Source organism: Psychrobacillus sp. NPDC093200, from assembly GCF_050280345.1.
In the GTDB taxonomy this organism is placed as follows: domain Bacteria; phylum Bacillota; class Bacilli; order Bacillales_A; family Planococcaceae; genus Psychrobacillus; species Psychrobacillus faecigallinarum.
In genome coordinates this window covers 1-57,671 of record NZ_JBNNVC010000003.1, presented here as the reverse complement: position 1 = coordinate 57,671, position 57,671 = coordinate 1, and the positions used below count along the sequence as shown (strand labels likewise).

Here is a 57,671-nt window from a genome sequence, read left to right as displayed (position 1 = left end):
ATGATTCGTTTCACCCGTTTTTATTTTCGTCTATAATTCGCTTTTTAAAATGCACAAAATATTCTAGAGTGTTTCAGGTTAAATGGTATTCGCCCTCATGTGCATGAGGTTAGGATTTGAAGTGGCAGACAAGTCAATAAATAACAGGGTTACGTAAACCAATAGGAAGAAATATATATATGTGACATATGTAGCAATTCCTTTTTTATCGTAGACAATTATCAGAATAAAAAGGATGTTTGAACTTAACATGAGGTGGTATGTAGTGTAGTATAGAAACCATAAAAATTGAAAGGAATGATTTATTATCAGTTCGGAAGAGTTGCCGTATACAGAACAAATGGACCACGCGTTTAGAGGAGTACATGGTTTCGGCTACGATGAATTACGAAATAGTCAAAGATTGAGAGCGAAAGTTGAAAAACGTCGTCAAGCCGATCACGAAAAAAGTATGCAGCTTGCTGCTAAGCTCGATGCTCGTGCTTTCCGAGGTTAATTTAAATATAAGACAAAAATCCATGCAGATTAATCTGTGTGGATTTTTTATTTCTAGGATAAAAGAGTGAAGGAAACGGTATTTATTTTCTGCCTTTTTGAGTTAACACTATGCTGGTAGTGATATGCATTCTCAATTAGATACTTCTTATTGAAAATGATAGCATCATAAAGTACCATAAATATCAACCTATTTCTTCTATTAAAAATGTTATATATTATCAATGAGAAAGTGTTTCAAAAGATTTGCAAGGGACTTCAGTTTGGGTTAAGATTAGAATGATAATAAATTAGAATGGTTACACATTCATAGTTACTTAATGGAGGTTATTAAATGTCGACTTTAGTTATTAAGGATTTACACGTTGCTATCGACGGTAAAGAGATTTTAAAAGGTGTTAATTTGTCTCTTAACACAAATGAAATTCACGCTATCATGGGTCCAAACGGTACTGGTAAGTCTACTTTGGCTTCAGCTATCATGGGTCATCCTAAATATGAAGTTACTTCTGGTTCTGTAGAACTAGATGGTGAAGATGTATTGGAAATGGAAGTGGATGAGCGCGCACAAGCTGGTTTGTTCCTTGCAATGCAATATCCAAGTGAGATCACTGGAGTAACTAACGCAGACTTCTTACGTTCGGCAATCAACTCTCGCCGTGAAGAAGGGGATGAAATTTCACTTATGAAATTCATCCGCGAATTAGACAGCAAAATGGAATTCTTAGAAATGGACGTTGACATGGCGCAACGCTATTTAAATGAAGGATTCTCAGGTGGAGAGAAAAAACGTAACGAAATTCTTCAGTTAATGATGCTTAAACCTAAATTTGCTATTTTAGATGAAATTGACTCAGGTTTAGATATCGATGCACTTAAAGTTGTATCTAAAGGTATCAATGAAATGCGTGGAGAAGGGTTTGGTAGCTTAATCATCACTCACTACCAACGTTTACTTAACTACATCACTCCAGACCATGTACATGTTATGATGCAAGGTCGCGTTGTTAAATCTGGTGGCCCTGAGCTAGCTCAAAAATTAGAAGCTCAAGGTTATGACTGGATTAAAGAAGAATTAGGAATCGAAGACGAGACAGTTGGACAAGAAGCATAAGAAAGGGGACGCATGACATGACGGTTGAAACGAAATTGGCATTAACCGAACAGGATATTCGCTCCTTTTCAGAAGGTCACCAAGAACCAGGCTGGATGACGGAACTTCGTCTTTCTGCTTTAGGTCAAGTGGAAACACTTCCAATGCCAACACCAGATAAAACAAAAATTACAAATTGGAATTTCACTGAATTTCCTGCTCATACTGTAGAAAGCACTACATTTTCTTCATTGGATGAACTTCCTGAAGAGGTGCAAGCACTTGTTCATGCAGACGAGCAAAAAAATATATATATTCAACATAACAACACACCAGCTTACTTATCAGTTACGGATAATTTAAAAGCTCAAGGTGTTATCATTACAGATATTTATACTGCATCGCGTGAACATAGCGAGCTAGTACAAAAATATTTCATGACTGATGGAGTCAAAGTTAATGAACACAAATTAACTGCCCTTCATGCTGCATTATTAAACGGTGGGGTATTTGTATACGTACCGAAAAATGTAGTAATTGAAGAACCTGTTCAAGTAATTTACTTACATGATAACGAAACTGCTTCTTTATTCAATCACACATTGCTTGTGGCGGATGAAAACAGTTCAGTAACCTATGTGGAGAATTATTTGTCTACAGTTGAAAAAACGAACGGTCTAGCAAACATTATTTCAGAAGTAATTGTGAAGGATAATGCTAAAGTTACTTTTGGAACAGTGGACGTTCTTGCAGAAGGATTTACTACTTATGTTAACCGTCGTGGTGTAACTAGTCGTGATGCTGTAATCGAATGGGCACTTGGAATGATGAATGACAGTGATACTATTTCTGAAAATGTCACTCACTTAGTTGGGGATAACTCAGAAGGTCATGTGAAAATGGTTGTTGTAGGTCGCGGAAATCAAAAACAAAACTTTACAACAAAAGTTATTCACTGGGGGAAACATACAGAAGGACAAATTCTTAAGCATGGTGTTATGAAAGATGCTGCTTCTTCTATTTTCAACGGTATCGGTAAAATCGAATTCGGTGCTACAAAAGCAAACGCTGAACAAGAATCTCGTGTTCTGATGTTAAGTGAAAAAGCTCGCGGAGATGCTAACCCGATTTTATTAATCGACGAGGACGATGTAACAGCAGGTCATGCAGCATCTGTTGGACGCGTTGATCCACTTCAGCTGTACTACTTGATGAGTCGTGGTATTTCTAAACAAAATGCAGAGCGTCTTGTAATTCATGGATTCCTTGCACCAGTAGTAAATGAACTACCAATCGAAGGCGTGAAGAAACAGCTGACGGAGGTAATTGAAAGGAAAGTTCGCTAATGCTCAATACAAAAGAGATTCGAAGCTATTTTCCAATTCTTAACCAAGAAGTTAATGGTCATCCACTTGTATATTTAGATAGCGGCGCTACTTCTCAGAAGCCAATTCAAGTAATTGAAGCTATTAAAAAGTACTACGAATTTGATAATTCAAACGTTCACCGTGGTGTTCATACACTTGGTAACCGTGCAACGGAAAGTTATGAAGGTGCACGCGAAAGGGTTCGTGAGTTTATCAATGCGAAATCTACTAAGGAAGTAATTTTCACTCGTGGAACAACAACTGGTATTAATACCGTTGCAAAAAGCTATGGCCTTGCAAACGTAAAAGAAGGCGATGAAATTGTAATCACGTATATGGAGCATCATTCCAATATTATTCCTTGGCAGCAATTAGCGAAGGAAACTGGAGCTACGCTTAAATATATTGACTTAGAAGAAGATGGTACACTATCTTTGGAAAAAGTCCGTGAAACAATTACAGAGAAAACTAAAATAGTATCTGTCGTGTACGTATCAAATGTATTAGGCACGATGAATCCTATTAAAGAAATTACAAAAATTGCACATGAACATGGAGCTGTTATGGTAGTGGATGGAGCACAGGCTGCTCCTCACTTAAAGCTCGATGTGCAAGATTTAGATTGTGATTTCCTAGCATTCTCTGGACACAAAATGTGTGGTCCAACCGGTATCGGGGTTCTTTACGGAAAAGAGGCACTACTTGATGCAATGGAGCCGATTGAGTTCGGTGGAGAAATGATCGATTTTGTTGGCTTGCAAGAATCAACATGGAAGGAGCTACCTTGGAAGTTTGAAGGTGGAACTCCAATCATTGCTGGAGCAATCGGTTTAGCTGCTGCAATTGATTTCCTAGAAGAAATCGGTTTATCAGAGATTGAAAAACATGAGCATGAGCTTGCGGCTTATGCCATGGACAAAATGTCAACAATTGAAGGCTTAACTATTTACGGACCACAAGATCCGTCGAAACGAGCTGGAATTGTAACATTTAATTTAGATGAAGTACATCCTCACGATGTCGCAACAGTCCTAGATATGAATGGTATTGCTATTCGTGCAGGACATCACTGTGCGCAGCCACTCATGAAGTGGTTAAAAGCTACTGCAACTGCTAGAGCAAGCTTCTACGTTTATAACTCTGAAGAAGATGTAGATCTTCTCGTTGCCGGCCTACGCACTGCTAAGGAGTATTTTGGAGATGTCTTCTAATTTAGACCAATTATATCGCCAGGTCATTATGGACCATTACAAAAATCCTCGCAATAAAGGTAGTATTGAGGATGGCGCGTTGACAATAGATATGAATAACCCGACCTGCGGAGATCGCATTCACTTGACTATTCAAGTGGAAGGCGGCGTTGTACAAGATGCAAAATTTGATGGAGAAGGATGTTCCATCTCTATGTCTTCTGCATCGATGATGACGCAAGCGATCAAAGGAAGAAATATAGATGAGGCGCTACAGCTTTCCCATATCTTTTCGGATATGATGCTTGGAAAAGAATATGACGACTCTATTGACCTTGGAGATATCGAGGCATTAAATGGCGTATCCAAATTCCCAGCACGTATCAAATGTGCAACTCTTGCATGGAAAGCAATGGAAAAAGGCGTTTCAGAGGAAAAAAAATAATAATAGAACGGAGGAAATACGATGGCAAAAAAAATGCCTGAAATTGGTGATTACAAATATGGCTTCCACGATAAAGACGTATCCATTTTCCGTTCAAAACGTGGTTTAACGAAAGAAATCGTTGAAGAAATTTCCCGTATGAAAAATGAACCACAATGGATGTTAGACTATCGCTTAAAAGCATTAGAAATTTTCTACTCTAAACCAATGCCACAATGGGGTGGAGATCTAGGTTCATTAAATTTCGATGAAATCACTTATTATGTAAAACCATCAGAACAAACGGAAAAATCATGGGATGAAGTACCTGAAGAAATTAAAGCTACTTTTGATAAATTAGGTATTCCTGAAGCAGAACAAAAATACCTTGCAGGTGTTTCTGCACAGTATGAATCTGAGGTTGTTTACCACAACATGAAGCAAGAACTTGAAGATATGGGAATTGTATTTAAAGATACAGACTCTGCACTTCGTGAAAATGAAGACATCTTCAAAAAACACTGGGGTACAGTAATCCCTTCTTCTGACAACAAATTTTCTGCTCTTAACTCAGCAGTTTGGTCAGGCGGATCATTTATCTATGTACCACCAGGCGTAAAAGTGGATACTCCACTTCAAGCATACTTCCGTATTAACTCAGAAAACATGGGTCAATTCGAACGTACGCTTATCATTGTAGATGAAGGCGCTTCTGTACATTATGTTGAAGGATGTACGGCTCCTGTTTACACAACTAATTCACTTCACAGTGCGGTAGTTGAAATCATCATCAAAAAAGACGCTTATTGCCGTTACACAACAATCCAAAACTGGGCAAACAACGTGTATAACTTAGTTACAAAACGTGCTGTTTGTGATGCTAACGCAACGATGGAATGGATTGATGGTAACATCGGTTCTAAGCTTACTATGAAATATCCAGCTGTTATCCTTAAAGGTGAAGGTGCACGTGGTATGACTCTTTCTATCGCTATCGCTGGTAAAGGTCAACACCAAGATGCTGGTGCTAAAATGATGCATTTAGCTCCAAATACTTCTTCTACGATTGTTTCGAAATCTATTTCTAAACAAGGTGGTAAAGTAACATACCGTGGTATCGTTCATTTTGGACGTAAAGCTACTGGAGCTCGTGCTAATATCGAATGTGATACATTAATCATGGATAATCAGTCTACTTCTGATACAATCCCATACAACGAAATCTTGAACGATAACATTTCTCTAGAGCATGAAGCGAAAGTTTCTAAAGTATCAGAGGAACAGTTATTCTACTTGATGAGTCGTGGACTAAGCGAAGAAGAAGCAACTGAAATGATCGTAATGGGCTTCATCGAGCCATTCACAAAAGAACTTCCAATGGAATATGCGGTAGAAATGAACCGTCTCATCAAGTTCGAGATGGAAGGATCTATCGGTTAATATTTTATTAACTTTGATTTAATAATAAATGTATAATGAAAATCAATCGAACCGATATTGGGACGATGTGAATTTTCCTAAAGTGTAGGAGGCGAACTTTTAAGTTCGTCTTCTTTTTTTTATTTAAAATGGGGAAATATTATAGCTACCTTAAAGAGGTTAATTATATTTCATTAAATTGTATAATTATGGAATTAAATATATAATATATTTAGGCAAGTTAAATCTTTGTTGATTGGAACAACAGTTGGCGACTCGTACTCGTAAAAGTTGAATATAAAAGTGAGAAACAAATTGACGTTATTACAAAGAGAGAATAAGAAATTAATAAAACGCAGATTAAAAAAGATGAGGTGAAAAAAATCATTAAGCCAACTAAATTTAATGAAGAAACTTGTTTAGCACTTGCGATAAAACTTCTGATAAAAATAGGTGAGCTGAAAATGTATGAAGTTATAATTCAAAGGTTTATCAGTGAAGGAAATTATGAAAATTTGTATAAGTTGCTATTAAGATGTCAGCATAAAGAACGTTATAAAAAACTATTAGAAAATCCGTATTGGAGTATGCCAAAAAACTTTGATGCCAAAAAATGTTTGGCACAGACATTATCATATTTACTTGGAGTAGGGGAATTGGAGCACAATGAGACGGTAAATATTATTACAAATGAAAGTTATCCAGGTGTATATAAACTTTTAAACAGACAAATTCAAAGACTCATTTAGACATTTTCTAAGGTAGTTATTAATAGGAGGAAGAATAAAAGGTGGAGAACTACAGTAAAATTCTCGAAGAAATAGCTCAATCGTCTATCAATCATGGGTTTAGGAAGTTATCAAAATCTAAAGTAGACGAGAATTTAATATATGGTGATATACCGCAGGATTATAGAGATTTTTTAATGGAAGTAGGGTTTGGATCTGTAGCTGATGGATATTTTATGTTCTATGGTGGATTAATTGAAGCAGAAGAAATATATGATGTAGCCAATAATCCTGAAATAAAAAAGGTTTTATTATTCGGAGACAACTTTTCAGGTGATGCGATTGGATTTTTGCCTACGGAGAATTGGTCATTTGTTGAAATTTGGCACGAGGACTTAACAATTTTCCCAAGAGAAGAAAAGAACTTTTTAGAATTTGCAAGAAAGGTTTTCGCAAAGGAAATTTAAATTTTAGGAACAACCACTAAAAAAATATTTTGTCTATATAAAAGCTCCAGCAATGGCATGTAAATTACAACATCCGAGTAAGTGTCAAGAAATAGGTAACAGGGTAAAGATATTTAGCAACAGGAGGGGACTCAGGCGGTGAGAAGTAAGATTCTCGCAACACTTTGGGTCTTTTCCGCAACACTTTGGCCTGTTCCTGCAACACTTGGGCGTTGTCTTGCAACAGTTGTCTCGCTCTGTGCAACACTTCCCCTGATATGCGCAACACTTTGGCCGGTTCCTGCAACACTTGGGGTCTGTCACGCAACAGTTGTCTCGCTCTGTGCAACACTTCCCCTGATATACGCAACACTTTGTTTTCTCGCAATGCTTTGGCCTGTTACTGCAACAATTTTTTCAAAACACTTCACCTGCTGCCCACAAAACTTATTTAATAATTGTTAGAAAAGTGGATATTTGGTCTATTTTTTTGTCTGATTGGTTAGGGAAATGATATGATACTAAGTATTAATAAAGAGGTGGTTTGATGATTAAGATTGGTTTAACTGGTTGGGGGGATCACCCAGATTTATACGTTTCGTCGCCTAAGGAGAAGCTGCAAGATTATAGTGCACATTTTCCAATTGTAGAGCTGGATGCGTCCTTTTATGCGATTCAACCACAACGGAATATAGAAAAATGGATTCGAGAGACTCCTGATAATTTTCAATTTATTGTAAAGGCCTATCAAGGAATAACGGGTCATCTCAGAGGAGAAAACCCTTTTAAAACGTCAGAGGAAATGTTTGAGAGCTACCGACAGATGCTTCGTCCTCTGAAGGAGGCGGGGAAGCTGGCGATGGTGCTTGTTCAATTTCCGCCTTGGTTTCAGTGTGAGAAGGACAATGTTCAATATATGAGGAGAATAAGGGAAGAACTAAAGGATTTTGAGGTGGTAATCGAGTTTCGCCATCAATCCTGGTATCTTCCAGAATATAAGGAGTCGACCATCCAATTTTTGAAGGAAAATAATTTTCATCATAGCGTTTGTGATGAGCCGCAAAATGGGGAAGGGAGTATACCTGTAGTTCCGATTGCTACTTCTGATAAAGTATTGGTTCGTCTTCACGGTAGAAACTTTTACGGATGGAAGAATCCTGGTAACAATGAAAAGTGGAGAGAAGTCCGCTATTTATATGATTATAATGAACAGGAGCTCCAATATATTCAACAAATATGTCAAACTCTATCAAAGCAGGCTTCGGAGGTGCTTGTGTTATTTAATAACAATTCAGGCGGTCATGCGGCTAAAAATGCTAAATCCTTTCAACACATGTTAGATATTGAATTTGACGGACTTGCTCCAAAGCAACTAAATCTTTTCGAAGGAGAATTTTAAATGGAGTGGTTTTTATTAGTGCTTAGCGGTCTTTTTTCCGGGGTGATAGGTGCCTTGGTAGGGCTAGGGGGCGGCGTTATTTTAGTGCCCGCAGTACTTTTTCTTGGTACTACGCTTGATTTGATACCAAATATTACACCACAAAGTGTGGTGGGTCTTTCGGTTGTCATGATGATCTTTATTGGCCTGTCTTCTACTCTATCCTATATGAAGTCTAAAACAGTAGATTTTAGAAGTGGATTTATATTTTTTATTGGCAGTATTCCGGGTACTATTTTAGGTGCTTGGGTTAATAAAGGATTAGATCTCCCGTCATTTAACCTATACTTTGGTATATTACTCGTTGCCCTATCTATTCTATTGCTTGTTCGTAAGTATTTGAAGCCGGTTCAATGGTTTGTTAATCATGGTAAGCAGCGGACGTTTAAGGATGGAGAAAATACATATGTATATGGTTTTCCGATTTGGTTTGCCGTTTCCTTAACGTTTGTAATTGGCTTTGCCTCAGGGTTATTTGGAATCGGTGGAGGATCGATGATTGTACCTGCTATGATTTTGTTATTTCTTTTTCCTCCACATGTTGCAGTGGGTACTTCCATGTTTATGGTGTTTTTATCGTCTATTGTCAATTCGGCAACCCATATATCATTAGGAAATGTTCCATGGCTATATACCATACCCGTTATCCCTGCTGCATATATTGGTGCGAAGATTGGTGCAAAGCTGAACAAAAAGTTGAACTCGGAAACACTAGTAACTGCCTTACGGATAGTGTTACTGTTACTTGGAATCCGCTCCATTATTGATGGGCTATTTTAAAAGAAAATTATAAAATGGTTAAAACATATGAAAGAGGTGGAGAGGGTGAAAGAAACGATTTATATTTATCATACAAATGACTTGCACAGTCATTTGGAAAATTGGCCTTCAATCCATCACTTTCTTTCAAATAAAAGAAAGATGCATGAAAAGAAGGATTCCTATCTTATTTTAGATATTGGGGATCACGTGGATCGCTCCAATATTTATACAGAAGGAACTCTGGGGAAGGGCAATGTAAAGCTTTTAAACGAGGCAAAGTATGACTATGTGACAATTGGTAATAACGAAGGGATAACGCTTAGTCATGAGGAATTAGACTCTTTATATACAGAAGCAAATTTTGAAGTAATTGTTTCAAATTTTACTAACTTGGATGGAGAGATTCCTAATTGGGTAAAGCCTTACAAAATTCATCAAACCCCCTCTGGCATTAAAATTGGAATTGTTGCTGCCACGGCAGATTATGGCGTTTACTATGAAAAACTTGGCTGGCATGTACAGGACCCTATACCACGATTAAAAAATGTGTGTAAGGAAATTTCCTCACAAGTAGATATTCTAATATGTATGTCACATTTGGGAAAATCACAGGATGAAATTCTGATTGAACAAATACCCTCATTGGATCTTATTTTAGGCGCTCACACCCATCATTTGTTCGAGGAGGGGAAATGGTTAGGGAACACTTTGCAGGCTGCTACAGGCAAATTTGGTATGTATATTGGACGTGTAATATTAGAATTTGATCATATTAGCAAGAAGATTGTTTCAAAAGAGGCTAAGGTATATCCGACCGACGAGCTACCCGTACCTGAATATGCAAGCAAACTCCAAAGTCGTTGGGAGTATGAAGGAAAAGCCCAGCTTTCTCATACTGTATTTAATAATCCAGTAAAGCTTGAAAAAGAATGGTTTCATGAATCTGAGCTCGCTAAATTTTTTGGGAAAGGGTTGCTCGAATATACAGGTGCTGATTGTGCAATGTTCCCAGCGGGTATATTTTTAAAAGATTTACCAGAGGGACCTGTAACTGCTGGAGACTTACATCAATGTCTTCCACATCCTATTAATCCTTGTATCATTACATTAAGTGGAGCAGATTTGCTAGAGATCATTGAGCAATCAAAAAATGATAAATGGCCTCACCTCGAAGTAAAAGGACTAGGCTTTCGTGGTAAATTCTTAGGTAATGTATTATTTGAACAAATAGTTGAAAGAGAAGATGGTGTTATCTTCATACAGGGAAGTCCGTTACTTATCCAGGACACCTACCGGCTGGCAACTTTGGATATGTTCACATTTGGATATTTCTTTCCTTCCTTTAAAACAGCAAAAAAACAATATATTATGCCAGAAACGATTCGAGACGTTGTGAAATGGTACGGAATAAAGGAAGAGCATAAGTGCAGGGCATAAAAGACCTTCTTGTTACATAAAAGTAATGAGGAGGTTTTTTCGTTGTTTTATCGAAAAAAGAAGAAACGTTTTATATTTTTTAGCACTCAACGTAAATTAGCTATCTTTTTGACATGCTTTCTCTTGTCGGTAGCTTGGGTGTTTTATTACATAAATGCCCAACTGACTCCAACTTATTTAGATTATGCAGAAGTACAAACTAATAAGATTGCCTCTATGGTAATTAGTAAAGCGATTAATTCACGTACGGCAAATGTGTTAGACGTAAACGATATTATTGAAGAAGTTCCTTCAGATAGTAAAAATATGGTGACGACTAAGTTTAATACGGAGATTATCAACCGAGTACTTTCTGATACAAATAGTTTAGTGCAATCTCATTTGGAACAGGCAGAAAAAGGAAATCTTTCTAGTCTTCCCTACTTGGATGATATTGAATATGATAAACATACAATGGAAGATCAAGGTGGGGTAGTATTCTTTGTGCCGATGGGGCAGGCTACAAATATACCTCTAATCGGAAACTTAGGGCCTAAAATCCCAATTCGTTTCCATGTAATAGGTAATGTTCAGTCCAATGTAGTGCCGACCATAACAGAGTTTGGGATAAATAATGCTTATGTAGAAATTAGTATCCATATTAAAGTAAATGTACAAATCATTGTGCCACTTGCGAGCAAAATGAGTGTAGTTGAACAAAATATCCCTGTTGCAATGGGCTTAGTACAGGGACAGGTGCCTCATATTTATACCGGAGGAGATGGGTCTGCTGCTCCATCAGTGGAGGTACCAATACCATTGCCGGAAGATTAAAAAAAAGGCGGTTTTTATAAAAGCCTGTTAGAATAGAAAGAAATGAATAATGAATAGGTAGAGGCTGCGAGGCTTAAGAGTAATTTACAGGAGGTTGACACCGTTGATCGTAGATGAAAGGAAGCTTTGCCGAAGCTAAGTATTAATAGTCATAGGATACTTAGTTGGGGTTATTTTGAATAAAAATAACACTGTCATTTATACTTAAGTATAGATGGGGAGCTACAAATGAAGTAAGTATTTAACTTATAGTTCATAATCAAGCCAACCTATATATATTTATAGGTTGGCTTTTCGATTTTTAAGGAGGAACAGTTTTGGAGAATACTATTTTTTCGTTAGTGCCACCATTATTGGCAATTATTATGGTTTTAGTGACTAAAAGAGTTTTACTTTCATTGGGAGCGGGGATTCTTTCCGCCGCATTACTTGTAGAGAATTTTAACCCAGTACAATCTTTTCTTTTATTATGGGACTCATTTAAAGTATCCTTTTGGGATGGTGGGTTAAACGTATATAACATATATATTTTAGCTTTTATATTATTATTAGGAGTAGTAACAGCTTTCGTTAGTCTTTCCGGTGGTAGCACAGCATTTGCTGCTTGGGCTATCAAAAGAATCAAAACAAAAAGAGGATCTAAACTTTTAACTGCTTTTTTGGGGATTATCATTTTTGTGGATGATTATTTTAATGCATTAGCAGTTGGGCAAATCGCTAGACCTATTACAGACTCTCATAAAGTTTCTCGTGCAAAGCTTGCTTATTTTATCGATTCCACCTCTGCACCAGTTTGTGTAGTGTCTCCAGTCTCTAGTTGGGGAGCTTTCCTAATCAGTCAGCTTGGTGTAATTTTTGCTACACATGCGGTGACTGATTATACACCGCTGGAGGCATTTGTGTTAATGGCACCGATGAACTTCTATGTAATCGCAACATTAGCATTGGTCTTTTTTACAGCATGGACTGACTTTGATTTGTTTGAGATGAAAAAGCATGAAAGACGAGCGATGGATACAGGCGTACTTTTTGACCCGGAGAAAACAAATCCTGGAGATTTAGAGGGTGATTTCCCGGAAAATAATTATGGTAAGGTGATTGATTTATTACTTCCTATTATTTCTTTAGTGGTTGTCACTTTAGGAAGTATGTTTTGGACGGGTTATAGCCTTTCAGGAAAAGTTTTAGACATTTTTATAATCTTTGAACATACAGATGTACCTCTTTCGTTATTTATAGGGGGACTGACAGCTAGTATAATCGCAATGATTTTATATATACGCCAATTTAAAACGAACCCAGAGGCAAACATGACTTACGTGTGGAAAGCCATATGCACAGGTGTTAAATCTATGCTTCCAGCTATTTTGATATTAGTGTTTGCTTGGTCGTTGTCTTATTTAATCACAGCTTTAGAAACTGGAGCATTTTTAGCTACTTTAGTTACGGAAAACAATGTACCAGTAGGTGTGATACCTGTATTAATGTTCGTGTTAACAGCATTTATGGCTTTTGCAACTGGATCATCTTGGGGTTCTTTTGGAATCTTACTTCCTATTGGAGCGAGTATCATCATGGCGATTGAGCCTCAATTATTGCTTCCAGTCTTAGCTGCTGTTTTAGCAGGAGCAGTTTTTGGAGACCATTGCTCACCAATCTCCGATACGACTATTATGTCTGCCACAGGAGCAGGTGTTAATGTAATTGACCACGTAATGACTCAGCTGCCCTATGCTATTATTAGCGCAATTATTGCAGCAGTAGGTTACTTGGTACTAGGCTTAACAAGCTCTGTCTTGATAGGGTTAATAACAGTTATAATTATAATTGTTTTGTTGTTTGCCTTTTGGTCGATTAGAAGCAAAAGAGTGGTTCAATAGTTCTGCCCGTTGATTTTAGAAGGTTGTTTGAATTCTAATAATATGGTACATTGACATCAGTAAAGTCAGATTAATGGGAATGGGGTATGGAATCGTGACAGCGTGTAAACCACCAAAAGAACAGCATGAACGCAAGCCTGACTGGCTAAAAATAAAGTTAAATACCAATGAGGATTATAAAGGCTTAAAAAAATTAATGCGTGAAAATAATTTAAATACAGTTTGTGAAGAAGCAAGATGTCCAAACATTCATGAATGCTGGGGATCGCGACGTACTGCGACATTCATGATTTTAGGAGCTGTGTGTACAAGAGCTTGTCGTTTTTGTGCTGTAAAGACAGGTCTTCCTAACGAGTTAGACTTAGCAGAACCAGAGCGAGTAGCAGATTCAGTTGTCATTATGAATCTAAAACACGTAGTTGTAACAGCGGTAGCCCGTGATGATTTAAAGGATGGTGGTTCGGAGGTCTTTGCAGAGACAATTCGAGCAATTCGTCGAAAAAATCCTTTTACAACTATTGAAGTATTGCCCTCAGATATGGGTGGTATTGAGCAAAACATTCGTAATATAATGGATGCTAAGCCGGATATTCTAAATCATAATATTGAAACAGTACGACGTTTAACTCCAAGAGTTAGAGCGCGTGCTCAATATGACCGATCTTTAGAGTTATTAAAACGTGCTAAGGAAATGCAACCGACTATTCCTACGAAGTCTTCGTTAATGCTAGGTCTAGGGGAAACATTTGAAGAAATTATAGAGGTTATGGATGATTTACGTGCTCACGATGTAGATATCATGACTATTGGCCAATACTTACAACCAACAAAAAAACATCTTAAAGTACAAAAATATTATTCACCAGCTGAGTTTGGAGAATTACGTAAAATTGCCATGAGCAAGGGCTTCTCTCATTGTGAGGCAGGACCACTAGTTAGAAGTAGTTATCATGCGGATGAACAGGTAAATGCAGCAGCGAAGCAACGACAACTGCAAGGTGAGGAATTACTAGCTATTCAAAATAGCTAATGGATGGTGAGCGAATGATTATTGCTGAAGGTTTCACTTATGAAGTGATTGAGGATTTTCGAGAGGCTTTTAAAGAAGAAGCATTTATAGAGCGTTATAGTGAGATTTTAACGAAGTATGATTATATAATGGGCGACTGGGGCTACGGTCAGCTTCGTCTAAAGGGCTTTTTCGAGGATCGAAATCATAAAGCAACATTTGATACGAAAATTAGCACTATGAAGGATTACTTATACGAGTATTGTAACTTTGGGTGTGCTTACTTTATTGTTAAAAAAACAGGGGTAGCACCAAAAACGGTCCCACTCGAACTAGTAAAAGATAAGAAAGAAAACCTTGAGCAAGATCAATTATGATCTGCTCAAGGTTTTTCTTTTTATAAAAATCTATACAATATTCCACTTTAGCTCAGTAATTCTCTTAGATAATCTCTTAGCTCCGTTGCTTCAGCTTCAGATCTATTAAAAACATGCTCTAAGTAGCCAGGTTCTTCCACATCATCCGACCCAATAATAGCTGATCGATTGTATTGAATGTCCATCACAAGTACCTTACCGAAAAATCGAGAACTCTGGACAATTGCTAAATCATATCGCTGGCTTTCTCCAGTAAATCCAACGAATCTTGTTTTTGTATCTTCGACGTCATCATACAAGAAAAATCGTTCCACCCTTGACACTCCTTCCTTACCTATGAATTATGGTACTATAGAATAGAACTATATATCAACTGACCAAGAATTAGGAGGCTGTACAATGTATTTTGTGGACCGTAAAAGTATTGCAATGACATTGAAGCATATGAGAGAATTGCTTGACTTAATAGATAGTAAAAAAGATTGGAATGAAAATAATATAACGAAACTTGCATTAGAGCGAGTGGGACAAAATATGATTGAGTCCATTATAGATGTAGGTAACTCAATGATTGATGGCTTCATTATGAGGGATCCAGGTGGCTATGATGACATAATTGATATTTTGACTGATGAAAAAGTAATTACAGCTGAGATGGATGCGCCTTTAAAAGCTGTTATTGAAATGAGAAAAGAGCTTGTGAGACATTTCTTTTCCGTAGACCATAAGCAATTAGAAAGTGTTCTAGTGAAGAATCTCCCTTATTTACAACTGTTTCCAGAAAGAGTAGAAAATTATTTAATTAATGAGCTTGGGCCAGTTTCAGCATTTTTACCGGAGGACTCCGATGTCCGCCTATAAAGGATACTTTTTAGATTTAGATGGAACTGTATATAAGGGACTAACACCAATTCAGGAATCTGTAGATTTTGTACATTATTTGCAAAACAAAGGGATTGAACCTTTTTTCGTTACTAATAACTCTTCTATGACTCAAAAGCAGCTACAAGCGAAGCTAGCGAAGATGGACATACATACTACTGAGGAGCAAATTATCTCTTCATCGATTGCAGCTGCTAATTACATTGCCGAGCATTATCCTGCAAAAAGCGTTTTTATGATTGGAGAGAAGGGCTTGGAGGATGCTTTATGTTCTGTAGGAATTGAGCCAACGGATGACTTAGCAGAGGTGGTTGTCATGGGAATAGACCATAAAGTCAATTACGAAAAGCTCGCACAAGCTTGTTTGTCAATTAGGGCTGGAGCGGCGTTTATCTCTACAAATAGCGACCACGCTTTCCCAAGTGAAAGAGGCTATCTTCCAGGGAATGGAGCCTTCACCAAATTAGTAGAGCATTCTACAGGTGTTGAACCTATTTTTACTGGAAAGCCGCAACCGTTTATGCTTGAGTTTATTCAAAAAAAGTATGGGTTTAAAAAAGAAGAGATGGTGATGATTGGAGACAATTATCAAACAGACATATTAACCGGCATTCACATGGGAATTGATACTGCTCACGTCAATACTGGAGTTAATAGAACGGAAGAAGTTCAAATGTTCCTTCAAAAACCGACTCATTTTTTAGAAACTTTACATGACTGGATAAAATAAAACACCATTCATTGTTTGGAAGAACAATATAATAACTGTATTAAATAAGGTATTCCTGTTGAGCTTAGAACAGAGAATACCTTATTTCTTTTTCTCACTCATAAATGGAGTAATGCTATTTATGGAATGAATGTATGAAATTGATTTAATAGATTAAAATATATAAAAGGTATCGAGAGAATATCTTCTCGATACCTTTTAAAATAATGGATTTTCTTCAATGTATTTATATATTTTGGCTACAAGATCTTCGGAAGATTCACCCTCTACCACATCACCGTTCACTATGGCGAAAAGTGTTTCGGAACATAGGGAACAATAGCTAAGACAGCCATATTCTAGCACATCTAAATCAGGATCCTGTTCTAATATATCAAAAGCTTCTTGTGAACCATTTGCAAGGTTGCTTATACAAAATTCAACCATTGGATTCATAGCTGTCACCTCACTACATCGTCATGCTACTCTATTTTTTTATAAAGGTCAATTGTGAAGTTTTATTGTGAAATGTGTCACAATCATTTATAATTTGAGGAGACATTGAAACAAAAGGGAGAATATTTATGCGAAAATTAGTATTGTTAGGTGGAGGATATGGGAATATGCGCGTATTACTACGCCTATTACCAAATAATTTGCCAGATGATGTAGAACTCACATTAATAGACCGTACACCATTTCATAGTTTAAAAACAGAATTTTACGCGTTGGCAGCAGGCACATCATCTGATCATGAAATTAGAGTGGCTTTTCCAGAGAGTGACAAGTTAAAAATTACTTATGGAGAAATTGAGAAAATTGATGTAGAAAACAAACAAGTAATTTTACAAGATGAAAAAATAATTCCATACGATGATTTAGTAATTGGACTTGGCTGCGAAGATAAGTATCATAATGTTCCAGGGGCAGATGAATTTACTTATAGCATTCAAACAATTGGGCGCTCTAGAGACACATACAATAAGATTGGTGGATTACCAGCAGGTTCTGTTGTAGGAATCGTGGGGGCAGGTCTAAGTGGAATCGAGCTTGCGAGTGAGCTTCGTGAAAGTAGACCAGATCTAAAAATTAAATTATTTGACCGTAGTCCTCGAGTATTAAGAGACTTTCCAGAACGCTTAAGTAATTTTGTACAAAAATGGTTTGATACAAATGATGTAGACGTGATAAGCAATTCGAATATCACAAAAGTGGAACCAAACAAATTATATAATCATGATGAAATAATTCCGGTAGATGTTGTAGTTTGGACAGCCGGTATTCAGCCAGCTGCTCCTGTTCGTGCTTTACCTGGAGAGAAGGACAAAACTGGTCGCATCATCCTTACTCAATATCATGATCTACCAAGTTACGATAATGTCTTTGTAGTTGGTGATTGTGCATCCTTGCCGTTTGCTCCAAGTGCACAGCTAGCAGAGGAACAGGCAGAGCAGATTGTGAAAGTACTGCAAGCACGCTGGAAGGGTCAGCCACTACCAGAAAAAATGCCAGATATTAAGCTTAAAGGCTTTATGGGATCTCTAGGTAAAAAGCAAGGCTTTGCTTATTTGGCAGATATCTCTGTTACTGGACGTATTGCAAGATTGATGAAATCAGGTTTACTTTGGATGTATAAACGCCATAACGGATAAATTAAAAAAGCTTGGAAACGTGGAGTTAAACGCGTTCCCAAGCTTTTTATTTTTTTATAAAATGCTTTCTCTGGAAAAAAGCATTTTACTTAATAAGCTTATTTGAGTACTTTTTGAAATGATACTTAACGTTATTCTGCTATATAACCGTACTTTTCGAGGGCAGAGAATACAGGCTTTAACTGAATATAACCTTCCCCTATAACTTCCTCGTTTATCATTATTAATGGGTAGAAAAACTCATCATTTGCAATTTGATTAGCAATTGACAGTTGTTTTTCGTCTTCTATTGGCTTTTCTATATCAATATATAAAAATGTTATTTGATGTCCAGGAAATTTTCTGGTAATTGCAGCTTCTAACCATTCATACGTGTCCTTAGAAGAAGGAGCATTCACACAGCTTGCACATACTATATCGGCACCGTAAATTTCAACAGTGAGTTTTTCTTGTGCCATAAAATACTTGTCCCCTTTAACTTATATATTATTTTACCCATCTATATTATAAAGGGGATACGGAAATACTGTCAAAAAGCGAATATCCTTTAAATGATAGAGTTTTAATATGATAGCTTTAGTCATGATTGTTTCATGCACTAACGGTTGTTGATTTAGTTAGTCTGAAAGTCCAGGAATGCAAATCAACTAAAAGGTGGTAATACGAAGAAAGCCTCTACGTCGAATTTTTATGATACAATACTAATCAAATAGAATAATTTCCTTCGGGGTCGGGTGAAATTCCCAATCGACGGTGTTGAGATTATATCTCTAAGCCCGTGAGCCGCTTTTAGTGTGCAGGATTTGGTGCGAGTCCAAAGCCGACAGTTATAGTCTGGATGGGAGAAGGAGTAAGCAAAACATTTTAAAATGGCAATTTTAAAATGTATTTTTTGCTATGCACTTTCATCCCATCACAACCGTGTTGGGAATTTTTTTATTTTACAACAATTTTATATTATTCCTTCGGGGTCGGGTGAAATTCCCAATCGACGGTGTTGAGATTGTATCTCTAAGCCCGTGAGCCACTTTTAGTGTGCAGGATTTGGTGCAAGTCCAAAGCCGACAGTTATAGTCTGGATGGGAGAAGGAAGCAACGCAAGTAGACTTTTGAAAATACATATTCACTAGTCTTATTTGACGAAGCCAAATTTACCTCTCATCGAAACTCCGACAAAAAATGTTCGGGGTTTTTTATTTTGAGAAAGAGGTGAGGAAGATGTTTACAGGGATTATTGAGGAGCTAGGGACTGTTCAGCAGATGAATATGTCTACTCAATCGATGGAAATTTCCATTGGAGCTAGCAAAATTTTAGAAGATGTACAGCTTGGCGATAGCATTGCTGTAAATGGTGTGTGTCTAACTGTTAAAAAGTTTACGAATGATCTGTTTGTGGCAGATGTGATGCCTGAAACGGTTAAATCGACAAGCTTACAGCAACTTAAAAAAGGTTCAACAGTGAATTTAGAAAGAGCAATGTCTGCAAATGGCAGATTCGGCGGTCATATTGTTTCTGGACATGTCGATGGTGTTGCAACGATTCTTCGAAAGAGACCAGCTTCCAATGCAGTATATATCGACTTAGCAATGCCAAAAGAATTGCTTTTTAACTGTTTAATGAAGGGCTCAATCACCATTGATGGTACAAGCCTGACGATTTTTAATGTAACAGATTCTATAATTACTGTTTCTTTAATACCACATACCTTCAAGGAAACGGTGCTTGGCTTAAAACAGACTGGAGAAATTGTCAATATTGAAACGGATTTAATTGGCAAGTATGTAGCAAAGCATCTAGCCAATCAAAATACAGGAAAAGTGACAGTTGATTTCTTACAAAAAGCCGGATTCTAAAGGAGTGGAATGAAATGAATACTATAGACGAAGCAATCGTTGCATTAAAGCAAGGTGAAATCATCATTGTAGTCGATGATGAAAATCGAGAAAATGAAGGTGATTTTGTCGTAATAGGTGAGTATGCAACACCTGAAAACATTAATTTTATGGCAGTGCATGGTCGTGGCTTAATATGCACACCCATTTCAAATGAAATTGCAGAAAGATTGTCATTAGACCCAATGGTAAATAAGAGCACGGATTCACATCAAACAGCCTTTACCATTAGTATTGATCATAAATCAACAACAACAGGCATTAGTGCATTTGAACGATCTTATACAATTCTTGCACTATTAAATAATCAAGCTGTAGCAACAGATTTCAACCGTCCAGGACATGTATTCCCTCTTATCGCAAAAAAAGGGGGAGTTATAGAGCGTCGTGGTCATACAGAAGCAGGTGTAGAACTAGCTAAATTATGTGGTTCAAAAGAAGTCGCTGTTATTTGTGAGATTATGAACGAGGACGGTACAATGGCACGCATGCCACAACTTGAAAAAATTGCAGAAAAATTTCAAATGAAGTTTATTACGATAGAAGATTTAGTGAAATACACAGAAGCGAATTATAAAGCTTACGTAAAAGGAGAATGAGCATGGGACAAATTTTTGAGGCACAGCTAGTCGGTACAGATTTAAAAATAGGAATTGTAGTAGGAAGATTTAATGAGTTTATTAATGACAAATTATTAAGCGGTGCACTAGACGGTTTAAAACGTCACGGAGTTGAGGAAGGAAATATTGATATCGCTTGGGTGCCAGGAGCATTTGAAGTACCATTTATCGCAAAGAAAATGGCAAATACGAAAAACTACGATGCAATAATCGGCTTAGGTACTGTAATACGTGGATCTACTACGCACTATGACTATGTATGTAATGAAGCAGCAAAAGGCATTGCAAAAGCAGGCCTAGATACGGGTATACCTGTTATTTTTGGTATAGTGACAACGGAAAATATTGAACAAGCAATTGAGCGTGCAGGAACAAAAGCTGGAAACAAAGGCTATGACAGTGCGGTTTCTGCAATTGAAATGGCGAATTTAAATCGTTTATTTTAAGAAAAGAGAATCGATACACGTGACATTGCATAAAATATAATTGGTTGGCTGTGAATACTGGCAAAGTGCTATTTATGAAATTAACCGACAAATCTTTAAGCAATTCTTATTGAGAATTACCTATTCTCGCTTTTCCAATAGTATATTTAAAGCACCTCTGAAACATGTACTGGTTTATTTGTACATGTACAGAGATGCTTACGTTTTCAGTGAATTAGCCTAAGTTATTTACTAGATTGAGGGAAACTTGTAAATTGTATAGACGCCATCCTTAAGAGGAGCTGCTGTTAAACAGCTATAAGACTACGAACGGTAAGTTGTCCAAGATATCTGCCGGGATTTGCAGAATATCCTATTACTGTTGGGGAAGTAACAGTAGCATTGATGACAATACGACCTGTATTTCCTAATAAACCAACTGCTAAAAGAGCATCTCCTGATGCAATTGCTACGTCCTGAGAGCTACCAGAGTTAGCATCGGTAAATAAAGGAATAGTTGCTATAACAATTCCTAAAAGATTTACTACCTCTAAAGTTGCAGTTACTGAAACAGTCTCGTTACCTGCATACGCATAAAACGCGCTAAGTGGCAAAGCAAGTCCTAGAATTGGTAAAGTTCCAATGTCGAAAATGCTTTGGAATGTAACCGTTTGGTTGGATGCTGTATTCGGTGACCAGATATAAGCGCTGCTGCCATCAATTAAAGGAGACAACATAGCTGGTGCGGTTGGTACTGCTGGTGTTGGAAGAGTACCTGGTAAAGCAGCTGTATCAGCAATGACTTGAGTATTTGCTGGAGTCGTAAATGCTTGTAAGGTTAAAACCATAAAAAAACACCTCCTCGAAGTTTATTTGCCAACAAATGGCATACTGTAACATATGAACTTTTAGTAGAGGAAGCTAGTCTAATAGACTAGAATCGAAAATAAATTTATTTTGGAAAGATATATTGGGGAATAAAAGCCTGAAATAACACGATTCTCGCTTTTTATTATTAATATTAAGTATATAGTCTATATACAAATCATCTTAAAAATGATTTTTATCTTAAAATAAAACAGGGTAAATAATATTTTATGAATCTTAGGGAACACTCTTATCACGGTGTGTTTTGTGGGGAGTAAACACTTCCATTTAACCAACAATTATTCTATAATGATTATAGCGAAAGGAGTCGACATATATGACTGATACAATTAACGAACAAGTACAAGAAGTTTTAGATAAATTGCGTCCATTCTTACTACGTGACGGCGGAGACTGCGAGCTTGTTGACGTTGAAGACGGTATTGTAAAATTACGCCTTTTAGGAGCATGCGGGAGCTGCCCAAGTTCTACTATCACGTTAAAAGCTGGTATTGAACGCGCTTTATTAGAGGAAGTACCTGGAATAGTAGAAGTAGAACAAGTATTTTAATGACAACACATATAAAAAAGAAGCCTGAATGAGGCTTCTTTTTTTCACCCTCGCATTTCCTGCCAACGCTCTTTTGCCATTTCAATTAGCTTGGGTTCTATAGAGGTACTTTGTTTTTCGATTACTTTGGAAAAATAACGTGTAGCTAATTCTCGGTCACCTATTCGTCTAGAAAGCTCTGCTATCATATATATAATTCGTGTCTCGGACATTTGAGTTCCATTGTAATCTTCGCTAGAATAGGAGTCTGAATAACGATCTCTGGCTATTTCTAGAAATCTATTTTCATCTTCTTTGTTTTCCATTATGCGGTAGAGCCAAGCAGTACGAAGTGCTAAGCCGGCAATAGAGACAAATTTTTCTTTTTTTAACGTTCCACACAGTATGCCTAATTTATATGTAGTGATCCCATCTTGTGTCGTTCGGACGTCACCATAGGAACGTGGTATCCAATTAGTCGATATTTTCTCTTTAATGATTTCTTTAAGTCCAGGTGCAAAATACTTGGTGAAGTCATCGGTAAAAGAAAAGCCACAATGCTCACAGACAAATACATTATATAATAACGGGTTGATATCTTTATTTTGATATATTGGTTGAAAGTCTGTTTCATGAGATTCGACTTTTATAAATTTTGAACGTATCTTAGTTGATTTAAATTTGTTTTTACAATGTAAGCATTCGATATCTTTTTGGTAATATGGAGTTATTTCCATTTTATCTTCTCCTTATTCTCGTTCTTGGTTTTATTATACTGTAAAAATATTTCGAAAGCGAGGTAACTTAAGTAGTTTTCCTTGTATAGATTGTGATTAAATTGATATTATATAAATAAGGAAGGAATGTGATTCAGATGACAGAAGTAGTTAATTTGTCTGAAGCGGCAGCTTACCGCGTCAAAGAGATGATGGTTCACAACGAGGAAGAAGGTTCACTTCTCCGTGTATCTGTTAACGGTGGCGGATGTAGCGGTCTTTCTTACGGTATGGGATTTGAAAAAGAGAAAAATGAAGACGATATAGTTTTACATCAGCATGATTTAGAAATAATTATATCTAGTGAAGATGCTTCTATTCTCCAAGGTACAGTCATCGATTACAAAGAATCGTTGATGGGTGGAGGCTTTACCATCGATAACCCTAATGCAATTGCATCCTGTGGCTGTGGTTCATCATTTAGAACTGCTAAAAAAGAAGGCACACCGGAAAGCTGCTAAATATTCGAAAGAACATTTTCTTACTTAAGGAAATGTTCTTTTTTAAAGGATAAGAAAGTAAATTACGTTTGGAAGTCAAAGAGGATCTAACTGGTTGCTCTCGCTTTCCCCCATTTGCTTGTCGGGACAGAACTAGGCGCTTGCGCTTTTCTTGTTGTCTAGCTCCAGCACCTTGCCCCTCGAGGTCAAATGGGAAAAAGCTGCGGTGGCTGAAGAACTGCCTCCTCGCTTTCCCCCATTTGCTTGTCGGGACAGATCTCTAGGCGCTTGCGCTTTTCTTATGGGCTAATTGTCTGTATATTCCCACCTTTGCAATGTTGTTAAATAGTGTTGAAATCCTATTCTAAAAGGTCTAAAATAGGATGTAGTGAAAAATTTGTCGGAAAAATGACAAAGTCCATTTCTAATTGTGAATTATTCGTATCATTAGATTCATAAAAAATATAAAAAGGTGGTTGCGATCTTCGTGAAAAGACCAACAATTCTAGTATTAGGTGCAGGTTATGGTGGATTATCTACTGTAGTGAACCTTCAAAAATTAGTAGGTACCGATGAAGCAGATATTATTTTAGTAAATAAAAATGACTATCACTACGAGTCTACTTGGTTACATGAGGCTTCAGCTGGAACTTTACGTCCAGACCAAGTGCGTTATGATATTCAAGGTGTTATAAATAAAAGCAAGGTACAATTTGTAAAAGCAACTGTCGAAGGCATTGATGTTAATACTAAGAAGGTAGCAACAAGTGCTGGAGAATACACATATGATTATTTAGTAATCGGTTTAGGCTTTGAAGGTGAAACATTTGGAATCACTGGTTTAGATAAATATGCACTATCAATTGCAAATGTAAATGCTGCTCGTCAAATCCGTGATCATATCGAATACCAATTTGCTACATGGTCTACAGAAGAAAACAGAGACGATGCTCGTTTAACTATTGTAGTAGGAGGAGCTGGCTTCTCTGGTATTGAATTTTTAGGTGAATTAGGTAATCGTATTCCTGAGCTTTGTGAAGAATACGATGTACCAAAAGAAAAAGTACGCGTTGTCTGCGTAGAAGCTGCTCCTATGGTATTACCTGGTTTTGATCCTGAGCTAGTTGAATATGCTGTTCGTCAATTAGAAGCAAAAGGAATCGAGTTCTCTATAGGTACACCAGTAGTAGAAGCTACTCCTGAAGGCGTTAAAATTAAAAAAGGCGAAGAAGAATTTGAATTCATCAAAGCTGGTACTGTAGTATGGGCTGCTGGTGTTCGTGGAAACCGCTTAATCGAAACTTCTGGTATCGAAAATATGCGTGCTCGCGTTAAAGTTGAAAAAGATATGCGTGCACCTGGATTCCCAGACGTATTCATCGTTGGTGACTGTGCTCTAATGATTAATGAAGAAACAAATCGCCCATACCCACCGACTGCTCAAATTGCTATGCAACAAGCTGTAACAGTTGCTAAAAATATCGTAGCCCTAATGAAAGGCGAAAATACAAAGGAATTTGTTCCTGAACTAAAAGGAACAGTTTGTTCTCTTGGTGAGCATGATGCAATTGGAGATGTAATGGGTAGAAAACTTACTGGTACTAAAGCATCCATCATGAAAAAGGTTATTGATAACCGTGCTCTTTTCATGATCGGTGGAGTTCCATTAGTGCTTAAAAAAGGTAAATTTAAATTATAAAAGAAAAACAATAAATGGCTCCCACTGTAACTCTCAGTGGGAGCTTTTTTAAAGTATAAAAGGTAAGTATGCTTTTGTTAAAGGAGATGGATTATTTGTCGAAGGATAAACGAGGAAATGTCTGGTTGGGAGCTGCAGGATTAGTTTTAAACAACAAGGGTGAATGGCTAGTTGTTAAAAAACGATATGGTGGCTTAGAAGGAAGATGGTCTTTACCTGCAGGCTTTGTAAATGGTGATGAAACAATTGAACAGGCTGCCGTACGTGAAGTTAAGGAAGAAACTGCGGTAGATTGTACAGTTAAAAATATGATCGGTTTTAGAAGTGGGGTCTTACAGGGAAAAATCAGTGATAATATGGCCATTTTTCTTCTTAAACCAATTGAAGAGGAACCGATTATTCAAGTGCAGCTTTCTGAGCTATATGAGGCCAAATGGATACTTCCAAGTGATTTACTGGAAGATGAGAACGCTTCTGTAATGCTGCATGAATTAGCAGCTGCGTCTTTAGAAATTGGCTTTCCAACTATCGAAGGGATAAATCCTGGAGACATATTTGGGTATACTAGCTATAAATTATTCATAAAATAATCCGAACATAAATAGACTAAATTCATGTCATTAAAAATTCAACTGTGACTAGCTCTACTAATAGTGGTTAGCTTATAGAACTTCGATAAAAAGTCTTATGAAACAAAGCATTTTTCATAAGACAGTCTATTTTTCTTTACTTAAGCACTTTTAAAACACGTATCAAATATATTTTGTTTTTTATTTACAAATATATTAATCCGTGATATATTATCTGAATATTAAAATAAATATTCAAGGAGGCGTATTATATGATTAAATTTAAAACAGAAACTGTAAAGTCTTGTCCTTATTGTAAAGGTGAAGGATATTTCCAACTTAGACTTGGTGGATCAGAAACGTGTGGCTGCTGTAATGGCTCTGGAAAAAGTAATAAGAAGATTATTTGACAAAAATGTGAAAAGAAACAAGTACATTGAATCCACGCCTCCGTTAAGGTAAACTATTTAGAGATACTACGGAGGTATATGATTATGAATTTTACAATTACACAGATGATTCTTTCAGTACTAATTTTTCTAGTTATGTTTTTTGGAATCGCCTTCTTATTAAATATGTTACTAAGAATGTCCTGGTTTGTGGCTATTTTATATCCACTAATTGTGGTATTTATCATTGATGAGGTAGGGTTCTTTGATTATTTCACTAACCCGGGTTCTTCATTCTCTGCTCTTGGAGATAAGTTTGTTTCTTTGCATATGGCAGATATCGTAATTTTAACAAGTGGTTTTGTAGGAGCAATTATTGCGGGGATCGTTATTAAAATGCTTCGGAAAAGTGGATATCAAATGTTCTAAAAAGGGATGGCCTTATAGCCATCTTTTTTTTATTGGTAAGAAAAAGCATATGCATAATTCCGAAGTACATACTTAGCCTCAAGGTAACTGTATAGAAAGGTATGGGAAAAAGAAACGAATATTATGTATCAATCGACTAATGCATTAGAAAAGGAGTGGTAGTATTGAAAAAGTATGTGATTATAACAGTAATGATGCTAGGGAATCTATTGTTATGGGGATGCTCGGATGAATCAAGCAACAGTTCAATAGACCAAAACACTACAACAGAAGTAACCATTGGTAATCCTACTGCACAAGAAATTCTGGAAATTGATTCAAAAGCTGATATTTTTCAGTGGGATAGTATAATCTATAGTACGAATATTGAGTGGGTTAACGAACTTGTCTTAACAGAAGGTGATTTAGTAGGGAAAATTGAGTATAACACTTCTAATCCAATGGATTTTAAAGATTCTACAGCAAATATTCTGCCCATTGGTACTGAAATATTTAAAGCTAAAGAACGTAATGATGTACTTATTACTAAGTACAATGATGAATTAAAATACTATTATCAATTAGTTGAAGGATAAACAACAAATAGAGTCCAATTAGGAAAAAACAAGAAGCGTATTCGATTTAAGGCGAATACGCTTCTAGAGATAATAAAATACTAAACAAGTTTAACAGTACCTGTTATTTAGAGAATAATGCACAGTAGTTGTGGGCAAGAGGAATGTATATTTAAACTACATTTGATTTAACTCTTAACTTGTAAAAAAGCTATAAAATCACGGTGTAAATAATGATAGATATCATAATCCCAGTTAGGGCACCCATAAATACCTCTATTGGTTTATGACCAAGCAACGTTTTTAATTCTTCTAGCTTTTCTTCACTTTTCTTTTGTCCCCAACCTTTTGTCTGATCCACAAATGCCTGAAAATCTACACGCATTTGATTGATAATAATGGCTTGCTGGCCAGCCTGGAATCTGACACCAGTTGCATCGAACATCACTATAACTGCAAATACAGTAGCAACTGCAAAGAGAGGTGAGTCTAAACCTGTCTCAAAAGCAATAGCTGTGCAAAGAGAAGTTACAGCCGCAGAGTGGGAACTAGGCATTCCACCAGTAGAAGTAAATAACTTCCAATCAACCTTTTTGGTGACCAAAAAATGAATAGGTATTTTCACGAACTGAGCAAAGAAAATAGAAAATAGAGCAGCTAGTAATGGAGTATTTTGGAGGATTGTCAGAGTAGACACAGCCTTTCAAGGAAAACTTTAGTTAGTACTAGTATAACATATTACTACTATTCGAAAAATCAAACTTGTTGCTATATAATGATAATGTATCCAAATTATCTAGGGGGAAAAATAATGATTATAAATACTAATGAAGTATTATTCGAAGAAGTGCAATCAGAAACACTAGTGGTGGGCATTCCAAAGCATCCTGAAAACACAGAGAAGTGGGATGCATTGTTAAATGCTTTTGGAGACCACATCCTAGAATGGGTAAAAAGCGGAGACATTTCATCAGATTTAAAAAAAATAGTAAAAGTACCAGTTGCTAATCAGGAAACTGTAAAAAGAATTCTTTTTGTCGGGCTTGGTGACCGCAAAAAGTTAACTCAAGAGAACATTCGTGAGGCATTTGGCTTAGTAGGCAAAGAACTTCTTTCGAGTAAGCCAGAGTCTTTAGCAGTTTGGATACCATCATTTACATCAGAAACAGCTACAGAAGCCGATGTAGCGTATTTAGCAGCCGAAGGAATTGGAATGGGTGCATTCGTTTATGAAGGCTACAAAACATCCTCTAATGTCCCTGATTACTATTTACCTGCCATCGAGCTATTAACTGACACTGATCCGGACGAAGCTGCTACTTATTTTGAGGTAGGAAGTATTTATGCAGATGCAGTAAATGAAGCAAGAATTTTAGTAAACACACCAGGAAACGTATTAACTTCTACACAGCTAGGTGAGTATGCAAGAGAGCTTGGAGAAACATATGGCTTTGAAACAGAAATTTTAGGTAAGAAAGAAATAGAAGAACTTGGGATGGGAGCATTACTTGCAGTAAATCAAGGATCTGTTGAAGAACCGCGATTAATCGCTTTGAAATATCAGGCAACAGAAAACTGGGATGATGTAGTGGCACTTGTTGGTAAAGGAATTACTTTTGATACAGGTGGTTACTCTCTCAAAACGAAGGCAGGTATCGTTGGGATGAAGGGCGATATGGGAGGTGCTGCAGCAGTATTAGGCGCAATGCAAATTATTGGAGAGCTTCGTCCAAATAAAAATGTTATTGCAGTTATACCTTCCACAGACAATATGATTTCTGGTAATGCCTTCAAGCCTGATGACGTCATCACTTCGATGAGTGGAAAAACAATTGAAATTTTAAACACGGATGCAGAAGGCCGTCTTGTTCTAGCAGATGCGGTTACTTATGCAAAACAACAAGGAGCTAACTATATCGTAGACGTTGCTACTTTAACAGGTGGCGTTATTACAGCTCTTGGATATGACAAGACAGGTGCACTTACAAATGACGAGGAGTTTTTTGAAACCTTTATGGAATCCTCTTTAGAAACTGGCGAGTTTGTATGGAGATTGCCTTTAACAGAAAACGATAAAAAACGTATCCGCAAAAGTGATGTGGCTGACTTGAATAATTCTCCTGGAGGAGATGGTCATATGATATTTGGAGGCGGTTTTGTTGGAGAGTTCGTGGAGGAAACACCATGGATTCACTTAGACATAGCTGGAACATCTGACTCTAAATCTGCCTATGATTTTGGACCAAAAGGTGGTACCGGTGTAATGGTACGAACATTGGCTACTCTTATCGAAAGAATGGCTGAAGAAGAGTAGGGTATACGCACAGGACACTTATCCCATATAGCATACACTGTGTTGAAAGGAGGAACATTATGCCTAGATATCAACGCGGTGGTTATGGAGGTAGAGGTCCGGGTGGCCCAGGAGGCTATGGAGGCTATGGTGGATTTGGTGGAGGTTTCGGTGGTTTTGGAGCGCCATTATTAGGAGGCTTTGTAGGAGGTCTTTTAGGTTCTTCCATTGTTGGCTTTGGTGCCAGACAACCTTATCCTTATCAGCCATATCCATACCAACCGTATCCTTACTACAACAATTTTACACCGTATTACCCGTACTACTAAAAAAGAGCTATTGCCATTCCTTGATATATCAGGGAAGGTAATAGCTTTTTTAAAATTTGGTTCTGTTAAATTTTGATATTGATTTTCCTTCTGAAGAATATCGAATGCAATTTTTTTGGCATTCCCCGTTTGATTTATTCACCGATATTGTATTAATTATCTTATAAGTAAATCTATATATATTTGGCTGTCTAAAACATAATATCCATTCAGCATTTATAATTTCTTTTTCATTGAGTTCTATTTTTACAGCTTTGTTATCTAGCACTTCATTATAAATTTTCGTTATTAATTCAATGGTAAATATCTCTTGATTTTTATATTCGTCAAAATGACTGCTTCTTTTGTAATTTAGAATTTTCACTTTGCGATTATTAATTTTTATATTGAGATGTTTACCTAATTTTTTATTTGACCTAATCGTACTTCATTCCTTTCATTGTAAGTGAAGAAAACTAACCATTTTCTTTTGAAAAACGCAATCCTGTCTAATGTGTCAGTTATTTTAAGTACGAATGACATTTGATATTAGTTTTCCAATAAAAAAGTGTAGACAAAGTGATAAAACACTCTGCCTACACACTAAAGTAAATTAGCATCAAACTTTGATTTTCATGTTCTTTCTTTTTTCTTCCACTACCTCTTCTAAATCATCTCGAACTGTGAGGTCGCAGCATTCCACACCAGAGTAATAGGCAGCTCTTCCCATCATGTGTCCACCTACAGGTCCAGTGATGAAAAGAAACAGAATGCCAAGCAAAATACGAGAATTAAACGTCCCCTCGATTAACCAAAAGTGAAGAAACACACCTATTAAAATGCTCATAACCCCAAGTGTAGCACTCTTGGAAGCTGCATGTGCTCTTGTATAGACGTCTGGTAGTCGGAACAAGCCAATTGCAGTAACCAAGATAAAAATAGTTCCAAAGGAAATAGTACCTACGATAAATATATTAGCTATTACGGTCACGTTGAATGATTTCTCCCTTCTCCGTGAATTTAGAAAACGCTACTGTTCCTATAAAGGAAAGAACAGCTAACAATAGAATGACCTCTAAGAAGAATGGAGTATCAAACAGAATTGATATTAGACCAATTAAAGAGATTAGACCCACTCCAATTGCATCTAAGGCTATTACGCGATCGGGAGTAGTCGGACCCTTTACAAGTCGGTATAAGAAGCCTAGTAAAGCGGCGCTTATTAACACGACAATCACCCATAAAAAAGTTATCATGATCTACTCACCTCCAAAATTGCTTTCTCAAAAGTATCGCGTATGGAGTTAACCGCTTCGTCAATATTACTAAACTCAATAGAATGAATATATAACGTTTTATTGTCATCCGAAACATCAATAACTACCGTACCAGGTGTTAATGTTATAAGGCTGGATAACAACGTTATTTCCCAGTCCTCGGTTAAAACCGTTTCCAAGGCAAATATGGCAGGACGGATGGGCATTTCAGGCTTTACGATTAACTTTAATACCGAGAAGTTAGAAAGTATTAGCTCCTTTAAAAATAAGACAGCCAATTTTATAACCGCCCATACTCGATCCATATAAAACCGTGATTTAAAGGATTTTCTTAGTATGAAAAGCATTAGTAAGCCTAGCAGATATCCCACGATGAAGGTAGTAGGCTTAAAGGATACCGATAAAAACATCCAGGTCAGGGCAATGAAAACATTTAACAAAATTTGAAACGCCATATTATTTCACCCCTTCAAATACAGCATCGACGTAAATAGAAGGATCTAGCAACAAATCAGAAGCATCCGTCATAAATGGGACTAAGAATTCTGCTCCAACACCATAGAATACTGTTATGGCTACCAAAACGATAGTAGGTGTTAACAGTCGTCGATATGATTTAGGTCCTAAAAGAGTAGATTCACCTTTTGGCTCACCCCAGAAAGCATAGATGAAAATTCGAATTGCCGAAAGTAGGACAATTAGACTCGAAGCTAATATAAAAACACTCTGCCAGAGTAATTCACCTTCAAAGCCCCCTTGTACGATTAGCATTTTACCGATGAAGCCACTTAAGGGTGGAATACCAGCTAATCCAAATGCTGCAATCAAATAACTCCAGGCTAAAACAGGATACTTTTTCATCAGACCTCCCATTTTACGTAAATCGGAGGTGCCTGTAATTTTAATGACAATACCGATAAGTAAGAACAATGCTCCCTTTATCAAAATATCATGAATCAAATAAAATACAGAACCCATCATTCCATTTTCATTCATTACAGAAGCACCGAATAATATAACTCCTACTGCAATGACGATGTTATAAATAATAATTTGTTTTAAATCAAAGTAAGCCAACGCGCCAATACACCCAACGACGATGGTAATTATCGCGAGAATCATAAGCAACTCATGCGTGAAACCTACATCTGTCGTAAAGAATAACGTGTATGTCCGCATAATCGCATACACTCCAACTTTAGTGAGAAGTGCACCGAACAGGGCTAGTATTGGAACTGGGGGTGCTGCATAAGAACCTGGTAACCAGAAGAAGAGAGGAAAAATACCACCCTTAATACCAAAAACAATTAAAAACAACACAGCAATTACAGTTACAATTCCTACCTCACCAAGCTCGGCCAATTTAACTGAGATATCGGCCATATTTAATGTTCCAACTACTGAATACAAGTATCCTACTGTAATTACAAATAGGGATGAAGAGACAATATTGACTATTATGTATTTAATAGATTCTTTTAATTGTATTCTTTCTCCACCTAAAACAATCAATACATAGGAAGACATTAATAATACTTCAAAAAATACAAATAAGTTAAATATATCTCCCGTTGTAAAAGCACCATTGACTCCTGTTAACATAAATAGAATAGCTGGATAGTAAAATGATTTTTCTCTAGCTTCATCCATGTAAGAAAAGCTATACCATACAACAAATAGAGCAATGATTAGAGATGAAGTTACTAGTAACGCTGAGAACATATCTGAAACCATTGTGATTCCAAATGGAGGTGCCCAGCTCCCGAGTGTAAGGGTTTGTACACCATCTATCTTTACTTTGTACAGCAATGTAAAGGCAGATGCTAGTGCTAACAACAATCCAATAATAGTAACTATTCGCTGTGCTTTTAATTTCTTGGGAAATAATAAAAGAACCGCAGCGAATAAGAAAGGGATGAGGACTGGGAATAATAATAAGTTAATCATTGTCTTCAGTTCCTTTCATAAGTTCCATATTATCTGTACCGACTTCTTTATAGGTACGATAGGCAAGTACAAGTGAAAATGCCGTTACGCCAAAGCTAATAACGATGGCGGTTAAAATTAGAGCCTGTGGTAGTGGATCGACATAATCTGTCACTCCGTCAGCTAATACGGGAGCAGATTTTCCCCCAAGTCCACCCATGGTTAGTAGGAGCAAATGTGTCCCATGACTCAGTAAGCCCGTTCCAATAATAATCCTAAGCAAGCTGCGAGAGAGGATTAAATAGACTGCAGCCATAAATAGAAAGCCGATTAAAATGGACATCATAATTTCCATTATTCATCTCCTCCTATCATTTGAATAATTGTCATTGTTACTCCCACTACAACAAGATATACGCCGGTATCAAAAAACATTGCAGTATGGATAGACGTTTTCCCTAACAAGGGAAGATTGAAATAATCATATACGTGGGTAAAGAAAGGAACATTAAAAAAGATAGACCCGGCTGCAGTTGCTAAAGATATTATAAGCCCGATTGCTGTTACAACCGTATAGTTTATAGGTAGCATATCTTGTACTGTTTTTAAATCGAATGCAAGTAAAAGAAGGACGATTGCACTTGACATTAATAGGCCACCAACAAATCCTCCTCCTGGTGTATAATGACCTGCGAAAAAAATATGAATGGAGAATAGAAAGATGATGAAAAAGACTACTTTCGTTGTCGTTTGAATAATTAAATCATTTGTTTTCAACTTTTCTATCTCCTTTCTTTTTAGCAAGTCGTAGTGTGATCATTCCTATGATGCCTAGAGAAGCAATAGTTAGTACACTGATTTCAAATAAAGTATCAAATCCACGATAATCAACTAAGATAACGTTTACAATATTTCCACCGCCAGCTTCTGTGTATACAGTATCTTTATAGTATTGAGAGATAGATGTTACTAATTTTTGAGAGTGGGAGGAAATAGCTATTAATGTAACCATCACTCCAACACCTAGTGCAATGATAAAGTTAGTTAAACGGAATTTACGGTCTTCCTTGCCTTTTTCGTGCTTATTTAGTTTTGGCAGGTGATAAAAAGCTCCAAGGAATAGAGCAACCGAAACTGTTTCTATTACTAACTGAGTTAAAGCTAGATCAGGCGCTTTAAAAATGATGTAGAACAAAGCCACAGTATATCCTACAGCTCCTAAAGCAATGATTGCTGTAAGGCGGGATTTTGTAACTAGGATCGTAATCGTCCCAATAATAACAATGAGTGATAAAAGTATTTCAAAGAACTTGATAGGTGCTAAATTATCAAAGTCTATTACAAAGGCATCCTTAACCCACATGGTGCTAGCAAGCAGGAAGATAATAGCTGAGAACATGTAGATTAAGTAAGAACGAATAGAACCCTTCATGTAAAGAGAAGAAACGCTATTAGCTCCACCTTCTGAAAGCATCATTAACCAATCATAAATACCGTTCAATGAAACTTTAGCTGGCATCTTCTCATAACCTACACTCCATTTTGGCAATGTTTTATATAGAAGATAGCCGACTAGGAAAATTCCTAACGTCATATATAGAGCGGGCGAATCAAATCCATGCCATGCTTTTATCTTGACTCCTATCTCAGAAGGAAGTGCATAGGCTCCTGGATGAATAGCAGCTACTGCCGGCTTTATAAAAGTACTACCAAAAACATTTGGTATAAAGAAAATAACTATGACTAATGTTGCTAATATACCTGGTGAAACGAGCATTCCAATTGGAGCTTCATGTGCTTTTTTAGGAAGCAGCTCGGGTTTGTGCTTTCCTCGGAATGTATGTAAGACAAAGTACAAGCTATATACAAATGTAAATACGCTTGCAATCCATGCAACTACTGGTATTAAAATCCACCAAGTATCCATTGCATAGAGGTTAAAATGCTGTAAGGAAAGTGTGGCTTCTAAAAACATTTCTTTGCTCAAAAAGCCATTGAATAGCGGTACGCCAGCCATCGATAAACTGCCGATCATTGCGATTGTAAAGCTAATAGGCATTAAACTCATTAACCCACCGAGCTTGCGGATATCTCGTGTACCAGTTTCATGATCAACTATCCCAGCAATCATAAACAAACTACCTTTAAAGGTTGCATGGTTTAGGAGATGGAATATTGCCGCAAAAGTTGCAATTGTATATGTTGACACTAAATCGCCTGTAACATGATAGGCGATAGAACCAATTCCAAGCAGTGACATGATCAAACCAAGCTGGCTGACCGTTGAAAAGGCTAAAATTGCTTTCAAATCTGTTTGTTTTACTGCGAAGAAAGATCCCCAGAACAAAGTGAGAATACCGACTCCTGTTACTAGCCACACCCAGACCTCGGATAATGCAAAGATTGGTGTAAATCTTGCGACTAAATATAGGCCTGCTTTAACCATAGTTGCTGAATGTAAATATGCGCTAACAGGTGTTGGAGCTTCCATCGCATCGGGTAGCCAAATGTAGAAGGGAAACTGAGCAGATTTTGTAAAGGCCCCTAGAAGTACCAATACTAACGCCCATATGAACAAGTCGTGCTCTGCAATAGAGGATGCTTGTGCGATTAACTCACGAATGGAGAAGCTTTCCCCCATAATTCCTAATAATAAGAATCCACCAAGCATCATTAAGCCACCAAAGACGGTAATCATCATTGACTTCAATGCACCAAAACGCGAACGATCTCGCGTATACCAGTAACCAATGAGCAAGAATGATGAAATGGAAGTTAACTCCCAAAAGAAATACAGTCCGATTAAGTGGTCAGATTGTACAACTCCCAACATGGCAGTCATAAAAATTAATAAGTATACGTAAAAGTTACCTAGCTTTTCTTTATCCTTATCTAAATAGAAGATAGAGTAAAGAACGACTAGAGATCCTATCCCGGTTATTAATAACGAAAAAAGTAAGCTAAGGCCATCTATGTACGAGACGAGTGAAATATCAAGTGATGGAATCCAAGGCATTTCGTTAATAAAAGTTTCTCCATCCATTACCGATGGGATATACATTGCATAAAAGATTACCAAAAGAACAGGGGCAATCAAGACAAACCATCCAGTATGGATACTTTTTGCTCTTTTATACAAAAAAGGTATAAAAACAGCTAAAATAATAGGCAAGAATATTGCAAAAACCATGGACATAGGGATCCTCCTTCCGACAATATATTTAAGTATATAATAAAATTATACCCCAAATAATATGTGTTTGCATGGCTTATCACTTCCTTCCTATATATAAGTAAATGCATTTTTAATCAAATAAAGGGGTGCTTAAATTTGTCCTCCAAAAAGTAAAAGTTAGGCTTATTTATGCCAAGATTTATAAATCAATTATTAGTAACTAGCGTTAAAAGTTAAATCTATATGATAGACTCTTGTAAAAGGCCAATTTACTCCGATATGAACTATAGAATCAAATTTATCAAGATTAGAGGAACGATCATGAAAAACCCTTATGTATTTGGCTTTTTGCCATTGATAACCATTATTTTATTTAGCTTGAGCTTTTCCACGTATACAATGTTTAAAGCAATCGATCTGTTTAAAGTCATTGGCGTGTATAGCGGGATGAAAGAGTTTCTTTCTGATTTTGAGATAAGATTATTTGTGCTAATTATTTTTGCCCTTATTTATTTCATGCTCTTTTCTGCATTAAAATTGATTGCAGAAACTATTCACGAATTAGGAATGCTATTCTTTTCTAAGGATTTTGAAGGAAAAACAATGGCACAAGCGCGCGGTGGGTATGTCATTTTTTTTGCAGGTGCTATCATTTCAGCAGTAGGCTTCCAATCAATTAAAATTCTTCTTCTTATATTTTTAGCTACTGCTTTTATTTATTTTATTTATGTTGTATTCAAACTAAGCAACTCTATGTCCATGATAGGAACATTAGGACTAATCATGTTTGAAATTATCGTATGGAGCTTATTCTTAGCTTTAGTCATATATGTAGTCATCAAACTGTATAACGGAATTATCGCGAGTCTGCCTTTCCTATAGCCTATTAACTCACAGGAGATTACAAGATGTGCAAGCTATAGACAGTCATTTAGCTAGTAGAAGCTTAATATTAGCTTTCGGGGTGCAGTATATTAGAGAAATCCTAGAAAATATATGAGAGGGGTGAATGGAAGGTGGGAAACGTTTTTGATGAGATGAATTCTCGTACAAAGAAGAAAATTCAAGATGTATTTCTCAAGTTACTTAAAGAGAAAGAATTTGTGAAAATATCGATTAAAGACATAACAGTTAATGCTTCCATTAACCGTGGAACCTTCTATCTACATTATCTCGATAAATATGATTTATTAGAAAAAGTCGAGATTGAGCTTCTTGATGGGCTTCGAGTACATATTGCGAATATTAATAAAAAAGACAGCCTGGAGAAGGAACAACTATTAGAGGTCGCTGGTTTTTCTATGGAGGTATTTAGATACATTGAAATGTACAAAGAACAATTTATTGTTCTATTATCTAAAAACAATACGTCGGGCTTTCATCTTCGCTTAAAAAGCTTCTTTATCGAACAGTTTGAAGATAACTATTACGCTACTGATTTATCCTCCATAGATTCTTCTATTCCAACAGATTATCTTTCGGCGTTTGCTTCATCATCCATTTTAGGACTGGTTGAGCATTGGCTCTCTCAAAACGAACGTGAAACGCCTGAAGAACTCGCACATTTATACAGGAAAATATTGAAGTTTATCAAAATGATCTGACTAGGCAGGGACAACAAAACTCCCTTAGAGAATTCAGGGCTTCGTTTTTCGTAAACTATTTCCTAGCCGTTGTACGGAGCGATGGCGATGAATTCAAAAATAACACGCAAAAAGTGAAATTGCATGTCGCAATTTTTCTTTTTACGTGTTACGAAACTACTTAAATCCCAGCTCAATCTGTTTTCATAATTTGATTAAAAATACGATGATGGATTTTGTTAGACTCTATAGATTTCATGTTTTTAGGTTTATCGTATCCAATCCATACTGCAGAGGTATAAGTGTCTGTAAGGCCGGCTAGCCAATAATCATAATATTCATTTGTAGTGCCTGTCTTAGCTCCCACGTACGAAGAGTTAATATGAATTCCTTTTCCAGTCCCGTTTGTGACCACCTGTTGAAGTAAACCTCTCATCGTTTGGGCTGTCTTATACGACCAAGCTTCTTGAAAATCCTCATCCCATCGATACAGAACATTTCCTTGCTTGTCTTCAACTTTTCTTATTGAATGCACTGGTTTATATGTTCCGTTGATGAAGCTTGTATAAGCATCTGCCATTTCTGCTATCGTAACGCCATGTGTTAATCCTCCTAGTGCGGCAGAATACGTATAATCCTCTTTTTGTATATATTCAAATTGAAAAGGAGATAACCTTGCAAAAGCATTTTCAATACCGACCTTATCCAATAATCTTACAGCAGGGGTATTATGGCTTAAACGAAATGCATCTTGAATCGTCACATCTCCATATACTACTCCTCCGTAATTTTGTGGGCAATAGGATCCAATACATAACTTACCTGCATTAACAGAGTTGGCAGGAGTATAAGTAGTTGTCTCAAATAATGGAGCGTATACTAGCAAGGGCTTAAAGGCAGAGCCAGGTTGTCGAACTGCCTGATAGGCGCGATGAAAATCCATTTTCCTATAATCCTTACCTCCATATACACTTACAATTTCTCTAGATTCATTGTTAATCACTACAGACGCAGCTTGTAATTCTGGAGTTTTGCTTAAAAGGCTATTAATGTAACGTTCATCATAATCTTGTTTAGATTGATCCAAAGCTGTAGAGATAGTTATCCCTCCAGCGATTACTTCATTGACACGGGTTTTTAATTCACTTTCTAGGAATTGCCTTTGCTGTTCATTTTGTGAGTTAGCGATTCTTTCTTTAAATCCCTCGTTGTGTGCTATAAGGTTTTCAAGCTCATGTAAAACAAACGTGCTATAGGCAGGGTATAGTTGTTTTTTTAACTTCGTCGAAAGAACAATTGATTCCTTCTTTATTTTTTCTCCATTCTCGGCAGTGAGCCGTCCATTTTTGACCATGACATCTATTAGAAGCTCTTGTCTCTTTTTAGTAGCTTCAAAGTTAGTGAGTGGATTATAAATGGTTGGATTATTCGGGATAGCACTGATAAAGGCAAGCTCTGATTCCCTCAATTCTTCTATTGGGCGTCCGAAGTAGAAGGTGGCAGCTGCCCCAATTCCATATACCTGGTTGCTGAAGTAAATCTCATTTAAATAATTAGTTAGTATTTCTTCTTTAGTAGTTTGTTTTTCCATTTCATGTGCATATAGCAACTCTGTTAGCTTTCTTTCATATGTTTTTTCAGTAGACAAGTAGCGTAGGCGGACTAGCTGCTGAGTGATGGTGCTAGCTCCTTGTTCTCGTTCCTGAGAAGAAGCATTTGCAAAAACTGCTCGGAAGATTGCGGTAAAATTAAAGCCAATATGATTATAAAATTCTACATCCTCACTCTGTATAAATAGCTCCTGAACAAATAGAGGAATAGTTTCTAACTCTATCGGTTCTCTCCATTCCACATAGTCCTCAGAAAATATTTCACCTTGTTTATCTAAGAGGACAACTGGAGAAGTTATTGTAGGGTTAGAAAGCTGAATAGAATGTTCTAAGTCATCATTAAAAGAAGCAGCTGAAAGCACCTCAGTATGGATAAAGGAATATAAAATCCAAAGGAGAGGAAAGCATAATAATATGATAATAAATCCAGTACCTTGTCGCATAATTTGCACTCCAGTTCAAGTTATCTCCATAAAAGAATAGCACATATCTCGCTGGAAAAGTGTGCTAATTTTTCTAAGTAAACACCTAGTGAATATCTACAGGAAGCTACAAAAAAAGACTTTCGAATCGATTAATTCGAAAGTCTTTTGGTAATCAGTGTGCTTTTGCATGGAGTTCCTCTTCATGGAGCACTTCTTCAAAATCTTGAACTGGTTTCTTACTTGCGAAATAGATGATGAAGAATGCCAATAGGAAGAGGGCACCAGTAACGTAAAATACCGAAGAAATACCGATAAAACCACTAATAAAGCCCCCAAACATTGGACCAATGATATTACCGAGGAATCGGAAGCTTGTATTGTAGCCCATTAACTCGCCTTGTACTTCAATTGGCGCCTCCCGACGTATTAAGGCAGTGGTAATCGGTATTAGACCACCGGATGCAATACCAAATAGGAAGCGGAGCACCATCAGTTGCCACAGCTCTGTAACAAAAGCTTGTGGAACGATAAATATAAAAGCAATTAGTAAGAGAGTAGACAAAACTTTTTCGTATCCAATGGAATCTCCTAGCTTACCCCATATTCTCGCAAATAACAGACTTCCTACACCTGTCGCACTGAAGGTAATTCCTGCCAATAATGCAACTTCTTTTGAATCGGTTAAGTGAGAGACGTATAAAGAAAGAAGAGGCTGAATACTAAAAAGCCCAATTTGAATAAGGGAACTAATCATCAGCACGTTCAACATCAATCGGTGATGAAAAATACCGGATACAACAATCTTTCTTGAATATTCATGCTCATCCTTGGGTTTTACTCGTCGCATCTCTCTAATTCCTAAAATAACCATGAATGCGGCTATAGATACAGCAGTTGCTGTAATGACGAACGTATATTGAAATCCAAACGTATCAGCCATAAACCCACCTATTACAGGACCGAATAACGTACCAGACACACTTCCCATTTGTAACGTCCCCATTGTTTTACCAGCAACTTCTTTTGGTGTTTGAGAGCTGATAAATGCTAAAGAGGTAGGGATAAAGCCGGTAACTACTCCCATGAATAAACGTAGGACAAAAAATGCCTCGACTGAGTTGATAAAGCCCATTAAAAAGACACTTATGGCAATACCAAAACCATTTATGACAAGGATTGGTTTGTAGCCATACTTGTCTGCGATTCTTCCCCAAATAGGCGACATAATAAGTGCTGATACAAAGGTTGCTCCAAAAACAAGGCCTGCCCATTTTTGGACATAGGCGTCTGTAAAGTCACCCATTGTATTAATATACAATGAAAGGAAAGGCATGATCATTGTCATCGTACTGGATACAAGAAAAATAGAAAACCACATGATTATAAAATTTCTTTTTTGTATGCTCATCGGAATCCCTTCTTTCTCTTGTCGCATACTACTGTCTTTTAGTATAAAACATTTCGGGTGACTAAGAAAGTTGATTGTTAGAAACTTTGTCACTGAAAACTACTTTTAGTTATGTTAAACTGTTTTGGGGTGATTATGTTGAAAAAAATAATTTTATTGAATTTATTTACACTACTTTTTATAACAGCTTGTGGAAGCGACTCATCCGATAAAGAAAAAGACGCTACTAAAGAGACAGCAGAACAAGAAACTGCTGTTACTACTGATACCCAACAAGAGGGAGAAATAATCACATATCCGCAACTTTCAACAGAAGTGGCTGAAAATGAAGCTTTAGTCCAAATGAACACTTCTTTAGGAACGATAAAAATCAAACTATTCCCAGAAGAAGCACCAAAAACAGTGGAAAACTTTTTAACTAAAGCAGAAGAAGGATATTATGAAGGCGTTATTTTCCATCGGGTCATCGAAAACTTTATGATTCAAACCGGAGATCCTACTGGGACAGGAGCAGGAGGAGAAAGCATTTATGGTGAATCATTCGAGGATGAATTTGCTAATAATCTATTCAATTTAAAAGGTGCACTTTCTATGGCGATCACGGGTCAGCCGAACACTAACGGAAGTCAGTTTTTTATCGTTCAAGCTCCTCTACAAGAAGGAATCGTTGAACAGCTTAGAAAAGGCGGATGGCCGGAGGAAATTATTAAGGCTTACGAACAAAATGGCGGAACACCGCATTTAGATCAAAAACATACGGTGTTTGGACAGGTTATTGAAGGTATGGATGTAGTCGATGAAATAGCTAAAGTAGAAACTGGTGCAAACGATAAACCAGTAGAAGATGTCCTTATTCAGTCTATAGAAGTTATCCAAAAATAAAGTTAGGAAGTGTAGACTATGTTAAACTTTCTTTCATTAGGCTTTTTGTATTTATACTTTCCAGAGGATAAAACCGAATATATACCAGTAGTATTAGAGTTTATAATAGTATTTATTCTATGTGTGCTATTATTCCGTTGGTTTAAAAAGAAATCCGCTAGAGACGCTGCAAAAGCGAAAGAAATAGAAGAACGAGTATTACAAGCAAGAAAAGAAGAAATGGAAAAGAAGGTACCTTCTGAGTGAAGGCACCTTCTTTTTATATATTAGTACATAGCTTATTTTGCTCTAGTGCTAGGACAATGCATGTTTGAATCTCGAAACTCCTTCTTCTACTGTTGCTCTAGGACATGCCACGTTCATTCGAAGGAATCCATCTCCGCCTTCTCCATATTTAGTTCCAGGCTCTAATGCAAGTTTTCCCTTAGTTAATAATAGATTCATCATATCTTTCTCATTCAAGCCTGTCCCACGATAATCAATCCATAGTAAATAACTACCTTCTGGTTTAGAAATCTTAATGCCTTCTATAATTGATAATTGTTTAATGACATACTCCATATTACCTTCTATAACATCTATTAACTCTTCAAGCCATGGAGCTCCGTGTTCATATGCCGCTTGCATAGCAGTTAAGGAGAAGACATTCAGTCCCATGTCTCCACGTCTTGCAGCACTATTTTCTAATGCTTTTCGCAATTCATCATTAGGTACGATGGTAGCAGCACCTTGAATTCCAGCTAAGTTAAACGTTTTAGTTGGTGCAAAGAAAGTAATAATATGATCGATTTCTTCTGCTGCAACAAGTAGAGGAACATGTTTATTTGGTTTAAAGACAAGATCTGAGTGTATCTCGTCTGAAAGTATTAATACATTATGCATTTTACATAGTGAAGCCATCTTAGTTAAATCTTCCTTGCTCCACACTTTTCCTCCTGGGTTATGTGGGTTGCAAAGTATAAATATTTTTATATCCTGCTGTAAGCATTCTTCAAAAGCATCCCAATCCAATTCAAAGGAGTTACCTTTTTCCTTTAAGCGACAAGTAACAACCTCTCTTTCTAAAGTATTCGGTATACCTTTAAAGGGAGGATAAATTGGAGTGTGTACAAGTACTTTATCTCCTATTTCTGAGAAAGCCTCAACCACTTCGGCCATTCCTGGAATAACCCCATGACGTAAGAGAATCCATTCGTTTTCTATTTCTAGTTGGTGTTTAGTATATACCCAAGAAGATAATGCATCCTTCACTGCTTCAGGGGTAATTGAGTATCCAAAAACAGGATGCTCTAGACGCTTATGTATGGCTTGCTGTATTACTGGTGCTAAACTAAAATCCATATCTGCTACCCACATTGGAAGTACATCCGCATCATCCTCAATAGCATATACTTGTTTTAACATATCCCATTTCACGGAAAAAGTGTTACGACGATTAAAAATAGTAGAAAAATCTGACAAAATAAAATCCCCTTTCATTTTTAACTTATTGTGTTATTATAACCCTAACTAATAAAAGTAGTAAGGTGAAAAAATAATGGATACTATAGAGATGAATAGAAAAGCAGTTTGGTTACTTCAAGAGTGGGATCCTTTAAAGTTCGGAATTGATGCTTACGAAACAGAGATCGCCGATGTTGTAGCTTCTCTGCACGATATCGACCATCCTTCAGAGCTTGCTAGAAAAATTCAAGAAGTTTACGAGCATTCCTTTGAACAATGGATTCCACTAGAAAAATGCGTGGAGATCTCTTACAAACTTATTGCTTTAAAATATGAAATGAAGTGTATTATTTAATTACTCACTTCCTATAATGCTAGATAAAAAGAGTAATAACAAGAAAAAGCTTTCGATTCCAATGAATCGAAAGCTTTTATTTTACACTTCTTGCAGGCCGTCCATTAAGTTGGATGCAGGTACTTCTAATGCGTTAGATAGCTTTAAAATAGTTTGTGTTGAAGGAATTTCACTACCAGACTCGTATGCTTCCAATTTTCCAGCGCCGATTCTTGTTTTTAAGGAAAGTGTTTCTAAAGAAATATTGCGTTCTTCTCTTAGTTGTCGCAACTGCTTATGCAATTCTTTTTTCATGATTTCTGTCCACCTCTTTAAAAATTCTTCACATCTTATATCATATTATAGCACATTTTTTTTTGGAACTTGTTTTAATGTATTGTCAGAAAAAGTACAATTTTTAATTTACTAGCCTAAAGGATATTTGTCCTATTTAAGAACATTCATAACCCCTTGAATAAATACAATTAAAATTGCTACTGGTGCAGCATAGCGTACAATAATTCTCCAACCGTTTAAAAGAACAGCTCTAGAACCAATCTCCTTGGAAATGTCATCTTTAGAGAAGTGGAATCCAGCAAAAATTGATATAAAAAGTGCCCCTAAAGGTAAACCAATGCTACTAGTCAGGAAATCAGCAAAATCAAAAATCGACAAGTCTAGGATTTTAATATCTTGAAGAACACCAAAAGAAAGAGCACTTGGAATTCCAACAAGGAAAATTAAAAAGCCCGAGATCCAAGCAGCACGTTTTCTTCGATCATAATTCGACTTAATACCAATGGACACAACGATCTCTAACATACTGATGGAAGACGTTAACGTGGCAAATAATAACAGGATAAAGAATATTATTAAAAAGAATTGCCCGAAAATAATTTGTTCAAACACTGCTGGTAGAATGATGAATACTAATCCAGGACCAGCGTCTGGAGAAAAACCCAAAGCGAAAACTGCAGGGAATATTACGAGACCTGCCATGATAGAAATACCTATATTCAGTAAGGAAACACTAAGAGCCGAATTTCCTAAATTAGTTCCCTTTGGTAAGTAGGATGCATAGGTAATCATCCCAGAAACACCGACACTGAGAGAAAAGAATGCCTGACCCAATGCAAGCAGGGCAGTTTCCCACGTAAAATAAGACCAATCCGGTATTAATAAAAACTTAACTCCTTCAATAGCTCCATCAAGAGTCAGTGAACGTATGGCTAGAACCACAAAGAAGATGAGAAGTAAGGGCATCATCCACTTACTAGCTTTCTCAATTCCTCCCTTGATGCCTCCTGAAACAATCCACAAAGTTAAGAGTATAAATACTCCTTGTCCAATTAACACTTCCCAAGGATTTGATATGACCGTATTAAATAAGTCCTCATAGAAATTATCTGCACTCCCGTTTAAGCTAAGAGTAATAGAACGGAACAAGTAAGATAAAATCCAGCCACCAACTACACTATAAAACGAGAGTATTATAAACGAAAAGAAGAAGCCAGACCATCCGATTAAAAACCATGGCTTTTTAGGTGCCAATTTTTTAAATCCAGTTACTGCATCTGCCTGTCCCTTTCTTCCTATGATAAATTCAGCTAGTAAAATTGGTAATCCAATAAGAAGTGTACATAGGATGAAGAGCAATACAAAGACGCCACCACCATTAGTTCCTGCCATATAGGGAAACTTCCAAATCGCCCCTAATCCAATGGCACTTCCGGCCGCAGCCAATATAAATCCAATTTTCGACCCGAAGTGATCTCGAGTTTTCATATGTATTCCTCCTTCAACGCTTTAACGCTTTAAAGGGATAGTATACTATTTTGTTAATGAAAAATAAACGCTAAATCTATAAATGTGAATTGTTAATATGTGCAAGTAAGATAAAAGTATACAGATAGATGTAACATTTAGCTGGCATCTTTCGTATCACTTATAGCAAAAGAGAGAGAGCGGGGTGGAGCAATGGTTGAGAACGAATTGATCGAACTTGCACAACAGGGCGATCAGCAAGCATACGGGGAACTCATTCGCTTACATCATCGAACAGTAGAAAAATTTGCCTTTCAATGTGGAGTGCGAGTTCAAGATATACCAGATGTGACACAGGAAGTGTTTGTAAAATTGTATCGTTTCCTTCATCAATTTCAAAAGGAGCGTTTCACAACCTGGTTATATAAAATTACATTAAATGCAACAAGAGACTATTACCGCAAGGAAACGAAGGAAGCGCAAAAAGAGGTAAGGCTTCAAGGAGTATCGCCTGACCACTATATAATGAAGTCTGCCGAGGAAAAGGTCCTTGTTTTTGAGGAGGATCGAGAGCTCCATGTAGCAATACAATTATTAGATGAAAAATATCGCCATCCCATTATACTTTTCTATTTTCATGACATGTCTTATGAACAAATGGCAGATGTACTGAATGTTCCAATGTCTACCATTAAAATTCGATTATTACGAGCAAAGGGACATTTGAAATCGGCTCTACAAATTAGTGGAGGTGAAAACCATGGACGATAAAAAACTGGAAGTACGTTTGGAATTATTGAAAGATTCATATGAGCGACTACCTACTTCTTTAAACACAAGTCACATACTTAAAGAAATAGAAAACCCAAAATCAGCATCACAAATGATTTCTGCACAAAAGAAAAATATTAATTGGCAACGAGTTACTGCTTGGATTGTTAGCGCTGCCGCAATTCTTGTCTTTGGATTAATAGGAGCAAGCTTCCAGGTCGAAAAACCGTCTTCTATAGCAACTCAGTTAGAAAATATTGACGGAGAGGGCAAGGTTCAATTAGCAGACGCCTCTCAAGAGTTTATTAATAGACTAAAAAACAATTACTCGAAAGAACGAGAAAAGCGGAGAGAAATGCTACATCTTACGGAGGAAGAATTTTCGGAATTGCCTTATATACAACAAACAGATGCTCTATATATACGTTATACAGAAGAAAGTAGCTTTTCGTTATACTATTCTGTCCCATCCTTTTCTGATAGTGAATCATTAAATATTAGATATGATGAATTAATCCATTCTCTCTATCTTCCATCTGAAATGATTCAGGAAGTCAAAAGTAAAGGTCAAAAGGTATCTGATGAAGATACAGCTGAATTTTTTAATGCTTATTCTAGTAAGGTAAAAGAATTGAGGGAGTACTTTGGAAAAAAGGACAAAATGACTGATGAACAACTAGCAGCATTAAAAAAAGAAAATCTCTTCCAAAGCTCTGAAGAAACCAAAATAAAATATAAAATGAATGAGGAACAGTTGTCGGTATTAAAAAATATATTAGCCCCATCTTTTGTTGGATATAATTATATTCTCGAAAAGGAACCTTTTACTTATGGAGGTGAATTAACCTATAGCTTGAATGATTCGGTAGCAATATTAATGCACCTAGATATGTTGCTAGGGAACAGTTCAGATTTATATATTGATAAGAGTTTATTGAAGTTATACTATACAGAAATTTTTTATGCTGTTGTAAAGGGTACTAAGGATAAACCTGTATTCATTAGTGGAGCTGTAAATAAAGAGTATCAAGATATTTGGAAGGATATTGTCAGTGAATCAAATAGTTCCAACATATTTATTTTATTAAACCCGATAGTAAACGAATTTGAAAACAGCGGTTGGACAAATTCAGATAGCTGGGACGCTTTAGATTACGGTGATATTGATGATTCACTTCGTTATTGGTAAAGTGCATGCTTCCATGCCACCTCAGTGATTTTTGGTCATATACTTTCTGATATGTTATAATTTAACATGACTATATCGTAGATAAGAAAGTAGGACGGCAATATGACAAAAACATTTAAGGTAGGAGATGTGGTTACTGGTAAAGTGACGGGTATTCAACCATATGGTGCGTTCGTTAGTCTGGATGAACAAACACAAGGTCTAGTGCACATATCAGAAATAACATATGGCTATGTTAAGGAAGTAGGAGAGTTTTTGACTGTTGGTCAGGAAGTAGAAGTGAAAATTCTAGAAATTGATGAGGAAGCAAGCAAAATAAGCCTTTCTATTCGAGAACTTCAAGAAAAACCAACCTCTTCGAAACGTGATGATAAGCCACGTAAATCACTTCAAGCTCGTGTCGATGAGCATGATGAAGAAGGCTTTAATACATTGAAGGAAAAGCTAGCAGGGTGGATTAAACAATCCATCCAATAATAAAGGAAAGGTGAAGAAGGATCATATCCTTCTCCACCTTTTTTTTATCATGTAAAATTTAAACTTTTCTTATTTTACGTAATCGGTACTGTAGATTCTGCCTACTCATTCCCAATGCCTCCGCAGCTTTAGTGACATTGTTATTGTATTTTTCTAAAGCCTTTTGTAAATAATACGTTTCCGCTTCTCTTAAGTATTCGTCTAGAGGAAGGATATCTCTCTCTGGAGAGATGACAAAGTCCTCGGCATTTTTCATTGATCCATCCATATCCTGAATTTTTAATTTGAAATGGAGTGGCAGCATATCGAAACTTAATGTTCTCTCTGTTGTAATCATAGAAGTGATTTCGTCCAATAAAAGCTCCAATTCCTTTAAGTTACCTGGCCAGTCATAGGTTTTAAAAGCTTTTATTACCTGTGGATCTATGTCTTCAAGAGTAGACGCGTACCGATTCAAATGTCGCTGGAAGTAATCATGTATAAAGGGCATAATATCCTCTGTTCGTTCACGAAGCGGCGGAATATTAATAGTAATAGACGCAAAGTAATAATATAGCTCTTTAACCAACTGGTTATTATAAACTAGGTCAATCGGATCTTCTCCAATACTAGCGATATACAGATTGTGGTTAGAGCTATTTTCTTTTAAAATTTCAAATAATTTATTTTGTAAATCGATGGATAATAAATCTATTCTTTCACAAAATATAGTGCAGTTATGCAGGCTTTTTATTTCTTGTTCGAATTTATAAATTATTTGATCGTCCGCACTATAACAATAAAGCGTTATAAATTGCTCGTTTTGTGGAGAAAGCTGATGATGTATTGCTTCCGCTATTAAATCCTTTCCTGTCCCAGCTTCTCCAATAAGCAGGATAGGCATTCGTACATTGGCCGCTTTTATTGAGCGTTCCTTTACGTCCTTCATGATTTTAGATTCTGCTGTGATAGAGGAAAGTGTGATTGCCTCGTTATATCTCTTTAAAGGCTGAAATAATAGCTTTTCCAGAGCCGTGATATCTCGTGAAAATTCAATCGCCCCTATTAAGACACCATCTTCAAAAACAGGATATGTATCGTTAATAGTGGTGATTTCTTGACCATTCCTACTCCAATAGGTCTGTTTTACTCTTAGGACTGGCTTTTCGCTATGTAGAACTTTTAATAAGGTACTTTCATGTTGTTCGAATTGAAAAAGTTCTAGGATAGAACGATCTTCTACATCCATCGAATTCAAACCTTCGATTTCTTTCATTTTTTCATTGTATATAATCGTTTTTCCCATTAAATCTATTGCATGAATGCCTACAGTGACTTGCTCTGTAGCGAATTTGTAAAAGGGGAGCAACTTACTAAAAGTACTGGTCAAATTAATCACCTCAAAAAAATATTTAACATTTTAGTTAATTATACTTGAAAAACGCAACAATCTTTTGCATTATTATAAGTGAAGTAGTATTAGTAGTGCAAATTTTTTTTGCGCTAACATTTAAAGGAGGATTTACATGATACCTTATAAACACGAAGCATTTACAGATTTTTCAAAAGAAGAAAATAAAAAAGCAATAAAAGAAGGATATAAAATTGTTGACGCATATTTAGGTCAAGATTTCCCATTAATCGTTGGTGGAGAAAGAATTACTACTGAAAGCAAAATTGTTTCTTATAATCCAGCAAAAAAAGAAGAGGTAATTGGTAAAGTATCAAAAGCTTCTCAAGAAATCGCAGAAAAAGCACTTAAAATTGCTGATGAAACATTCAACACATGGAAAAAAGTAAAACCAGAAGTACGCGCAGATGTACTTTTCAAAGCAGCGGCAATCATTCGTCGCCGTAAATTTGAATTCTCCGCTTTATTATCAAGAGAAGCAGGGAAAACATGGGTGGAAGCTGATGTAGAGGTTGCTGAAGGAATTGACTTCTTAGAATATTATGGACGTCAAATGCTACGTCTTAAAGAAGGCCAACCTGTGGAAAGCCGTCCAGGTGAATACAATCGTTATGACTATATTCCATTAGGAGTTTCTGTTGTTATCTCTCCTTGGAACTTCCCATTTGCTATCATGGCTGGTACTACTGTAGCAGCTATGGTTGCTGGTAATACAGTATTATTAAAACCAGCTTCTACTACTCCTGTTGTTGCTTATAAGTTTGTAGAAGTTCTAGAAGAAGCTGGAATGCCAGCGGGCGTTGTTAACTTCATCCCTGGTTCAGGTGCTGAAATTGGTGATTTCTTAGTTGAACACCCACGTACTCGTTTAATCAGCTTTACAGGATCTCGTGACGTTGGTTTAGGAATTGTAGAAAAATCAGCTAAATTAGCTGAAAAGCAAATCTGGATTAAACGTACAATTCTTGAAATGGGCGGTAAAGACACAATCGTTGTAGATAAAGATGCTGATTTAGAATTAGCTGCTCAATCAATCGTACGATCAGCATTTGGTTTTAGCGGACAAAAATGCTCGGCTGGTTCACGTGCTGTAATCCTTGAAGATGTATATGACCAAGTAGTGGATCGTGTAAAAGAGTTAACGAATGAGTTAACTGTAGGTATTCCAGACGAAGATGAGCATTTTGTAGGTCCAGTAATCGATGCTTCTGCATTCAAAAAAATCATGAGCTATATCCCAGTTGGTAAAGAAGAAGGTCGCTTAATCACTGGTGGAGAAGGTGACGATTCAAAAGGTTACTTCATTCAACCTACTGTATTTGCAGATCTATCTCCAACTTCTCGTATTATGCAAGAAGAAATTTTTGGACCAATCCTTGGTATTTCTAAAGCAAAAGATTTTGATGAAGCGATTGAAATTGCTAACAACACGGAATATGGTTTAACAGGTGCCGTTATTACTAATAACCGCATGAACTTAGAAAAAGCGCGTGAAGACTTCCACGTAGGTAACTTATACTTCAACCGTGGATGTACTGGAGCTATCGTTGGATACCAACCATTTGGTGGATTCAACATGTCTGGAACTGACTCTAAAGCTGGTGGACCAGACTACATTCAACTTCATATGCAAGCTAAAACAACTTCTGAAATGCTTTAATATTTTTTAAACAAATCTTATGAAATGGCCAAACAACTGGTTTGTCTGGCCATTTCATTTAATAGGGGGAAAATGAATGTCAGTATCTAGTAAAGTAATTGAACAAACAGAAAAATACGGTGCACACAATTACAATCCACTACCAATCGTTGTGTCTGAAGCTGAAGGTGTTTGGGTAAAGGATCCAGAGGGTAATAAATACATGGATATGCTATCTGCATACTCAGCTGTAAACCAAGGACATCGTCATCCTAAAATTATTCAAGCGTTAAAAGACCAAGCAGATCGTGTTACTTTAACTTCTCGTGCGTTCCATAACGACCAGTTAGGTCCATGGTATGAAAAAGTAAGTCAATTAACGAAAAAAGAAATGGTTTTACCGATGAATACAGGAGCTGAAGCTGTAGAAACAGCATTTAAGGCTGCTCGCAGATGGGCGTATGATGTAAAAGGTGTTGCTGATGATCAAGCAGAAATCATTGCTTGTAACGGTAACTTCCACGGCAGAACTATGGGAGCGGTTTCTTTATCGTCAGACCCAGAATACAAACGTGGATTCGGACCAATGCTTCCAGGGATTAAACTAATTCCTTACGGGGATATTGAAGCACTTAAGCAAGCAATTACTCCAAACACAGCTGCATTCTTAATCGAACCTATCCAAGGCGAAGCTGGAATCATTATTCCTCCAGAAGGATTTATGAAGGCTGCACGTGAATTATGTCGAGAAAATAATGTATTATTTATCGCAGATGAAATTCAAGCTGGATTATGCCGCACAGGTAAAATGTTTGCATGTGAATGGGAAGATATCGATCCGGATATGTACATCTTAGGTAAAGCACTAGGCGGAGGAGTATTCCCTATCTCATGTATAGTAGCTAACCGTGATGTTCTAGAAGTATTTAATCCAGGTTCACATGGCTCTACTTTCGGTGGTAACCCTATGGCTTGTGCTGTTTCTCTTGCTGCACTTGACGTGTTGATTGACGAGAAGCTTGCTGATCGTTCATTAGAATTAGGAAATTATTTTATGGATGCTTTAAGAGACATTAATCATCCTTCTATTAAAGAAGTACGTGGTCGTGGTTTGTTTATCGGTATGGAATTGACTGAAGCAGCAAGACCTTATTGTGAAGAACTAAAAGAACTAGGATTATTATGTAAAGAAACTCACGATACAGTTATCCGTTTCGCACCACCTTTAATCATTACAAAAGAGGAACTTGACTGGTCAATTGAGAAAATTAAAAAAGTATTTACAATTTAACTAATTGTTTCCCAATTTGTAAATGAATTGTGTTACAATAATCTCCGATGAAATCATTATGAATTAAAGAGGCGAAATAATAAATGGCTGAAAATCTAAACCTGTTCACATCAACGCAGGCTGTCATTAAAGAGGCTTTGCAAAAATTAGGCTACGACGATGCAATGTATGACTTGTTAAAAGAACCACTTCGTATGTTAGAGGTAAGAATTCCAGTAAGAATGGATGACAATACTGTTAAAGTATTTACTGGTTACCGTTCCCAACATAACGATGCAGTCGGACCAACAAAAGGTGGAGTTCGTTTTCACCCAGGCGTAACTCCTGAAGAAATGAAAGCACTTTCTATGTGGATGACATTAAAAGCTGGAATTGTTGACCTTCCGTATGGTGGAGGTAAAGGTGGGGTTGCTTGTGACCCACGTGAGATGTCTATGGGAGAAATCGAACGCCTAAGTCGTGGATATGTTCGTGCAATTAGTCAAATTGTCGGACCAACAAAAGATATCCCTGCTCCAGACGTTTTCACAAATGCGCAAATTATGGCATGGATGATGGATGAATATAGTCGTATGGACCAATTCAACTCACCAGGATTTATCACGGGTAAACCTTTAGTTCTTGGTGGATCTCAAGGTCGTGACCGTGCAACTGCACAAGGTGTTACTATTATTATTAATGAAGCAGCGAAGAAACGCGGCATTGATATGATGGGTGCTAGAGTGGTTATCCAAGGTTTCGGAAACGCAGGAAGCTTCCTTGCTAAGTTCTTGAGCGATCAAGGTGCAAAAGTAATTGGTATTTCTGATGCTTACGGTGCTTTACATGACCCTAATGGCTTAGATATAGATTATTTATTAGATCGCCGTGATAGCTTTGGAACTGTAACGACTTTGTTTGAAAATACTATTTCTAATGAAGAATTATTAGAATTAGATTGTGATATTTTAGTGCCTGCTGCTATCGAAAACCAAATTACTTCTGATAATGCTCACAACATCAAAGCTAATATAGTAGTAGAAGCAGCAAATGGTCCAACTACTTCAGAAGCTACTAGAATTCTATACGAAAGAGGAATCCTATTAGTCCCTGACGTATTAGCTAGTGCAGGTGGGGTAACTGTATCTTACTTTGAGTGGGTACAAAATAACCAAGGCTACTACTGGACAGAAGAAGAAGTTAACGACAAGTTAGTGAAGAAAATGGTAGATGCATTTGAGAATATTTATGAAGTAGCTACTACTCGTAATATCGATATGCGTTTAGCTGCATATATGGTTGGTGTACGCAGAACTGCTGAAGCTTCACGCTTCCGTGGATGGGTATAACCCGATAAGTTGAACCGCTTGTATTTTACAAGCGGTTTTTTATATGATGAAAAGGTAAAGAAAGGGGATTAACATATGAATGCATTTTCTTTTTATAATCCGGTCAAACTGATTTTTGGTAAAGGTCAACTAGCAAAGCTTCCTACTGAGCTTTCTGTATTCGGTAAAAAGGTATTGGTAGTATACGGCGGCGGAAGCATTAAAAAAAATGGTTTATACGACGAAGTAATGAATTATTTAAATGAGGCAGGTATGGAAATCTTTGAACTGTCAGGAGTAGAGCCAAATCCAAGACTATCTACTGCAAAACGAGGAGCAGATCTTTGTAAGGCAGAAGGAATTGAAGTAGTACTTGCAGTCGGAGGTGGGTCTGTAATAGACTGCACGAAGCTTATTGTTGCTGCTGCTAAGTATGATGGGGATCCATGGGACTTAGTTACACGTAAAGCCTTCCCAGAAGAAGCACTACCTTTTGGTACTGTTTTAACTTTAGCCGCAACTGGCTCCGAAATGAACTCAGGTTCGGTAATTACAAATGAAGAAACGTTAGAAAAATACGGCTGGGGGAGCCCGCTAGTTTTCCCTAAATTCTCTATATTAGACCCAGTGAACACTTTCACAGTTCCTCTAGACCAAACGGTTTATGGGATTGTTGATATGATGTCTCATATGTTTGAGCAATATTATCATAACGCGACTAACACACCTCTTCAAGATGAAATGATTGAGGGCGCTCTACGTACAGTTATAGATGCTGCTCCTAAACTAATTACCGACCTAGAAAACTATGAATTAAGAGAAACTATCCTATTTGCGGGAACTCTAGGCTTAAATGGTTTTCTACAAATGGGTTATAACGGTGATTGGGCGAGCCATAACATTGAACATGCTGTCTCAGCTGTGTATGACATTCCCCATGCAGGCGGATTGGCAATTATTTTCCCGAGATGGATGCGACATAATCTTAAAGTAAATCCAGAGCGCTTTGCAAAGCTTGCTACTAAAGTCTTCCATGTGGATCCTTCAGGTAAGACGCCGGAGGAAATTGGTTTAGAGGGTATTGAAAGATTATCTTCTTTCTGGGCTTCGTTAGGGGCACCTGTGAACCTATCTGATTATAAAATTGATGACTCACAAATCGACTTAATGGTAGAAAAAGCAATGGCACGTGGTGAGTATGGCAATTTTAATAAGTTAAATGCAGAAGATACAAAAGCTATATTAACAGCTTGTCTGTAAGACTGCGGTTGAGTTTTTATCTTTTTTCATCAATAAAAAAGTGAATTTTAAAAGGCAAGAATGCTGTTAACCCAACATTCTTGCCTTTATTATGTTAAATCATAGCTTGACATACAACCTCTTATATAAAAGAGTAATACTTAATGGAAGATTTATTTCTTGTCATTTGTTTTTAAAACTGTTTTTGAATCTTTATGATGATTCCACGTTTTAACTCCGTCGTCCTCGTCAAAGGAGATAGTCACATCGGATACTCCTTGTTGGCTTAGTATTAAATCCTTTAAAACATCATGAATATCATCTACTGTTGCAAAGGATAGCGAAGCGTCTATTTCAGCTACTAGAGTAACGTGAAGAAACTCTCCTTCTTTTATTACCTCTAGCTCTTGAATATCTTTTACTTCCTTTACATCAGAAACAAGATGCGCAATATGAACGAGCATTTGTTCATCTGTTTCCCCAAGAGCGCCTCGTGCATTATCTAAGAATACTTTACCTACTACGTAAAACATCATTAGTCCGATAAGGATAGAAGCAATACCTTCTGCTTGTAAAAATCCTGTGAAATGAGAGATCAGAACTGCTACAAAAGCTAAAATACCACCAGAAGTTGCAACTAAATCCTCCATAAATACAAGTTTTGTAGCTGGTTTTGCTCTTTTTAAATGTGCAAAGCTCGTAGTAAGCGGAGCTAAAACAGATCCTTTTATGCCAACTTCATGCAAGATTTCTTTTCCTGCTTTGTATAAAACCGCAAATTCAAGGATTATCGCAATCCCAAGAACGGTTAAACTAATTGCAAGCCCTCCAGATGCTACAGGATGTTGGATATGATGCCATCCTTCTTTGATCGTTTCATATGAGAGGATTCCTACAAGTATTACTGCACCTAAACAAACAAGATTGACCAATCGTCCAAAGCCATTTGGAAACTTAGGAGTTGGCGCCTTTTTAGAAAGTGCTGATCCTATAAACACAAAAAACTGGTTAGCTGCATCCCCGATGGAATGCATCATTTCTGCAAACATAGCTACGTTTCCAGTTAGAAAAAATGCTCCGCCTTTTAATGCTGCTATTATTGTATTTACAATTGCTGCAATCAAGGATGGTTTGTTACCACCCTTTAATAAAGTAAAAAACTGTCCCATATAATTACTCCTTTTGTTAAATAGATTCTAATTCAAGAGTTTCGATAAATTCTAAATTTGCTATCGAATGATAAAATTCTACCGTATTCTTTTTAGTAAGTATAGACAAACGAATATGAAGCTCATGCTTGATTTCATCATTCTCTAATGGAATGTCTTTTATTCGAATGCTATCAATATAAAAGCCTTGGTCTTTTAAGTGATAATACATTTTAGAAATGTTTTCTTGCTCTGAAACAATTACCTTCAATGATAACTCTTTCGATCTTAATCGCTTTGGACCTATTTTAGATAAGAGGGGAGGGATTACTTCTATACCTATTAGTACAATCACAACAGATAAGGATGCCTCCAAATAAAATCCTGCTCCCACAGCAATCCCAATTCCCCCAGCTCCCCAAATCATGGCTGCTGTTGTTAGACCACTTATGCTATCATTTCCTTTACGAAGGATAACCCCGGCCCCTAAAAAACCGATTCCGCTAACAATTTGAGCTGCTAACCGTAAAGGATCCATGGTTATATTGACTCCGTCGTGTCCAGTATGAGCCTTATATGCCGATTCGATAGATATGTATGTGAGCAAGCAACTAAATGTGGCTATAACGATACTTGTTTTTAGACCAATGGGTTTTTTCTTCAGTTCTCTTTCAATCCCAATAACTAAACTTAGGATTGCCGCGAAACTTAATTTTATTAATATCTCGCCATATCCATTTAAATAGGGAACCCAGTCCAAGGATGTTCCTCCTTTCTATTAAGTTAGTAAAGAATATGTGGAAATTTAAATCTTATACTTACATACCCATTTTTCTATTTAATATCACCCTGTTCTGAATTAATGAAGAATATTATAGTAAGTAAGGCTAAAGCTATTTAAAACTATCCTTTATTAAATAATTTAATAAAAATCATATTAAATATAAAAAAAGGTATTGCTTTTTGTTTCTCTACGTTGTATATTAATACTTGTCCTTCGGAACAAGCGACAAACTACTTGAAAGAAAATAAAAAAAGTGTTTGACAGCGAATCTGAAATGAGTTATACTAATAAAGTCGTCAAAAACAAAACGACGCGATGAACATTGAAAACTGAACATGCAAAACGTTAAGAAATACAGCGTTCAACAAACTTCGGTTTGATTGACGCAAAACAATTTTGACATCATTTAATGATGATGCCAGCAAAACAAAATGAGCTTTTAAACTAGTTCTATTTTTTCTGGCTGACGAGACGTAGTGCAGTGCTAGGAAGCAAGTGAGCGAGGGAAGGGGCGTACTAACGTACGTGACTGACCGAGTAAGCGAAGCTGACAACGCAATGCGCTGCGTATCGCCAGCCAGCTATTATGGAGAGTTTGATCCTGGCTCAGGACGAACGCTGGCGGCGTGCCTAATACATGCAAGTCGAGCGAATGATGAAGAAGCTTGCTTCTTCT

62 protein-coding genes, 1 rRNA gene, 1 pseudogene and 3 riboswitches are annotated in these 57,671 nt (G+C 36.8%); of the genes and pseudogenes, 43 read left to right on the top strand and 21 right to left on the bottom strand.

Features of this window, described 5'->3' with window-relative positions; genetic code table 11:
* Positions 1–322: 322 nt before the first annotated feature.
* The 15 genes from ACQKNZ_RS13830 (at position 323) to ACQKNZ_RS13760 (ending at position 14,878) form a co-directional block, all read left to right on the top strand.
* Positions 323–496, top strand: a complete 174-nt coding sequence (locus tag ACQKNZ_RS13830; protein ID WP_154310199.1) for a hypothetical protein — start codon at positions 323–325, stop codon at positions 494–496.
* A 333-nt stretch (positions 497–829) separates the two neighbouring features.
* Entirely contained in the window at positions 830–1,609 is a 780-nt protein-coding gene (sufC, locus tag ACQKNZ_RS13825) for a Fe-S cluster assembly ATPase SufC (RefSeq protein WP_144538652.1), read from the top strand.
* A gap of 17 nt (positions 1,610–1,626) precedes the next feature.
* A complete protein-coding gene (sufD, locus tag ACQKNZ_RS13820; RefSeq protein WP_427660209.1) occupies positions 1,627–2,934 on the top strand; it encodes a Fe-S cluster assembly protein SufD in 1,308 nt (435 codons plus the stop codon).
* On the top strand, positions 2,934–4,166 hold the full coding sequence (locus ACQKNZ_RS13815; protein WP_427660207.1) for a cysteine desulfurase: 1,233 nt from the start codon (positions 2,934–2,936) through the stop codon (positions 4,164–4,166). Before sufD ends, ACQKNZ_RS13815 begins: the two co-directional genes overlap by 1 nt.
* Positions 4,156–4,590 carry a Fe-S cluster assembly sulfur transfer protein SufU gene (gene sufU / locus ACQKNZ_RS13810; protein ID WP_144538649.1) on the top strand — a complete coding sequence of 145 codons (435 nt, stop codon included), beginning with the start codon at positions 4,156–4,158 and terminating at the stop codon, positions 4,588–4,590. The genes ACQKNZ_RS13815 and sufU overlap by 11 nt, the downstream gene beginning before the upstream one ends.
* A 21-nt stretch (positions 4,591–4,611) precedes the next feature.
* Positions 4,612–6,009, top strand: coding sequence for a Fe-S cluster assembly protein SufB (sufB, locus tag ACQKNZ_RS13805; RefSeq protein WP_144538648.1), 1,398 nt, complete (start codon positions 4,612–4,614; stop codon positions 6,007–6,009).
* A gap of 353 nt (positions 6,010–6,362) precedes the next feature.
* Entirely contained in the window at positions 6,363–6,737 is a 375-nt protein-coding gene (locus tag ACQKNZ_RS13800) for a hypothetical protein (protein WP_340863489.1), read from the top strand.
* A gap of 41 nt (positions 6,738–6,778) precedes the next feature.
* Positions 6,779–7,183, top strand: a complete 405-nt coding sequence (locus tag ACQKNZ_RS13795; protein WP_340863488.1) for an SMI1/KNR4 family protein — start codon at positions 6,779–6,781, stop codon at positions 7,181–7,183.
* Positions 7,184–7,709: 526 nt separating this feature from the next.
* A complete protein-coding gene (locus tag ACQKNZ_RS13790; RefSeq protein WP_144538646.1) occupies positions 7,710–8,561 on the top strand; it encodes a DUF72 domain-containing protein in 852 nt (283 codons plus the stop codon).
* Complete coding sequence (locus ACQKNZ_RS13785) at positions 8,562–9,380, top strand: sulfite exporter TauE/SafE family protein (protein WP_144538645.1); 819 nt, start codon at positions 8,562–8,564, stop codon at positions 9,378–9,380.
* A 45-nt stretch (positions 9,381–9,425) separates the two neighbouring features.
* Positions 9,426–10,799, top strand: a complete 1,374-nt coding sequence (locus tag ACQKNZ_RS13780; protein ID WP_340863487.1) for a bifunctional UDP-sugar hydrolase/5'-nucleotidase — start codon at positions 9,426–9,428, stop codon at positions 10,797–10,799.
* Between the two features lie 42 nt (positions 10,800–10,841).
* Positions 10,842–11,612: a sporulation protein YunB gene (gene yunB, locus ACQKNZ_RS13775; RefSeq protein ID WP_154310208.1), complete on the top strand. Its 771-nt coding sequence runs from the start codon at positions 10,842–10,844 to the stop codon at positions 11,610–11,612.
* 50 nt (positions 11,613–11,662) lie between these two features.
* Positions 11,663–11,845, top strand: a riboswitch (Lysine riboswitch).
* A gap of 84 nt (positions 11,846–11,929) precedes the next feature.
* The gene (locus ACQKNZ_RS13770; protein WP_340863486.1) at positions 11,930–13,492 is read left to right on the top strand and encodes a Na+/H+ antiporter NhaC family protein; all 1,563 of its coding nucleotides are present in this window, start codon (positions 11,930–11,932) and stop codon (positions 13,490–13,492) included.
* 94 nt (positions 13,493–13,586) lie between these two features.
* Positions 13,587–14,522 (top strand): lipoyl synthase, encoded by a 936-nt coding sequence (gene lipA / locus ACQKNZ_RS13765; RefSeq protein ID WP_144538641.1) that lies wholly within the window; start codon positions 13,587–13,589, stop codon positions 14,520–14,522.
* A 14-nt stretch (positions 14,523–14,536) separates the two neighbouring features.
* Entirely contained in the window at positions 14,537–14,878 is a 342-nt protein-coding gene (locus ACQKNZ_RS13760; RefSeq protein ID WP_144538640.1) for a YutD family protein, read from the top strand.
* Positions 14,879–14,925: 47 nt separating this feature from the next.
* Here the strand turns inward: ACQKNZ_RS13760 and ACQKNZ_RS13755 are convergent, their stop codons facing one another.
* A complete protein-coding gene (locus ACQKNZ_RS13755; protein ID WP_144538639.1) occupies positions 14,926–15,192 on the bottom strand; it encodes a DUF3055 domain-containing protein in 267 nt (88 codons plus the stop codon).
* A gap of 85 nt (positions 15,193–15,277) precedes the next feature.
* Between ACQKNZ_RS13755 and ACQKNZ_RS13750 the strand changes: the two genes are divergently transcribed.
* Together ACQKNZ_RS13750 and ACQKNZ_RS13745 are read left to right on the top strand one after the other, a co-directional pair.
* Positions 15,278–15,739 (top strand): DUF86 domain-containing protein, encoded by a 462-nt coding sequence (locus tag ACQKNZ_RS13750; RefSeq protein WP_144538638.1) that lies wholly within the window; start codon positions 15,278–15,280, stop codon positions 15,737–15,739.
* A complete protein-coding gene (locus tag ACQKNZ_RS13745) occupies positions 15,726–16,490 on the top strand; it encodes a TIGR01457 family HAD-type hydrolase (RefSeq protein ID WP_427660201.1) in 765 nt (254 codons plus the stop codon). The genes ACQKNZ_RS13750 and ACQKNZ_RS13745 overlap by 14 nt, the downstream gene beginning before the upstream one ends.
* A 198-nt stretch (positions 16,491–16,688) precedes the next feature.
* On the opposite strand, the gene ACQKNZ_RS13740 is transcribed toward ACQKNZ_RS13745, so the two are convergent.
* Positions 16,689–16,925, bottom strand: coding sequence for a YuzB family protein (locus tag ACQKNZ_RS13740; protein WP_144538636.1), 237 nt, complete (start codon positions 16,923–16,925; stop codon positions 16,689–16,691).
* Between the two features lie 128 nt (positions 16,926–17,053).
* Between ACQKNZ_RS13740 and ACQKNZ_RS13735 the strand changes: the two genes are divergently transcribed.
* The gene (locus ACQKNZ_RS13735) at positions 17,054–18,121 is read left to right on the top strand and encodes an NAD(P)/FAD-dependent oxidoreductase (protein ID WP_144538635.1); all 1,068 of its coding nucleotides are present in this window, start codon (positions 17,054–17,056) and stop codon (positions 18,119–18,121) included.
* 131 nt (positions 18,122–18,252) lie between these two features.
* Here ACQKNZ_RS13735 and ACQKNZ_RS13730 read toward each other — a convergent pair whose 3' ends face one another.
* Positions 18,253–18,579 (bottom strand): YuzD family protein, encoded by a 327-nt coding sequence (locus tag ACQKNZ_RS13730; RefSeq protein WP_144538634.1) that lies wholly within the window; start codon positions 18,577–18,579, stop codon positions 18,253–18,255.
* A 258-nt stretch (positions 18,580–18,837) separates the two neighbouring features.
* Positions 18,838–18,975: riboswitch (FMN riboswitch) on the top strand.
* 103 nt (positions 18,976–19,078) lie between these two features.
* Positions 19,079–19,216: riboswitch (FMN riboswitch) on the top strand.
* Positions 19,217–19,339: 123 nt separating this feature from the next.
* On the opposite strand from ACQKNZ_RS13730, the gene ribE reads away from it, so the two are divergent.
* The 3 genes and pseudogenes from ribE to ribH all read left to right on the top strand — a co-directional run bounded on the left by ribE (position 19,340) and on the right by ribH (position 21,080).
* Entirely contained in the window at positions 19,340–19,975 is a 636-nt protein-coding gene (gene ribE / locus ACQKNZ_RS13725) for a riboflavin synthase (RefSeq protein WP_144538633.1), read from the top strand.
* Positions 19,976–19,989: 14 nt separating this feature from the next.
* Positions 19,990–20,574 (top strand): annotated as a pseudogene (gene ribB / locus ACQKNZ_RS13720) (3,4-dihydroxy-2-butanone-4-phosphate synthase); the annotation flags it as partial.
* Between the two features lie 41 nt (positions 20,575–20,615).
* Positions 20,616–21,080: a 6,7-dimethyl-8-ribityllumazine synthase gene (gene ribH, locus ACQKNZ_RS13715; RefSeq protein ID WP_154310218.1), complete on the top strand. Its 465-nt coding sequence runs from the start codon at positions 20,616–20,618 to the stop codon at positions 21,078–21,080.
* A 287-nt stretch (positions 21,081–21,367) separates the two neighbouring features.
* On the opposite strand, the gene ACQKNZ_RS13710 is transcribed toward ribH, so the two are convergent.
* Positions 21,368–21,907: a hypothetical protein gene (locus ACQKNZ_RS13710; RefSeq protein WP_144538630.1), complete on the bottom strand. Its 540-nt coding sequence runs from the start codon at positions 21,905–21,907 to the stop codon at positions 21,368–21,370.
* 356 nt (positions 21,908–22,263) lie between these two features.
* Here ACQKNZ_RS13710 and ACQKNZ_RS13705 point away from each other — a divergent pair, with 356 nt between their 5' ends.
* A complete protein-coding gene (locus ACQKNZ_RS13705; protein WP_144538629.1) occupies positions 22,264–22,497 on the top strand; it encodes a NifU family protein in 234 nt (77 codons plus the stop codon).
* Positions 22,498–22,541: 44 nt separating this feature from the next.
* On the opposite strand, the gene ACQKNZ_RS13700 is transcribed toward ACQKNZ_RS13705, so the two are convergent.
* On the bottom strand, positions 22,542–23,213 hold the full coding sequence (locus tag ACQKNZ_RS13700; RefSeq protein WP_427660197.1) for a DUF2225 domain-containing protein: 672 nt from the start codon (positions 23,211–23,213) through the stop codon (positions 22,542–22,544).
* Between the two features lie 137 nt (positions 23,214–23,350).
* Between ACQKNZ_RS13700 and ACQKNZ_RS13695 the strand changes: the two genes are divergently transcribed.
* The 6 genes from ACQKNZ_RS13695 (at position 23,351) to ACQKNZ_RS13670 (ending at position 27,353) form a co-directional block, all read left to right on the top strand.
* Complete coding sequence (locus ACQKNZ_RS13695) at positions 23,351–23,713, top strand: HesB/IscA family protein (protein WP_151113337.1); 363 nt, start codon at positions 23,351–23,353, stop codon at positions 23,711–23,713.
* Positions 23,714–24,179: 466 nt separating this feature from the next.
* Positions 24,180–25,391 (top strand): NAD(P)/FAD-dependent oxidoreductase, encoded by a 1,212-nt coding sequence (locus tag ACQKNZ_RS13690; RefSeq protein WP_144538626.1) that lies wholly within the window; start codon positions 24,180–24,182, stop codon positions 25,389–25,391.
* An 86-nt stretch (positions 25,392–25,477) separates the two neighbouring features.
* Positions 25,478–25,981, top strand: a complete 504-nt coding sequence (locus ACQKNZ_RS13685; RefSeq protein WP_404814916.1) for an NUDIX domain-containing protein — start codon at positions 25,478–25,480, stop codon at positions 25,979–25,981.
* Positions 25,982–26,232: 251 nt separating this feature from the next.
* Positions 26,233–26,370 (top strand): YuiA family protein, encoded by a 138-nt coding sequence (locus ACQKNZ_RS13680; protein WP_427660194.1) that lies wholly within the window; start codon positions 26,233–26,235, stop codon positions 26,368–26,370.
* A 78-nt stretch (positions 26,371–26,448) separates the two neighbouring features.
* Complete coding sequence (locus ACQKNZ_RS13675) at positions 26,449–26,778, top strand: YuiB family protein (protein WP_144538624.1); 330 nt, start codon at positions 26,449–26,451, stop codon at positions 26,776–26,778.
* A gap of 164 nt (positions 26,779–26,942) precedes the next feature.
* Positions 26,943–27,353, top strand: coding sequence for a hypothetical protein (locus tag ACQKNZ_RS13670; RefSeq protein WP_144538623.1), 411 nt, complete (start codon positions 26,943–26,945; stop codon positions 27,351–27,353).
* A gap of 190 nt (positions 27,354–27,543) precedes the next feature.
* On the opposite strand, the gene ACQKNZ_RS13665 is transcribed toward ACQKNZ_RS13670, so the two are convergent.
* Entirely contained in the window at positions 27,544–28,020 is a 477-nt protein-coding gene (locus ACQKNZ_RS13665; protein ID WP_144539156.1) for a divergent PAP2 family protein, read from the bottom strand.
* A 123-nt stretch (positions 28,021–28,143) separates the two neighbouring features.
* Between ACQKNZ_RS13665 and ACQKNZ_RS13660 the strand changes: the two genes are divergently transcribed.
* Both ACQKNZ_RS13660 and ACQKNZ_RS13655 read left to right on the top strand, forming a co-directional pair.
* Positions 28,144–29,646 carry a leucyl aminopeptidase gene (locus tag ACQKNZ_RS13660; protein WP_340863485.1) on the top strand — a complete coding sequence of 501 codons (1,503 nt, stop codon included), beginning with the start codon at positions 28,144–28,146 and terminating at the stop codon, positions 29,644–29,646.
* A gap of 59 nt (positions 29,647–29,705) precedes the next feature.
* Positions 29,706–29,954, top strand: coding sequence for a hypothetical protein (locus ACQKNZ_RS13655; protein ID WP_144538621.1), 249 nt, complete (start codon positions 29,706–29,708; stop codon positions 29,952–29,954).
* A 598-nt stretch (positions 29,955–30,552) separates the two neighbouring features.
* Here the strand turns inward: ACQKNZ_RS13655 and mnhG are convergent.
* Genes mnhG through ACQKNZ_RS13620 form a run of 7 tightly spaced genes read right to left on the bottom strand, consistent with a single transcriptional unit; the run spans position 30,553 to position 36,332 of the window.
* Positions 30,553–30,924 (bottom strand): monovalent cation/H(+) antiporter subunit G, encoded by a 372-nt coding sequence (gene mnhG, locus ACQKNZ_RS13650; protein ID WP_151113345.1) that lies wholly within the window; start codon positions 30,922–30,924, stop codon positions 30,553–30,555.
* Positions 30,908–31,189 (bottom strand): Na(+)/H(+) antiporter subunit F1, encoded by a 282-nt coding sequence (locus ACQKNZ_RS13645; protein ID WP_144538619.1) that lies wholly within the window; start codon positions 31,187–31,189, stop codon positions 30,908–30,910. The genes mnhG and ACQKNZ_RS13645 overlap by 17 nt, the downstream gene beginning before the upstream one ends.
* Complete coding sequence (locus ACQKNZ_RS13640; RefSeq protein ID WP_144538618.1) at positions 31,186–31,665, bottom strand: Na+/H+ antiporter subunit E; 480 nt, start codon at positions 31,663–31,665, stop codon at positions 31,186–31,188. Before ACQKNZ_RS13640 ends, ACQKNZ_RS13645 begins: the two co-directional genes overlap by 4 nt.
* Before the next feature lies 1 nt (position 31,666).
* The gene (locus tag ACQKNZ_RS13635; RefSeq protein ID WP_427660517.1) at positions 31,667–33,127 is read right to left on the bottom strand and encodes a Na+/H+ antiporter subunit D; all 1,461 of its coding nucleotides are present in this window, start codon (positions 33,125–33,127) and stop codon (positions 31,667–31,669) included.
* Positions 33,128–33,149: 22 nt separating this feature from the next.
* The gene (locus ACQKNZ_RS13630) at positions 33,150–33,491 is read right to left on the bottom strand and encodes a Na(+)/H(+) antiporter subunit C (protein WP_144538616.1); all 342 of its coding nucleotides are present in this window, start codon (positions 33,489–33,491) and stop codon (positions 33,150–33,152) included.
* Positions 33,491–33,913, bottom strand: a complete 423-nt coding sequence (locus tag ACQKNZ_RS13625; RefSeq protein ID WP_144538615.1) for a Na(+)/H(+) antiporter subunit B — start codon at positions 33,911–33,913, stop codon at positions 33,491–33,493. The genes ACQKNZ_RS13630 and ACQKNZ_RS13625 overlap by 1 nt, the downstream gene beginning before the upstream one ends.
* Entirely contained in the window at positions 33,900–36,332 is a 2,433-nt protein-coding gene (locus ACQKNZ_RS13620) for a Na+/H+ antiporter subunit A (RefSeq protein ID WP_151113349.1), read from the bottom strand. The genes ACQKNZ_RS13625 and ACQKNZ_RS13620 overlap by 14 nt, the downstream gene beginning before the upstream one ends.
* A gap of 300 nt (positions 36,333–36,632) precedes the next feature.
* Between ACQKNZ_RS13620 and ACQKNZ_RS13615 the strand changes: the two genes are divergently transcribed.
* Positions 36,633–37,193, top strand: a complete 561-nt coding sequence (locus tag ACQKNZ_RS13615; protein WP_151113351.1) for a DUF5366 family protein — start codon at positions 36,633–36,635, stop codon at positions 37,191–37,193.
* 134 nt (positions 37,194–37,327) lie between these two features.
* Positions 37,328–37,915: a TetR/AcrR family transcriptional regulator gene (locus tag ACQKNZ_RS13610; RefSeq protein ID WP_154310229.1), complete on the top strand. Its 588-nt coding sequence runs from the start codon at positions 37,328–37,330 to the stop codon at positions 37,913–37,915.
* Positions 37,916–38,087: 172 nt separating this feature from the next.
* On the opposite strand, the gene ACQKNZ_RS13605 is transcribed toward ACQKNZ_RS13610, so the two are convergent.
* Positions 38,088–39,947 carry a transglycosylase domain-containing protein gene (locus ACQKNZ_RS13605; RefSeq protein ID WP_144538611.1) on the bottom strand — a complete coding sequence of 620 codons (1,860 nt, stop codon included), beginning with the start codon at positions 39,945–39,947 and terminating at the stop codon, positions 38,088–38,090.
* A gap of 154 nt (positions 39,948–40,101) precedes the next feature.
* A complete protein-coding gene (locus tag ACQKNZ_RS13600) occupies positions 40,102–41,337 on the bottom strand; it encodes an MFS transporter (protein WP_427660188.1) in 1,236 nt (411 codons plus the stop codon).
* Between the two features lie 135 nt (positions 41,338–41,472).
* Here ACQKNZ_RS13600 and ACQKNZ_RS13595 point away from each other — a divergent pair, with 135 nt between their 5' ends.
* Both ACQKNZ_RS13595 and ACQKNZ_RS13590 read left to right on the top strand, forming a co-directional pair.
* Positions 41,473–42,219: a peptidylprolyl isomerase gene (locus tag ACQKNZ_RS13595; RefSeq protein WP_427660186.1), complete on the top strand. Its 747-nt coding sequence runs from the start codon at positions 41,473–41,475 to the stop codon at positions 42,217–42,219.
* A gap of 18 nt (positions 42,220–42,237) precedes the next feature.
* A complete protein-coding gene (locus tag ACQKNZ_RS13590; protein WP_144538608.1) occupies positions 42,238–42,465 on the top strand; it encodes a hypothetical protein in 228 nt (75 codons plus the stop codon).
* A 48-nt stretch (positions 42,466–42,513) separates the two neighbouring features.
* On the opposite strand, the gene ACQKNZ_RS13585 is transcribed toward ACQKNZ_RS13590, so the two are convergent.
* On the bottom strand, positions 42,514–43,680 hold the full coding sequence (locus tag ACQKNZ_RS13585) for a MalY/PatB family protein (protein ID WP_225216135.1): 1,167 nt from the start codon (positions 43,678–43,680) through the stop codon (positions 42,514–42,516).
* A 76-nt stretch (positions 43,681–43,756) separates the two neighbouring features.
* Between ACQKNZ_RS13585 and ACQKNZ_RS13580 the strand changes: the two genes are divergently transcribed.
* Positions 43,757–44,017, top strand: a complete 261-nt coding sequence (locus ACQKNZ_RS13580; RefSeq protein WP_427660183.1) for a DUF1871 family protein — start codon at positions 43,757–43,759, stop codon at positions 44,015–44,017.
* 81 nt (positions 44,018–44,098) lie between these two features.
* Here the strand turns inward: ACQKNZ_RS13580 and ACQKNZ_RS13575 are convergent, their stop codons facing one another.
* Together ACQKNZ_RS13575 and ACQKNZ_RS13570 are read right to left on the bottom strand one after the other, a co-directional pair.
* Positions 44,099–44,311: a helix-turn-helix domain-containing protein gene (locus ACQKNZ_RS13575; RefSeq protein ID WP_144538605.1), complete on the bottom strand. Its 213-nt coding sequence runs from the start codon at positions 44,309–44,311 to the stop codon at positions 44,099–44,101.
* Positions 44,312–44,443: 132 nt separating this feature from the next.
* On the bottom strand, positions 44,444–45,781 hold the full coding sequence (locus ACQKNZ_RS13570; protein ID WP_144538604.1) for a sodium-dependent transporter: 1,338 nt from the start codon (positions 45,779–45,781) through the stop codon (positions 44,444–44,446).
* A gap of 192 nt (positions 45,782–45,973) precedes the next feature.
* Here ACQKNZ_RS13570 and ACQKNZ_RS13565 point away from each other — a divergent pair, with 192 nt between their 5' ends.
* From ACQKNZ_RS13565 to yugI, 3 genes are all read left to right on the top strand, one after another.
* Positions 45,974–46,531 carry an RNA polymerase sigma factor gene (locus ACQKNZ_RS13565; RefSeq protein ID WP_144538603.1) on the top strand — a complete coding sequence of 186 codons (558 nt, stop codon included), beginning with the start codon at positions 45,974–45,976 and terminating at the stop codon, positions 46,529–46,531.
* Positions 46,521–47,720 (top strand): hypothetical protein, encoded by a 1,200-nt coding sequence (locus ACQKNZ_RS13560; RefSeq protein ID WP_340863481.1) that lies wholly within the window; start codon positions 46,521–46,523, stop codon positions 47,718–47,720. Before ACQKNZ_RS13565 ends, ACQKNZ_RS13560 begins: the two co-directional genes overlap by 11 nt.
* Before the next feature lie 102 nt (positions 47,721–47,822).
* The gene (yugI, locus tag ACQKNZ_RS13555) at positions 47,823–48,197 is read left to right on the top strand and encodes a S1 domain-containing post-transcriptional regulator GSP13 (protein WP_151113365.1); all 375 of its coding nucleotides are present in this window, start codon (positions 47,823–47,825) and stop codon (positions 48,195–48,197) included.
* Between the two features lie 58 nt (positions 48,198–48,255).
* On the opposite strand, the gene ACQKNZ_RS13550 is transcribed toward yugI, so the two are convergent.
* A complete protein-coding gene (locus ACQKNZ_RS13550) occupies positions 48,256–49,566 on the bottom strand; it encodes a sigma 54-interacting transcriptional regulator (protein ID WP_144538600.1) in 1,311 nt (436 codons plus the stop codon).
* Positions 49,567–49,702: 136 nt separating this feature from the next.
* Between ACQKNZ_RS13550 and pruA the strand changes: the two genes are divergently transcribed.
* The 4 genes from pruA (at position 49,703) to ACQKNZ_RS13530 (ending at position 55,084) form a co-directional block, all read left to right on the top strand.
* Positions 49,703–51,247: an L-glutamate gamma-semialdehyde dehydrogenase gene (pruA, locus tag ACQKNZ_RS13545; RefSeq protein ID WP_144538599.1), complete on the top strand. Its 1,545-nt coding sequence runs from the start codon at positions 49,703–49,705 to the stop codon at positions 51,245–51,247.
* Positions 51,248–51,323: 76 nt separating this feature from the next.
* Positions 51,324–52,517, top strand: coding sequence for an ornithine--oxo-acid transaminase (locus ACQKNZ_RS13540; protein WP_144538598.1), 1,194 nt, complete (start codon positions 51,324–51,326; stop codon positions 52,515–52,517).
* Between the two features lie 83 nt (positions 52,518–52,600).
* Positions 52,601–53,845: a Glu/Leu/Phe/Val family dehydrogenase gene (locus tag ACQKNZ_RS13535; protein WP_144538597.1), complete on the top strand. Its 1,245-nt coding sequence runs from the start codon at positions 52,601–52,603 to the stop codon at positions 53,843–53,845.
* A 75-nt stretch (positions 53,846–53,920) separates the two neighbouring features.
* Entirely contained in the window at positions 53,921–55,084 is a 1,164-nt protein-coding gene (locus ACQKNZ_RS13530; RefSeq protein ID WP_144538596.1) for an iron-containing alcohol dehydrogenase, read from the top strand.
* A gap of 152 nt (positions 55,085–55,236) precedes the next feature.
* On the opposite strand, the gene ACQKNZ_RS13525 is transcribed toward ACQKNZ_RS13530, so the two are convergent.
* Both ACQKNZ_RS13525 and ACQKNZ_RS13520 read right to left on the bottom strand, forming a co-directional pair.
* Positions 55,237–56,232: a cation diffusion facilitator family transporter gene (locus ACQKNZ_RS13525; RefSeq protein ID WP_144538595.1), complete on the bottom strand. Its 996-nt coding sequence runs from the start codon at positions 56,230–56,232 to the stop codon at positions 55,237–55,239.
* A gap of 16 nt (positions 56,233–56,248) precedes the next feature.
* Positions 56,249–56,971 carry an MgtC/SapB family protein gene (locus ACQKNZ_RS13520; protein ID WP_144538594.1) on the bottom strand — a complete coding sequence of 241 codons (723 nt, stop codon included), beginning with the start codon at positions 56,969–56,971 and terminating at the stop codon, positions 56,249–56,251.
* A 607-nt stretch (positions 56,972–57,578) separates the two neighbouring features.
* Between ACQKNZ_RS13520 and ACQKNZ_RS13515 the strand changes: the two genes are divergently transcribed.
* A 16S ribosomal RNA gene (locus ACQKNZ_RS13515) occupies positions 57,579–57,671 on the top strand; the annotation flags it as partial.

Coding starts and splice junctions, on each gene's coding strand:
- sufC (WP_144538652.1), top strand. CDS start 830: ATGTCGACTTTAGTTATTAAGGATTTACACGTTGCTATCGACGGTAAA.
- sufD (WP_427660209.1), top strand. CDS start 1,627: ATGACGGTTGAAACGAAATTGGCATTAACCGAACAGGATATTCGCTCC.
- ACQKNZ_RS13815 (WP_427660207.1), top strand. CDS start 2,934: ATGCTCAATACAAAAGAGATTCGAAGCTATTTTCCAATTCTTAACCAA.
- sufU (WP_144538649.1), top strand. CDS start 4,156: ATGTCTTCTAATTTAGACCAATTATATCGCCAGGTCATTATGGACCAT.
- sufB (WP_144538648.1), top strand. CDS start 4,612: ATGGCAAAAAAAATGCCTGAAATTGGTGATTACAAATATGGCTTCCAC.
- ACQKNZ_RS13790 (WP_144538646.1), top strand. CDS start 7,710: ATGATTAAGATTGGTTTAACTGGTTGGGGGGATCACCCAGATTTATAC.
- ACQKNZ_RS13785 (WP_144538645.1), top strand. CDS start 8,562: ATGGAGTGGTTTTTATTAGTGCTTAGCGGTCTTTTTTCCGGGGTGATA.
- ACQKNZ_RS13760 (WP_144538640.1), top strand. CDS start 14,537: ATGATTATTGCTGAAGGTTTCACTTATGAAGTGATTGAGGATTTTCGA.
- ACQKNZ_RS13750 (WP_144538638.1), top strand. CDS start 15,278: ATGTATTTTGTGGACCGTAAAAGTATTGCAATGACATTGAAGCATATG.
- ACQKNZ_RS13745 (WP_427660201.1), top strand. CDS start 15,726: ATGTCCGCCTATAAAGGATACTTTTTAGATTTAGATGGAACTGTATAT.
- ACQKNZ_RS13740 (WP_144538636.1), bottom strand. CDS start 16,925: ATGAATCCAATGGTTGAATTTTGTATAAGCAACCTTGCAAATGGTTCA.
- ACQKNZ_RS13735 (WP_144538635.1), top strand. CDS start 17,054: ATGCGAAAATTAGTATTGTTAGGTGGAGGATATGGGAATATGCGCGTA.
- ACQKNZ_RS13730 (WP_144538634.1), bottom strand. CDS start 18,579: ATGGCACAAGAAAAACTCACTGTTGAAATTTACGGTGCCGATATAGTA.
- ribE (WP_144538633.1), top strand. CDS start 19,340: ATGTTTACAGGGATTATTGAGGAGCTAGGGACTGTTCAGCAGATGAAT.
- ribH (WP_154310218.1), top strand. CDS start 20,616: ATGGGACAAATTTTTGAGGCACAGCTAGTCGGTACAGATTTAAAAATA.
- ACQKNZ_RS13710 (WP_144538630.1), bottom strand. CDS start 21,907: ATGGTTTTAACCTTACAAGCATTTACGACTCCAGCAAATACTCAAGTC.
- ACQKNZ_RS13705 (WP_144538629.1), top strand. CDS start 22,264: ATGACTGATACAATTAACGAACAAGTACAAGAAGTTTTAGATAAATTG.
- ACQKNZ_RS13700 (WP_427660197.1), bottom strand. CDS start 23,213: ATGGAAATAACTCCATATTACCAAAAAGATATCGAATGCTTACATTGT.
- ACQKNZ_RS13695 (WP_151113337.1), top strand. CDS start 23,351: ATGACAGAAGTAGTTAATTTGTCTGAAGCGGCAGCTTACCGCGTCAAA.
- ACQKNZ_RS13685 (WP_404814916.1), top strand. CDS start 25,478: ATGGATTATTTGTCGAAGGATAAACGAGGAAATGTCTGGTTGGGAGCT.
- ACQKNZ_RS13680 (WP_427660194.1), top strand. CDS start 26,233: ATGATTAAATTTAAAACAGAAACTGTAAAGTCTTGTCCTTATTGTAAA.
- ACQKNZ_RS13675 (WP_144538624.1), top strand. CDS start 26,449: ATGATTATGAATTTTACAATTACACAGATGATTCTTTCAGTACTAATT.
- ACQKNZ_RS13660 (WP_340863485.1), top strand. CDS start 28,144: ATGATTATAAATACTAATGAAGTATTATTCGAAGAAGTGCAATCAGAA.
- ACQKNZ_RS13655 (WP_144538621.1), top strand. CDS start 29,706: ATGCCTAGATATCAACGCGGTGGTTATGGAGGTAGAGGTCCGGGTGGC.
- ACQKNZ_RS13645 (WP_144538619.1), bottom strand. CDS start 31,189: ATGATAACTTTTTTATGGGTGATTGTCGTGTTAATAAGCGCCGCTTTA.
- ACQKNZ_RS13640 (WP_144538618.1), bottom strand. CDS start 31,665: ATGGCGTTTCAAATTTTGTTAAATGTTTTCATTGCCCTGACCTGGATG.
- ACQKNZ_RS13630 (WP_144538616.1), bottom strand. CDS start 33,491: ATGGAAATTATGATGTCCATTTTAATCGGCTTTCTATTTATGGCTGCA.
- ACQKNZ_RS13620 (WP_151113349.1), bottom strand. CDS start 36,332: ATGTCCATGGTTTTTGCAATATTCTTGCCTATTATTTTAGCTGTTTTT.
- ACQKNZ_RS13615 (WP_151113351.1), top strand. CDS start 36,633: ATGAAAAACCCTTATGTATTTGGCTTTTTGCCATTGATAACCATTATT.
- ACQKNZ_RS13605 (WP_144538611.1), bottom strand. CDS start 39,947: ATGCGACAAGGTACTGGATTTATTATCATATTATTATGCTTTCCTCTC.
- ACQKNZ_RS13600 (WP_427660188.1), bottom strand. CDS start 41,337: ATGAGCATACAAAAAAGAAATTTTATAATCATGTGGTTTTCTATTTTT.
- ACQKNZ_RS13595 (WP_427660186.1), top strand. CDS start 41,473: ATGTTGAAAAAAATAATTTTATTGAATTTATTTACACTACTTTTTATA.
- ACQKNZ_RS13590 (WP_144538608.1), top strand. CDS start 42,238: ATGTTAAACTTTCTTTCATTAGGCTTTTTGTATTTATACTTTCCAGAG.
- ACQKNZ_RS13580 (WP_427660183.1), top strand. CDS start 43,757: ATGGATACTATAGAGATGAATAGAAAAGCAGTTTGGTTACTTCAAGAG.
- ACQKNZ_RS13575 (WP_144538605.1), bottom strand. CDS start 44,311: ATGAAAAAAGAATTGCATAAGCAGTTGCGACAACTAAGAGAAGAACGC.
- ACQKNZ_RS13570 (WP_144538604.1), bottom strand. CDS start 45,781: ATGAAAACTCGAGATCACTTCGGGTCGAAAATTGGATTTATATTGGCT.
- ACQKNZ_RS13565 (WP_144538603.1), top strand. CDS start 45,974: ATGGTTGAGAACGAATTGATCGAACTTGCACAACAGGGCGATCAGCAA.
- ACQKNZ_RS13560 (WP_340863481.1), top strand. CDS start 46,521: ATGGACGATAAAAAACTGGAAGTACGTTTGGAATTATTGAAAGATTCA.
- yugI (WP_151113365.1), top strand. CDS start 47,823: ATGACAAAAACATTTAAGGTAGGAGATGTGGTTACTGGTAAAGTGACG.
- pruA (WP_144538599.1), top strand. CDS start 49,703: ATGATACCTTATAAACACGAAGCATTTACAGATTTTTCAAAAGAAGAA.
- ACQKNZ_RS13540 (WP_144538598.1), top strand. CDS start 51,324: ATGTCAGTATCTAGTAAAGTAATTGAACAAACAGAAAAATACGGTGCA.
- ACQKNZ_RS13535 (WP_144538597.1), top strand. CDS start 52,601: ATGGCTGAAAATCTAAACCTGTTCACATCAACGCAGGCTGTCATTAAA.
- ACQKNZ_RS13530 (WP_144538596.1), top strand. CDS start 53,921: ATGAATGCATTTTCTTTTTATAATCCGGTCAAACTGATTTTTGGTAAA.
- ACQKNZ_RS13525 (WP_144538595.1), bottom strand. CDS start 56,232: ATGGGACAGTTTTTTACTTTATTAAAGGGTGGTAACAAACCATCCTTG.